Source organism: Yoonia sp., assembly GCF_965660735.1.
Lineage (GTDB): Bacteria > Pseudomonadota > Alphaproteobacteria > Rhodobacterales > Rhodobacteraceae > Yoonia.
This window is the reverse complement of record NZ_CBFIBD010000020.1, coordinates 1-51299: the sequence shown is the minus strand read 5'-3', so window position 1 is coordinate 51299 and position 51299 is coordinate 1. Positions and strand designations below refer to the sequence as shown.

53 protein-coding genes, 1 pseudogene and 1 other annotated feature are annotated in these 51299 nt (G+C 59.4%); of the genes and pseudogenes, 33 read left to right on the top strand and 21 right to left on the bottom strand.

Features of this window, described 5'->3' with window-relative positions; all coding sequences use genetic code 11:
* Positions 1 to 1434: signal recognition particle protein (ffh, locus tag ACTG4B_RS09195; protein ID WP_439155401.1), on the bottom strand; the 1434-nt coding region annotated here is incomplete at its 3' end.
* 304 nt (positions 1435 to 1738) lie between these two features.
* On the opposite strand from ffh, the gene ACTG4B_RS09190 reads away from it, so the two are divergent.
* The gene (locus tag ACTG4B_RS09190; protein WP_439155400.1) at positions 1739 to 2617 is read left to right on the top strand and encodes a LysR family transcriptional regulator; all 879 of its coding nucleotides are present in this window, start codon (positions 1739 to 1741) and stop codon (positions 2615 to 2617) included.
* Positions 2617 to 3492 carry a DMT family transporter gene (locus ACTG4B_RS09185; RefSeq protein ID WP_439155399.1) on the top strand — a complete coding sequence of 292 codons (876 nt, stop codon included), beginning with the start codon at positions 2617 to 2619 and terminating at the stop codon, positions 3490 to 3492. Before ACTG4B_RS09190 ends, ACTG4B_RS09185 begins: the two co-directional genes overlap by 1 nt.
* Here ACTG4B_RS09185 and ACTG4B_RS09180 read toward each other — a convergent pair.
* Positions 3482 to 3820 (bottom strand): ArsR/SmtB family transcription factor, encoded by a 339-nt coding sequence (locus tag ACTG4B_RS09180; RefSeq protein ID WP_439155398.1) that lies wholly within the window; start codon positions 3818 to 3820, stop codon positions 3482 to 3484. The two genes, ACTG4B_RS09185 and ACTG4B_RS09180, sit on opposite strands and share 11 nt — an antisense overlap.
* A gap of 208 nt (positions 3821 to 4028) precedes the next feature.
* Here ACTG4B_RS09180 and ACTG4B_RS09175 point away from each other — a divergent pair, with 208 nt between their 5' ends.
* The 6 genes from ACTG4B_RS09175 to ACTG4B_RS09150 all read left to right on the top strand — a co-directional run bounded on the left by ACTG4B_RS09175 (position 4029) and on the right by ACTG4B_RS09150 (position 7464).
* Positions 4029 to 4370, top strand: a complete 342-nt coding sequence (locus ACTG4B_RS09175) for an AtpZ/AtpI family protein (protein ID WP_439155397.1) — start codon at positions 4029 to 4031, stop codon at positions 4368 to 4370.
* Entirely contained in the window at positions 4339 to 5112 is a 774-nt protein-coding gene (locus tag ACTG4B_RS09170) for a F0F1 ATP synthase subunit A (protein WP_439155396.1), read from the top strand. The genes ACTG4B_RS09175 and ACTG4B_RS09170 overlap by 32 nt, the downstream gene beginning before the upstream one ends.
* Before the next feature lie 60 nt (positions 5113 to 5172).
* On the top strand, positions 5173 to 5397 hold the full coding sequence (locus ACTG4B_RS09165) for a F0F1 ATP synthase subunit C (protein ID WP_089993977.1): 225 nt from the start codon (positions 5173 to 5175) through the stop codon (positions 5395 to 5397).
* Positions 5398 to 5474: 77 nt separating this feature from the next.
* Positions 5475 to 6023 carry a F0F1 ATP synthase subunit B' gene (locus tag ACTG4B_RS09160; protein WP_439155395.1) on the top strand — a complete coding sequence of 183 codons (549 nt, stop codon included), beginning with the start codon at positions 5475 to 5477 and terminating at the stop codon, positions 6021 to 6023.
* A 3-nt stretch (positions 6024 to 6026) separates the two neighbouring features.
* Positions 6027 to 6587 (top strand): F0F1 ATP synthase subunit B, encoded by a 561-nt coding sequence (locus ACTG4B_RS09155; protein WP_439155394.1) that lies wholly within the window; start codon positions 6027 to 6029, stop codon positions 6585 to 6587.
* A 181-nt stretch (positions 6588 to 6768) separates the two neighbouring features.
* Positions 6769 to 7464, top strand: coding sequence for a lysostaphin resistance A-like protein (locus ACTG4B_RS09150; RefSeq protein WP_439155393.1), 696 nt, complete (start codon positions 6769 to 6771; stop codon positions 7462 to 7464).
* A gap of 9 nt (positions 7465 to 7473) precedes the next feature.
* Here the strand turns inward: ACTG4B_RS09150 and ACTG4B_RS09145 are convergent, their stop codons facing one another.
* The 3 genes from ACTG4B_RS09145 to ACTG4B_RS09135 form a co-directional block, all read right to left on the bottom strand.
* On the bottom strand, positions 7474 to 8241 hold the full coding sequence (locus tag ACTG4B_RS09145; protein WP_439155392.1) for an FCD domain-containing protein: 768 nt from the start codon (positions 8239 to 8241) through the stop codon (positions 7474 to 7476).
* Positions 8242 to 8351: 110 nt separating this feature from the next.
* A complete protein-coding gene (locus ACTG4B_RS09140) occupies positions 8352 to 9011 on the bottom strand; it encodes an OmpA family protein (RefSeq protein ID WP_439155391.1) in 660 nt (219 codons plus the stop codon).
* Between the two features lie 115 nt (positions 9012 to 9126).
* A complete protein-coding gene (locus ACTG4B_RS09135) occupies positions 9127 to 9975 on the bottom strand; it encodes a methylated-DNA--[protein]-cysteine S-methyltransferase (RefSeq protein WP_439155390.1) in 849 nt (282 codons plus the stop codon).
* A 94-nt stretch (positions 9976 to 10069) separates the two neighbouring features.
* Here ACTG4B_RS09135 and nth point away from each other — a divergent pair, with 94 nt between their 5' ends.
* Both nth and ACTG4B_RS09125 read left to right on the top strand, forming a co-directional pair.
* Positions 10070 to 10714 carry an endonuclease III gene (gene nth, locus ACTG4B_RS09130; RefSeq protein WP_439155402.1) on the top strand — a complete coding sequence of 215 codons (645 nt, stop codon included), beginning with the start codon at positions 10070 to 10072 and terminating at the stop codon, positions 10712 to 10714.
* The gene (locus tag ACTG4B_RS09125; protein WP_439155389.1) at positions 10711 to 11703 is read left to right on the top strand and encodes an adenosine kinase; all 993 of its coding nucleotides are present in this window, start codon (positions 10711 to 10713) and stop codon (positions 11701 to 11703) included. Before nth ends, ACTG4B_RS09125 begins: the two co-directional genes overlap by 4 nt.
* On the opposite strand, the gene ACTG4B_RS09120 is transcribed toward ACTG4B_RS09125, so the two are convergent.
* Positions 11681 to 12388, bottom strand: a complete 708-nt coding sequence (locus tag ACTG4B_RS09120; RefSeq protein WP_439155388.1) for a hypothetical protein — start codon at positions 12386 to 12388, stop codon at positions 11681 to 11683. The two genes, ACTG4B_RS09125 and ACTG4B_RS09120, sit on opposite strands and share 23 nt — an antisense overlap.
* 315 nt (positions 12389 to 12703) lie before the next feature.
* Positions 12704 to 13522, bottom strand: a complete 819-nt coding sequence (locus ACTG4B_RS09115; protein WP_439155387.1) for a sulfotransferase family protein — start codon at positions 13520 to 13522, stop codon at positions 12704 to 12706.
* A gap of 142 nt (positions 13523 to 13664) precedes the next feature.
* Here ACTG4B_RS09115 and ACTG4B_RS09110 point away from each other — a divergent pair, with 142 nt between their 5' ends.
* The gene (locus ACTG4B_RS09110; RefSeq protein ID WP_439155386.1) at positions 13665 to 15242 is read left to right on the top strand and encodes a DUF5928 domain-containing protein; all 1578 of its coding nucleotides are present in this window, start codon (positions 13665 to 13667) and stop codon (positions 15240 to 15242) included.
* 8 nt (positions 15243 to 15250) lie between these two features.
* Positions 15251 to 15613, top strand: a complete 363-nt coding sequence (locus ACTG4B_RS09105; protein WP_439155385.1) for an HIT domain-containing protein — start codon at positions 15251 to 15253, stop codon at positions 15611 to 15613.
* 58 nt (positions 15614 to 15671) lie between these two features.
* Here the strand turns inward: ACTG4B_RS09105 and ACTG4B_RS09100 are convergent, their stop codons facing one another.
* The gene (locus ACTG4B_RS09100) at positions 15672 to 16601 is read right to left on the bottom strand and encodes an ABC transporter ATP-binding protein (RefSeq protein ID WP_439155384.1); all 930 of its coding nucleotides are present in this window, start codon (positions 16599 to 16601) and stop codon (positions 15672 to 15674) included.
* A gap of 87 nt (positions 16602 to 16688) precedes the next feature.
* On the opposite strand from ACTG4B_RS09100, the gene ACTG4B_RS09095 reads away from it, so the two are divergent.
* Genes ACTG4B_RS09095 through ACTG4B_RS09085 form a run of 3 tightly spaced genes read left to right on the top strand, consistent with a single transcriptional unit; the run spans position 16689 to position 20121 of the window.
* Positions 16689 to 16868, top strand: a complete 180-nt coding sequence (locus ACTG4B_RS09095) for a zinc-finger domain-containing protein (protein WP_439155383.1) — start codon at positions 16689 to 16691, stop codon at positions 16866 to 16868.
* Between the two features lie 59 nt (positions 16869 to 16927).
* Positions 16928 to 19744 carry a DNA polymerase I gene (gene polA / locus ACTG4B_RS09090; RefSeq protein WP_439155382.1) on the top strand — a complete coding sequence of 939 codons (2817 nt, stop codon included), beginning with the start codon at positions 16928 to 16930 and terminating at the stop codon, positions 19742 to 19744.
* Between the two features lie 17 nt (positions 19745 to 19761).
* Positions 19762 to 20121, top strand: coding sequence for a hypothetical protein (locus ACTG4B_RS09085; protein WP_439155381.1), 360 nt, complete (start codon positions 19762 to 19764; stop codon positions 20119 to 20121).
* Between the two features lie 236 nt (positions 20122 to 20357).
* Here the strand turns inward: ACTG4B_RS09085 and ACTG4B_RS09080 are convergent, their stop codons facing one another.
* The 5 genes from ACTG4B_RS09080 to ACTG4B_RS09060 all read right to left on the bottom strand — a co-directional run bounded on the left by ACTG4B_RS09080 (position 20358) and on the right by ACTG4B_RS09060 (position 25735).
* Positions 20358 to 20825, bottom strand: a complete 468-nt coding sequence (locus ACTG4B_RS09080; RefSeq protein WP_439155380.1) for an Hsp20 family protein — start codon at positions 20823 to 20825, stop codon at positions 20358 to 20360.
* A 149-nt stretch (positions 20826 to 20974) separates the two neighbouring features.
* Positions 20975 to 21784: a trypsin-like serine peptidase gene (locus ACTG4B_RS09075; RefSeq protein WP_439155379.1), complete on the bottom strand. Its 810-nt coding sequence runs from the start codon at positions 21782 to 21784 to the stop codon at positions 20975 to 20977.
* A 56-nt stretch (positions 21785 to 21840) separates the two neighbouring features.
* Entirely contained in the window at positions 21841 to 23160 is a 1320-nt protein-coding gene (gene glcF, locus ACTG4B_RS09070) for a glycolate oxidase subunit GlcF (RefSeq protein WP_439155378.1), read from the bottom strand.
* Positions 23160 to 24239 carry a glycolate oxidase subunit GlcE gene (glcE, locus tag ACTG4B_RS09065; protein ID WP_439155377.1) on the bottom strand — a complete coding sequence of 360 codons (1080 nt, stop codon included), beginning with the start codon at positions 24237 to 24239 and terminating at the stop codon, positions 23160 to 23162. The genes glcF and glcE overlap by 1 nt, the downstream gene beginning before the upstream one ends.
* Positions 24240 to 24301: 62 nt before the next feature.
* Positions 24302 to 25735: an FAD-linked oxidase C-terminal domain-containing protein gene (locus tag ACTG4B_RS09060; RefSeq protein ID WP_439155376.1), complete on the bottom strand. Its 1434-nt coding sequence runs from the start codon at positions 25733 to 25735 to the stop codon at positions 24302 to 24304.
* 91 nt (positions 25736 to 25826) lie between these two features.
* Between ACTG4B_RS09060 and ACTG4B_RS09055 the strand changes: the two genes are divergently transcribed.
* The 4 genes from ACTG4B_RS09055 (at position 25827) to ACTG4B_RS09040 (ending at position 27845) form a co-directional block, all read left to right on the top strand.
* Positions 25827 to 26525, top strand: coding sequence for a DUF599 domain-containing protein (locus ACTG4B_RS09055; RefSeq protein ID WP_439155375.1), 699 nt, complete (start codon positions 25827 to 25829; stop codon positions 26523 to 26525).
* On the top strand, positions 26522 to 26860 hold the full coding sequence (locus tag ACTG4B_RS09050; protein WP_439155374.1) for a hypothetical protein: 339 nt from the start codon (positions 26522 to 26524) through the stop codon (positions 26858 to 26860). The genes ACTG4B_RS09055 and ACTG4B_RS09050 overlap by 4 nt, the downstream gene beginning before the upstream one ends.
* A 96-nt stretch (positions 26861 to 26956) precedes the next feature.
* On the top strand, positions 26957 to 27247 hold the full coding sequence (locus ACTG4B_RS09045) for a hypothetical protein (RefSeq protein WP_439155373.1): 291 nt from the start codon (positions 26957 to 26959) through the stop codon (positions 27245 to 27247).
* 85 nt (positions 27248 to 27332) lie between these two features.
* Positions 27333 to 27845, top strand: a complete 513-nt coding sequence (locus ACTG4B_RS09040; RefSeq protein ID WP_439155372.1) for a hypothetical protein — start codon at positions 27333 to 27335, stop codon at positions 27843 to 27845.
* A gap of 12 nt (positions 27846 to 27857) precedes the next feature.
* Here ACTG4B_RS09040 and ACTG4B_RS09035 read toward each other — a convergent pair whose 3' ends face one another.
* The 4 genes from ACTG4B_RS09035 to ACTG4B_RS09020 form a co-directional block, all read right to left on the bottom strand.
* Positions 27858 to 29924 carry a hypothetical protein gene (locus ACTG4B_RS09035; RefSeq protein ID WP_439155371.1) on the bottom strand — a complete coding sequence of 689 codons (2067 nt, stop codon included), beginning with the start codon at positions 29922 to 29924 and terminating at the stop codon, positions 27858 to 27860.
* Between the two features lie 73 nt (positions 29925 to 29997).
* Positions 29998 to 32757 carry a DUF4159 domain-containing protein gene (locus ACTG4B_RS09030; RefSeq protein ID WP_439155370.1) on the bottom strand — a complete coding sequence of 920 codons (2760 nt, stop codon included), beginning with the start codon at positions 32755 to 32757 and terminating at the stop codon, positions 29998 to 30000.
* A 53-nt stretch (positions 32758 to 32810) separates the two neighbouring features.
* On the bottom strand, positions 32811 to 33683 hold the full coding sequence (locus ACTG4B_RS09025) for a DUF58 domain-containing protein (RefSeq protein ID WP_439155369.1): 873 nt from the start codon (positions 33681 to 33683) through the stop codon (positions 32811 to 32813).
* Positions 33680 to 34684 carry an AAA family ATPase gene (locus tag ACTG4B_RS09020; protein WP_439155368.1) on the bottom strand — a complete coding sequence of 335 codons (1005 nt, stop codon included), beginning with the start codon at positions 34682 to 34684 and terminating at the stop codon, positions 33680 to 33682. The genes ACTG4B_RS09025 and ACTG4B_RS09020 overlap by 4 nt, the downstream gene beginning before the upstream one ends.
* 70 nt (positions 34685 to 34754) lie before the next feature.
* On the opposite strand from ACTG4B_RS09020, the gene ACTG4B_RS09015 reads away from it, so the two are divergent.
* From ACTG4B_RS09015 to ACTG4B_RS09005, 3 genes are all read left to right on the top strand, one after another.
* Positions 34755 to 35330 (top strand): DUF1285 domain-containing protein, encoded by a 576-nt coding sequence (locus tag ACTG4B_RS09015; RefSeq protein ID WP_439155367.1) that lies wholly within the window; start codon positions 34755 to 34757, stop codon positions 35328 to 35330.
* 138 nt (positions 35331 to 35468) lie between these two features.
* A complete protein-coding gene (locus ACTG4B_RS09010; protein ID WP_439155366.1) occupies positions 35469 to 35693 on the top strand; it encodes a DUF2798 domain-containing protein in 225 nt (74 codons plus the stop codon).
* 73 nt (positions 35694 to 35766) lie between these two features.
* Positions 35767 to 36777: a serine hydrolase domain-containing protein gene (locus ACTG4B_RS09005; RefSeq protein ID WP_439155365.1), complete on the top strand. Its 1011-nt coding sequence runs from the start codon at positions 35767 to 35769 to the stop codon at positions 36775 to 36777.
* A gap of 62 nt (positions 36778 to 36839) precedes the next feature.
* Here the strand turns inward: ACTG4B_RS09005 and ACTG4B_RS09000 are convergent, their stop codons facing one another.
* Positions 36840 to 37835 carry a zinc ABC transporter substrate-binding protein gene (locus ACTG4B_RS09000; RefSeq protein WP_439155364.1) on the bottom strand — a complete coding sequence of 332 codons (996 nt, stop codon included), beginning with the start codon at positions 37833 to 37835 and terminating at the stop codon, positions 36840 to 36842.
* A 56-nt stretch (positions 37836 to 37891) separates the two neighbouring features.
* Between ACTG4B_RS09000 and ACTG4B_RS08995 the strand changes: the two genes are divergently transcribed.
* The 9 genes from ACTG4B_RS08995 to phoB all read left to right on the top strand — a co-directional run bounded on the left by ACTG4B_RS08995 (position 37892) and on the right by phoB (position 46421).
* The gene (locus ACTG4B_RS08995) at positions 37892 to 38410 is read left to right on the top strand and encodes a transcriptional repressor (protein ID WP_439155363.1); all 519 of its coding nucleotides are present in this window, start codon (positions 37892 to 37894) and stop codon (positions 38408 to 38410) included.
* Positions 38407 to 39171, top strand: coding sequence for a metal ABC transporter ATP-binding protein (locus tag ACTG4B_RS08990; RefSeq protein ID WP_439155362.1), 765 nt, complete (start codon positions 38407 to 38409; stop codon positions 39169 to 39171). Before ACTG4B_RS08995 ends, ACTG4B_RS08990 begins: the two co-directional genes overlap by 4 nt.
* The gene (locus ACTG4B_RS08985; RefSeq protein WP_439155361.1) at positions 39171 to 39965 is read left to right on the top strand and encodes a metal ABC transporter permease; all 795 of its coding nucleotides are present in this window, start codon (positions 39171 to 39173) and stop codon (positions 39963 to 39965) included. Before ACTG4B_RS08990 ends, ACTG4B_RS08985 begins: the two co-directional genes overlap by 1 nt.
* A gap of 255 nt (positions 39966 to 40220) precedes the next feature.
* Positions 40221 to 41261: a substrate-binding domain-containing protein gene (locus tag ACTG4B_RS08980; RefSeq protein ID WP_439155360.1), complete on the top strand. Its 1041-nt coding sequence runs from the start codon at positions 40221 to 40223 to the stop codon at positions 41259 to 41261.
* 83 nt (positions 41262 to 41344) lie between these two features.
* Positions 41345 to 42817: a phosphate ABC transporter permease subunit PstC gene (pstC, locus tag ACTG4B_RS08975; protein ID WP_439155359.1), complete on the top strand. Its 1473-nt coding sequence runs from the start codon at positions 41345 to 41347 to the stop codon at positions 42815 to 42817.
* Positions 42814 to 44142: a phosphate ABC transporter permease PstA gene (gene pstA / locus ACTG4B_RS08970; protein WP_439155358.1), complete on the top strand. Its 1329-nt coding sequence runs from the start codon at positions 42814 to 42816 to the stop codon at positions 44140 to 44142. The genes pstC and pstA overlap by 4 nt, the downstream gene beginning before the upstream one ends.
* 64 nt (positions 44143 to 44206) lie before the next feature.
* Positions 44207 to 45004, top strand: a complete 798-nt coding sequence (gene pstB / locus ACTG4B_RS08965) for a phosphate ABC transporter ATP-binding protein PstB (RefSeq protein ID WP_439155357.1) — start codon at positions 44207 to 44209, stop codon at positions 45002 to 45004.
* A gap of 11 nt (positions 45005 to 45015) precedes the next feature.
* Complete coding sequence (phoU, locus tag ACTG4B_RS08960; protein WP_439155356.1) at positions 45016 to 45732, top strand: phosphate signaling complex protein PhoU; 717 nt, start codon at positions 45016 to 45018, stop codon at positions 45730 to 45732.
* Positions 45732 to 46421, top strand: a complete 690-nt coding sequence (gene phoB, locus ACTG4B_RS08955; RefSeq protein WP_439155355.1) for a phosphate regulon transcriptional regulator PhoB — start codon at positions 45732 to 45734, stop codon at positions 46419 to 46421. The genes phoU and phoB overlap by 1 nt, the downstream gene beginning before the upstream one ends.
* Before the next feature lie 44 nt (positions 46422 to 46465).
* On the opposite strand, the gene ACTG4B_RS08950 is transcribed toward phoB, so the two are convergent.
* Positions 46466 to 47323: a universal stress protein gene (locus ACTG4B_RS08950; RefSeq protein WP_439155354.1), complete on the bottom strand. Its 858-nt coding sequence runs from the start codon at positions 47321 to 47323 to the stop codon at positions 46466 to 46468.
* A 14-nt stretch (positions 47324 to 47337) separates the two neighbouring features.
* Entirely contained in the window at positions 47338 to 48828 is a 1491-nt protein-coding gene (locus tag ACTG4B_RS08945; RefSeq protein WP_439155353.1) for a SulP family inorganic anion transporter, read from the bottom strand.
* Positions 48829 to 48888: 60 nt separating this feature from the next.
* Positions 48889 to 48944 (bottom strand) — a sequence feature (sul1 is cis-regulatory element that is thought to sense ions involved in sulfur or methionine metabolism; They are found in Alphaproteobacteria).
* A gap of 199 nt (positions 48945 to 49143) precedes the next feature.
* Between ACTG4B_RS08945 and ACTG4B_RS08940 the strand changes: the two genes are divergently transcribed.
* Complete coding sequence (locus ACTG4B_RS08940) at positions 49144 to 49449, top strand: SHOCT domain-containing protein (protein WP_439155352.1); 306 nt, start codon at positions 49144 to 49146, stop codon at positions 49447 to 49449.
* Positions 49450 to 49480: 31 nt separating this feature from the next.
* On the opposite strand, the gene ACTG4B_RS08935 is transcribed toward ACTG4B_RS08940, so the two are convergent.
* On the bottom strand, positions 49481 to 50959 hold the full coding sequence (locus ACTG4B_RS08935) for an NAD-dependent succinate-semialdehyde dehydrogenase (protein WP_439155351.1): 1479 nt from the start codon (positions 50957 to 50959) through the stop codon (positions 49481 to 49483).
* Between the two features lie 65 nt (positions 50960 to 51024).
* Between ACTG4B_RS08935 and ACTG4B_RS08930 the strand changes: the two are divergent.
* Positions 51025 to 51299 (top strand): annotated as a pseudogene (locus ACTG4B_RS08930) (alpha/beta hydrolase); the annotation flags it as partial.

Here is a 51299-nt window from a genome sequence, read left to right as displayed (position 1 = left end):
CAGTCCGGGCAGGCCGCCGGGCATCTTGCCCTGCATCGCCTTGGCGGCTTCTTCCATCGCTTTGGGGTCGTTCATGTCGGGCATGCCGCCGCCCTTGCCCAACATGCCTTTCATGGCCTGTTTCAGCATCCCGCCTTTGCCCATCTTTTTCATCATATCGGCCATCTGCCGGTGCTGTTTGACCAGCTTGTTCAGGTCCGACACATCCAGCCCTGCGCCCTTGGCGATCCGCTTTTTGCGCGACGCTGCCAGAAGATCGGGGTTGGCGCGTTCTTTCTTGGTCATGGAGTTGATGAGGGCGATCTGGCGTTTGAGGATGCTGTCATCCACGCCCGCCTTGTCCATCGCACCTTTCATTTTGCCCATGCCGGGCAACATGCCCATCATGCCTTCCATGCCGCCCATCTTTTGCATCTGTTCCAGCTGCATCCTGAGGTCGTTCATGTTGAAGCGGCCCTTCTGGAACCGTTTCATCATGCGTTCGGCCTGTTCGGCCTCGATCGTTTCCTGCGCTTTTTCGACAAGTGCTACGATGTCGCCCATGCCAAGGATGCGGCCCGCGATCCGGTCGGGTTCAAAGGTTTCGATGGCATCCATCTTTTCGCCGACACCGACGAAGCGGATCGGCTTGCCGGTAATGGCCCGCATCGACAGGGCCGCACCGCCGCGCCCGTCGCCGTCCATCCGCGTCAGGACCACGCCGGTGACGCCGATCTTGTCGTCGAATTCCTGTGCGACGTTCACCGCGTCCTGACCTGTCAGGCCATCGACGACCAGCAGAGTTTCGCGGGGATTGGCCACATCGCGCACCTGAGCTGCCTGCGCGATCAGTTCGTGATCGATGTGCAGACGGCCCGCGGTATCCAGCATATAGACGTCATAGCCGCCAAGGCTGGCTTGCGTTTTGGCGCGCCTGGCGATCTGCACCGGCGTTTCGCCGGGCACGATGGGGAGCGTGTCCACACCGATCTGTGCACCGAGAATTGCCAGTTGTTCCATCGCGGCGGGCCGGTTGGTGTCAAGCGATGCCATCAGCACCCGCTTGCCTTCGCGATCCTTCAGCCGTTTGGCCAGTTTCGCGGTCGTCGTCGTCTTACCCGAACCTTGCAGGCCGACCATCAGGATCGGTGCGGGCGGATTGTCGATTTTCAGCGTGCCGGGGTCTTCGTCGCCGGTCAGCACGTGTTTGAGTTCGTCATGGACGATCTTGACGACCTGCTGGCCGGGGGTAATGGATTTCGTGACGGCCTGACCTGTCGCCTTGTCCTGCACCGCCTTGACGAAATCGCGTGCAACCGGGAGCGATACATCAGCCTCAAGCAACGCCACGCGGACCTCGCGCAGGGCTGTTTTCACGTCATCCTCGGTCAGCGCGCCTTGCTTGGTCAGCTTGTCAAAGACGCCTGAAAGGCGTTCGGATAGGTTTTCAAACATAGGCCATGGCCCCTTACGTCATTTTCGATTGCCTGGCGTATATAGGAACGCCATGCATAAAGCAGTAGCGCCCCCGTGGGCGCAACGCGCTGACGGAGGGCGATCCCCTGATTGCCGGGGACCGGAAAGCTGGCGCTATCCGGGTGTTTTGATGTCTCTATGCCTGTCAGACGGCCGAGTCAATAACTGACGGCCTGGCACCTGCTGTGCGAAGATCGCGATCATCAGGCGATTGCGCCCCTTGCGCTGGCGCACAAACAAGGCCATAATTTGACCTAGCGTTTGAATTTGCACAGGTACGACAATGGATAACTGGGATGAAATCCGCACCGCCTATCAGGTCGCGCGCAAGGGCACGGTCAGCGGCGCGGCCGAAGTGCTGGGCGTGCATCATGCCACGGTGATCCGGCATATCGATGCGCTTGAGCACCGGTTGGGGGTCAAGCTGTTTCAGCGCCATGCACGTGGATATACCGCGACAGAGGCCGGGCAGGATCTATTGCAGGTCGCACAGGCCACCGACGATCAGTTCACCCAGCTTGCAGGCAGGATCAAGGGGCAGGGCGAAGGGGTATCGGGCGATCTGGTCATAACGTCGCTGGGGCAGGTATCGCGGTTATTGACGCCAATTCTGGTGGCGTTTCAAGCCGAACATCCTGATCTGCGCATCCGCTACCGCACGGGTGATCGCGTTTTCCGGCTGGAATACGGTGAAGCCCATGTGGCGATCCGTGCAGGTGCGATGCCCGAAGAGCCTGACAATGTGGTCCAGCCTTTCATGCCGCAGGAAATGGCGCTGGTCGCCTCGGATGCATATGTTGCGCGGTATGGTTTGCCGGATGGCGAGGAAGACCTCAGGAACCACCGCTTTGTCACACATGACGACGACAACAATCGCGCACCGTTCACCAAATGGCTGCGTCAGGCGGTGCCTGATTCCTGCCTGACCTATCGGGGGACTGACAGTCGCAACATGATGGATGCAATCCTTGCGGGTGCGGGCATCGGTTTTGTTATCACGCTCGAGCTGCCGCAGCATCCTGAACTGACCGAGGTGTTTCCCCGGCAAGAGGCATGGACAGCCCCTCTTTGGCTGGTCACCCATGTCGACTTGCACAGAACCACCAAAGTTCAGACCTTTTTGCGGTTTCTCAAGGATCGCATCAAGGACATGGACGCCTGATGTCGCCTGCCCGTGCGGGGCATCTGGCGATGCTCTGTTTTTCTGTACTTGTCGCGGGGTCGTTCGCACTGGGCGCATTGTCGGCCAATGCGATTTCGCCTGTTGCGTTGAACGCGGTGCGGTTCTGGATCGCGGTGGCGATTATCGGCGGGGCGGCGTTGGCGACCACCGGGTTGCCACGCAGCGCGGCACGGGCGCCCTGGCGCTATGTTGTGCTTGCGGCATTCTTTGTGACCTATTTCGTGCTGATGTTCGAAGGGCTGAAGACCGCAGCACCGGTCAGTGCCGCCGCAGTATTTACGCTGACGCCGATCATGGCGGCGGGGTTTGGCTGGGTCTTGCTGCGGCAGGTGCTAACTCCACGTATGGCGTTGGCGCTTGCGGTCGGCGGGCTGGGGGCGCTTTGGGTGATTTTCCGCGCTGATGTCACTGCAATGCTGCGGTTTCAGATCGGCAAGGGCGAGGCGATATATTTCTGGGGCTGCATGGCCCATGCCTTCTTTACCCCCTTGGTGCGCAAACTGAACCGTGGTGAACCCGCGATTGTGTTCACCTTCGGAACCCTGCTGGCGGGGGCTGCGATGCTGACACTCTGGGGCTGGGGGGACATCCTGGCGACAGATTGGGCAGCTTTGCCAGCCATCGTCTGGATCACGATCCTTTACACTGCCGTCTTTGCCAGCGCGGCCACATTCACCCTTCTGCAATTTGCGGCGATGCGTCTGCCCGCATCCAAGGTGATGGCCTATACCTATCTGACGCCGTCGTGGGTCATTGTGTGGGATCTGGCGTTGGGCGGCACGGCCCCGCCGGTGATGGTTCTGGCCGGGGTCGGGCTGACCTGTGTGGCCTTGCTGATGCTGCTCAAGGATTAGGGTCGGGGGCATCCAGTTCGCGGCGCAGGAATACCTCGAACATGTCCAGATCAAGCGCTTCCATCTGACCGAATGCCTGCATCCAGACCGAGGCATCGCGCAGCGCGTCGGGTTCCAGTTTGCACCATTTGACGCGCCCGCGTTTTTCCTGGCTGATCAGTCCGGCGGCTGTCAGCACGCCAAGGTGTTTTGAAATCGCGGCCAATGACATTTCGAAAGGCGCAGCCACGTCAGTGACGGCCATGTCGTCTTCCAGCAGCATCGACATGATCGTGCGGCGGGTGGGGTCGGCAAGGGCCGAAAAAATGTGGTCCAGTGTGCGGGTCATGGAGAGGGTTAACGACCTATTGCGAAAAACGTCAACCATTTGGTTGAATGTCATATGGTGGCACAACAACCCGCAAGGGCAGGTGCATCTGTGCAAAGAGTTTGGAAATATAACTATAAAACAGATGCTTACGTTGTGGCGCGCATCGCTTGACTCTGTCCGCGACCGGCCCTAGACGTTTCGCAACATTCGAAGGGGACGAAACCAGATGTCTGACCCGCAAGATGCTGATCGCCTCAAGGCGCTGGAAGCAAAGATTGCGGCGCTCAAGACGCCTGAGAAGGTGAAGGACCATTCGGAAGAACATTATTCTCAGGCGCAGCTTGCCTGGCGAATGGTGATCGAGCTTGTGGCCGGTCTGGCGATCGGTTTTGGCATTGGATACGGTTTGGATACCCTGTTTGGGACCATGCCGATTTTTCTGGTGCTGTTCATATTCTTTGGCCTCGCAGCCGGTGTTCTGACCATGATGCGATCCGCCAAGGAGGTGCAGTTGAAGCAGCAGCGCGCTGCGCAAGATGAGGGTGACAAACGTGGCGACAGAGACTGACGCACATTCCGAAGGTGGTCTGGTTTTCCATCCGCTGGACCAGTTTATCGTCAAGCCGCTGTTCGGCGACGGGCCAGTGCATTGGTATACCCCGACCAACGTGACATTGTGGATGGCCATCGGGCTTTTGGCGATTGTTGGCGTATTTGTTCTGGGCAGCCGCGGTCGCGCTATCGTGCCAAGCCGTTTGCAGTCGATCGGTGAACTGATTTACGGGTTCATCTACAAGATGGTCGAGGACGTAACGGGCAAGGACGGGATCAAATACTTTCCCTACATCATGACGCTGTTCGTTTTCATCCTGTTCGCCAACTATTTGGCCCTGCTGCCAATGTCCTACAGCCCGACGTCGATGATTGCGGTCACCGCTGTTCTGGGTTTCGGGGTGTTTATCGCCGTGACAATTCTTGGCTTCGTCAAGAACGGCGCGTCGTTCCTAAGCCTGTTCTGGATGTCGGATGCGCCACTGGTTCTGCGTCCGATCATCGCCATCATCGAGGTGATTTCATACTTTGTGCGCCCTGTCAGCCACTCTATTCGTCTGGCGGGTAACATCATGGCAGGTCACGCCGTGATCAAGGTGTTCGCCGGCTTTGCCGCGCTGACGCTGGTGTCGCCGATCGCCATTTTGGGCATCACCGCGATTTACGGGCTGGAGGTGCTGGTCGCCGGTATCCAGGCCTATGTCTTTACCATCCTGACGTGTGTCTATCTCAAGGACGCGCTTCACCCGCATCACTAATGTCGGTTGGGTGAAATCACCCATCCCTCGTCTCAACTTCCAATCGTAAGGAGATTTCACATGGAAGGCGAACTCGCACATATCGGCGCTGGTCTGGCTGCAATCGGTTCCGGCGCTGCCGCAATCGGTGTTGGTACTGTTGCTGGCAACTATTTGGCTGGTGCACTGCGCAACCCATCCGCTGCTGCATCGCAGACAGCAACACTGTTCATCGGTCTGGCATTTGCCGAAGCCCTGGGGATCTTTGCGTTCCTCGTGTCGCTTCTGCTGATGTTCGCTGTTTAAGAACACGACCCATATCCTTACGGCTGGCAGGTCATACGTGACCTGCCAGTAAACTTTCAAGGTATTCGGGGGCCAACATGGCAACAGAAACGAACGACGCCGTCGCAGGGACCTGCGTGGATGCAGGGGGTTCTGCCCTTGGTATGCCGCAACTTTGCGCGGATTGGATCCCTAACCAGGTCTTCTGGCTACTGATCACGCTTGCCGCGATCTATTTCGTGATGTCCCGCATCGCGCTGCCCCGCATCGCTGCGGTTCTGGCAGAACGGTCAGGCACGATCACAAATGATCTGGCCGCCGCAGAAGAATTCAAGGCCAAGGCCACCGAGGCCGAAGCAACCTATCAAAAAGCGCTGGTAGATGCCCGCGCCGAGGCGAACAAGATCGTCGCAGAAGCCAAAGCAGCCATTCAAGGTGATCTTGAGGCCGAACTGGCGAAAGCTGACGCCCAGATCGCCGAAAAGACCGCCGAAAGCGAAAAGGCAATCGCCGACATTCGTGCCAGCGCATTGGAAAGTGTGTCGACAGTCGCCAAGGATACGGCCAAGGAACTGGTCGCCGTCCTGGGTGGAAAAGCTGACGCTAAAACGATCACAGCGGCCGTCAACGCACGGATGAAAGGGTAAGACATGAGATTTCTGGTCACACCCCTGTTTCTGGCTTTGACAGCCAGCCCCGCGCTTGCCGCTGGCAAGACGTTTGTTTCGCTGGGCAATACCGACTTTGTCGTTCTTGTCGCCTTTCTGATTTTCGTTGGCATCCTTGTTTACTACAAGGTGCCTGGCCTTGTTGGTGGCATGTTGGATAAACGTGCCGACGGTATCACCGCCGAGTTGGCCGAAGCACGCGCCCTGCGTGACGAGGCGCAAGCGTTGCTGTCGTCGTACGAGCGCAAGCAAAAAGAAGTTCAGGCACAGGCCGATCGCATCGTTGCAACGGCCAAGGACGAAGCAAATCAGGCGGCAGAAGCTGCCAAAGCCGATATTGCCAAATCAATCACACGCCGTCTGGCTGCAGCAGAAGAACAGATCGCCAGCGCCCAGAGCGCCGCAATCAAAGAGGTGCGCGATCAGGCTGTCACCGTTGCTGTTGCCGCTGCAAAGGATGTGATTGCCAAGCAAATGGACGCAAAAGCGGCTGGTGCGCTGATCGACGATTCAATCGCGGCGGTTGGTGAAAAACTGCACTAAGACGCTCGGCATCACGCCCGCTCCTTGTTTACAAAAGCCCGTCGCCCACAAGGTGGCGGGCTTTTGCGTTGACATGCGGGGTTGATATGTTCCTTGCTGGGGCGGGGCATTTTAAAAGGTTCGTCCGATAATACCCAGCTTTTCAAAATCAGGTCTTGGGCGTGCTCTTTGGGCGGTCCTGTTGTATTTTGTCATCCTTGGCACGGGCATGGCCTATCTGCACGCGACATCGGACAACGCGAATGGCAACGCCGGGGTGATCATGAGTCTTGTTTGGGTGCAGGGCGTGCTTTGCGCCTTGTGTATCTATTTCATTGTGACCGGATGCGGTTGGGCCGGTTCCGGTTTCGGACGATTGCGCTGGTCAGCATTGATCTGGCTTTCGCCGGCAATCATCGTGCTGATCACCATGTGGGCAGGCTTGCTGCCCGATCTGCTCTCGCAGCCGCTGTCACCCATTCAATCGCAGACATTGATGTGGCTTGCCCTGACCACAGCAATGATCGGTTTTTCAGAAGAGGCGATGTTTCGCGGCATCCTGTTGCGCGGTGCGATGACAGTCTTGTCGGTGCCCCAGGCAATGATACTGAGCGCCACGGCATTTGCCCTGTTGCATATGGTCAGCGGGCTAGGCGGCGAGCCGTTGCACAACGGGTTGCAGCAACTTGGGTTTGCTTTTCTGGTCGGGCTCGCGCTGGCACCAGTCGCGTTGCGCCTGGGGTCGCTTTGGCCATTGGTCATCTGGCACGGGTTGTGGGATATGGCGGTGTTTGCCAGTGATGCATGGGGTGTCCTGCATCATTTTGCCCTGCCCGGCATGTTCATACAGGTCCTTGTGGGCCTATGGCTGTGGCGCGCGCCTTTTCAGGACCGTTAGAACGGGTGTTCAACGCCCTGCGACATGTTCAAAACGCTTCTGCGCAAAAAACTCGTTCTGGTCTGATTTCTGCTGATCGAACAGCGATGTTTCAACATAGTTCAAATGTGCGGCGATCGCAGCACGGGCCCCCGCCGGGTCGCGCGCCTGAAGCGCCGTATTGATTGCACGATGCTGATCCAGCAAGGTATCGCGGGTTGTGCGCTGCCTGAACATGACCTGCCGATTATAAAAGACACCCTCGCGCAGCAGTTCATACATCGACCGCATCATATGCAGCATGATGATATTATGGCTGGCTTCGATGATGGACAGGTGGAAATCCGCGTCCAACCGCGCCTCTTCTGCCGGATTGCGTTTCTGGTGCGCGGTTTCCATTTTCATGAAAACGGCATCAATCACCTTGAGGTCGGTATCGCTGCCCAGCCGCGCGGCGCGCTCTGCCGCCAAGCCTTCCATGTCGCGGCGAAAGCTGATGTAGTCGAACACAGCTTCGTCATGGCTCGCAAATAGCGTGACCAGCGCGGGTGCAAAGGCCGAGCCCAACACATCGGCCACATAGACACCGGCCCCCGCCTTGGTCATCAAAAGCCCACGATCCTGCAAATCTGCCAGCGCTTCGCGCAGAGAGGGCCGCGACACGCCCATCCGTTCGCTCAATTCCCGTTCAGGGGGTAAACGCTCGCCTGGACGCAGGATGCCCCGCAAGATCAGGCTTTCGATCTGGCGCACGACACCATGCGACAGTTTTTCTTGCTGTATCCTCTCAAACGGCATGTTTCCCCCCACGGCATTGGTAAGAACATATGACCGGTTTGAGCCGTTAACAACAAAAAACAGAGGGGCCGCAATTGTGCGGCCCCTCTGTTCTGGTCCGGGTATCAGGATCAGCTGTTCGGCGTGATGATAATTTCGACCCGCCGGTTGGCCTGACGGCCCTGGGCGTTCAGGTTGCTTGCAATCGGCTGGTCTTCACCGCGTCCGATCGACCGGATCCGCGAAGGCGCGACGCCACTGTTGATCAGGACAGACGATACCGCCTGCGCGCGGCGTTGCGACAGATCAAGGTTATAGGATGCATCCCCCACATTGTCGGTGTGCCCGATGACGTTGACAGTGGTGTTGGGGTATTTGTTCAGCGATTGCGCGACGATGGCAAGCTCGTTGCGGGACACGCCGGACACCGCGGTGCTGTCAGTAGCGAACAGCAGATCCTGTGACAGCACAACAACAAGGTTCCGCCCGTTGTTGGACACGCCCACGTCATTGCGCAGCGCGCGGCGCAGTTCTTCGGCCTGCTTGTCCAGATTGTTGCCAATGGCGGCCCCGGCACCGGCACCCAGTGCTGCACCCAACAGGGCGGACCGGTTCCGGTCGCGGTTGCTGCCGTCATTGTTCGCCAGGGCACCGATCACGGCACCGCCAAGCGCACCGATCGCCGCACCTTGTTGCAGGTTCTGGTTCTGGTTCGGGCCGGTGTCGTCGCAGGCTGCAACGAAAGTCAGCGATGCCGCTGCTAGCACCAGGGGGAATTTCGAAATCATCATTGTCTGTCTTCCATGTTGAAAGGGTGCGCCAAGCGCACCGGTGTATGTCACACTTATGCCGACTTCGCCGATGATATCCAATAACGATGATGCAACCGGCAGTGTTTTGCCGGTCTTACTGCACCTGTTCTGCCGCGTCTGCGCGTGCGCCTTCCCAGGCCAGCATGGCGCGTTTGACAGGCAGCCCCCAATGATACCCCCCCAAAGCACCCGATTTGCGCAGCGCCCGGTGGCAGGGAATCAACCAGCTGACCGGGTTGCGCCCGACGGCCGTGCCGACCGCGCGCACGGCTTTGGGGTTACCGATTGCCTGTGCGATTTCAGAATATGTGGTGACATGACCTGATGGGATTGTCAGCAGCGCCTCCCATACTTTCAACTGGAAAGGCGCCCCGATCATATGCAACTGCGTTTCGCCTGTCATCCCAAGTGCTGCCACTGCCCATTGCCTTAGAAATTCGGGGTCTTCGACGAATTGCGCCTTGGGCCACCGTGATGTCAGGTCTGTCGTTGCGGCCTCTTTGCCCGCCTCGGCGGCAAAGGCCAGGCCGCAAATGCCGCGTGTAGTGCCCATAACCAGCGCTGGCCCGAAAAGGCTGTCGAACCAGCCTTGGTAAATCGTCAGACCGGCCCCACCCCGCGCGTATGCGCCGGGGCTCATCGCCTCCCACCGCACGAATAGGTCATGCAGGCGGCCGCTGCCCGAAAGACCGACCTCGTGGGCGGTGTCCAGCGTGGTAAAGCGGTCGCGCAGCAGCGCCTTGGCGTGGCCCAGCGTCAGGTATTGCTGATAGCGCTTGGGCGACACGCCGACCCAATTGGAAAACAGCCGCTGGAAATGCGCCGGGCTCATGTTGAGCGCGGCAGCCAGATCGGCCAGTGGAAGTGGCTGATCGCCTGCCGCGTCAATCGCATCAATCGCGCGGCGCATGACGTGGTAATGATATGTTTCGGTTTGATCCATGAGCGACAAACTAGGGGCATGATGCGCGCCTGACGACCCGAAAATTGCGCAACCGGCACTTGCCCCTTTTCACCTGCAAGGGCATACCGTTGTGATGGCAAGACAGCTTGATTATCATACCATCCATGCGATCTTTGAACGGTTCCAGCAGGCTGAACCCGAACCAAAGGGCGAGCTGGAACACACCAACGCCTATACGCTGCTGGTGGCTGTGGCGCTGTCGGCGCAAGCCACCGATGTGGGCGTGAACAAGGCGACACGCGCGTTGTTTCAGATCGCCGACGCACCGCAGAAAATGCTCGCACTCGGGCTGGACGGGCTGACCGAGCATATCAAGACAATCGGCCTGTTCCGGCAAAAGGCCAGGAACGTCATCAAGATGAGCCGGATTCTGGTTGATACGTATGACGGTCAGGTGCCCTGTTCACGCGCCGCCCTGCAATCACTGCCCGGTGTGGGGCGCAAAACCGCCAATGTCGTGCTCAACATGTGGTGGCACTACCCCGCGCAGGCGGTGGACACGCATATCTTTCGTTTTGGCAACCGAAGTGGTGTCGCCACCGGCAAGACCGTCGATGCGGTCGAACGCGCAATCGAAGACCACGTTCCGGTGACATTTCAACAGCACGCGCATCACTGGATGATCCTGCATGGCCGCTATACCTGCCTGGCCCGCAAACCCAAATGCGCGGCCTGTATGGTTCGCGACTTGTGTCAATTTGAGGAAAAAACAATATGAAAAAATATCAGGTTGTGGGCATTGGCAATGCAATGGTTGATGTGCTGGCGCGGGCCGAGGATGCCTTTCTGGAACAGGCCGGAATCGGCAAGGGTATCATGCAGCTGATCGACATGGACCGCGCGGTATCGCTGTATGCCTCTGTCGGCCCGGCCAAGGAAATCAGCGGCGGTTCGGCGGCCAACACGATTGCGGGCATCGCGCATCTGGGCGGGCGGACGGCCTATGTCGGCAAGGTCAAGGATGACCAGCTGGGTGCGATCTTTGCCCACGACCTGCGCGCGCAGGGGGCCGATTACAGCACCACCATGGCCCCCAGAACCGAAGTGTCCGAAACCGGACGCTGCATCGTTATTGTCACGCCGGACGGCGAGCGGTCGATGAACACCTATCTGGGCGTGACTGAATTTCTGTCACCTGATGATATCGACATGGCACAGATGGCGCAGGCTGAATGGATCTACCTGGAAGGCTACCGCTTTGACGGTCCGGACAGCCACGCCGCCTTTGCCAAGGCGATCGCAGCCTGCAAAGGGGCAGGCGGGCGCGTATCAATCACCTTGTCCGACCCGTTTTGCATCGATCGGCACCGCGATGCCTTTCGCGACATGATCCGCGAGCATGTCGATCTGCTATTCTGCAATCGTGCCGAAATCCTGTCGATGTATCAGACGGACAGTTTCGACAGCGCACTGGACAGGGCCGCCTCAGAGGTGCCGATCGTCGCCTGCACCGACAGTGAAAATGGCGTGCATATCCGTGCAGAAGGGCGGCGCTGGCATGTGCCAGCGGTGCCGACACAGATCGTGGATGCAACAGGGGCGGGTGATTTGTTCGCGGGGGCTTTTCTGTGGGGGCTGACACAGGGATACGATCTGGAAACCTGCGGCCAAATGGGCAATCTTGCCGCCTCAGAGGTGATCAGCCATATCGGCGCACGGCCAGAGTCCGACCTCAAGGTGCTGTTCAATTCTCGTGGATTGACCTGAGCCACAACGCATCCAGTGCATCAACAGCAACCGCGGCAAAACGCCCCTCTTCCTTCCAGTATTTACCCGACGGAACAAAGTATCCAAGCCGCGCTTCCTCGGCCAAAGCGGCGGTGACATGCGCGGCATTGACTGGCACCGGTTTGGCCGCTTCAACCGTATCTGACGTTGCGCGTGGGAAAATCAGGCGGCTTTGGTCCCGGGATAGGTTCACCATGGCGCAATCTTGCGCTGCCGCAATGGCCATCAGCCGGGCTGATTTCGCCTCAAGCGACCGCAGGCTGATATCGGCACGCAGCGGATCGGCAGTGCCTACGCCGTAAAAATGGGTTTGGCTGGCGGAAGGATACACCATGTCGCACCCAAGTACGGCGATCACCTTGGGCTTTAAGACTGCCAAGGCCCAGTATGACGCCGTAAACGCCATCGTGCCGCCGGCATAGACAAATCCCCCCAGACTATTTTGCACAGGCACATAGTCGGCTGCCGTGATCACTGACTGGTCATGGCCCAGATCAACCGGCTGCCGCGCAGCGGGAAAGTCATCGGGGTGAATCAGATAATCCCAGTCAGGACGGACCGCCCAGGCATTGTTGATGGTCACGATGCGATCAAATGGCGCCCGGGGCCAGTCGCGACAGGTGACCACATTGGGACCGCTGCCCAGAATCAAGACAATCGACACGTAGAGTTCCTTGCTGTTGCTGGCATGCAAGTAACGCACGCAGGGTGCAGGTCGAGCGCACCACACAGTTTTATGCCTCCGGCGGGGATATTTTTTCTCCGAAGAAGCCATGACATGTTGAAGGGCTGCCAAGCCGTTAGTCGCCAGGCGCAGGGGCAAGGCAGCCGCTTCTTCGTCGGCGGTCATCGGCATCCCTGCCTGTACCGCTTGGTCAGAATCGCACAAAGCCACTAATTTTAAGTAAATATTGGTTTCTTCCGAGTGAAAATATCCTCGGGGGTGAGGCGCAACGCGCCGAGGGGGCAGACAGCCCCCTTATTGTCCCAGTTTCGCATGCACTTCATCCAGATCAATCTCACCCATGGGCATCTTGTTGGACGGGTTGGCGAAATCGTATTTGAACAGGTTGAAATCCTTCTTATAGATTTCATACACAAGATGCATCGACAGATCGTCAAAGTAATCGGCGACCGGATGCAACCGCTTGGGCCCATGTCCTTCGCTTTCGTTAAAGCGTGGAATCGTGGCCAGTTCCACGGTATGAGGCGTTTCAATCGCATTCAGTACATCTTGCATGCCATCGTTGAACGCTTCGGTCCAAAAAATCTTGTCATATCGCCCGCCATTCATGATGTAGGTCGAGATATGGCCGGCCATGGCGGACCAGTGGATGTCGGGCTCCATCGGTCGGCGCCAGCGGATCGTATCACGCGCAAACAGCAAGAACCGGCGAAATGATTTAATCTGATCGAATTCGAAACCGGTCTCCGGATCACCGACTTCGATGCCGTATTTCTGGATCAGCAGCGGCACCAGATTGCCGCGATAGCGTTTACCATTACGCTGAATGCCGCAGATCTTGTCAAAGAACGACGACAGAATGCGCGTGTATGGGTTGCGCACACAGGTAAATGCATAGCTGTGATGGGAAATGACGTTTTGCGCGATCAGCGGTTGGCTTTCAGGCATGGCCCATTTGTGGATGCCGGATTTGGCATCGTGAATATCCCCGTCAAAAAACACGCCATGGTCTGAGAAATACATGATCTGCCCGATGGTCGAGCAGGCGCATTTTGGCACCACGCGATAGACGAGGCTTTGGCTTGTCGTCATCCACGTCCCGGGAAAACTCATGGCTCTTGTCTCCACTGTCAAAATTCAGTCATGGTATTATCTGATATCGCGCCCAAAAAGCAAAGAAACCCTGTTTATTCAATGGCTTTTCACGTTATGACAGCGAAATCGATACGACAGACGCGGGACCTTGGCACCTAACATGGCCAGAATTGCCTTTATTCTGCTTTGCCACAAGAACCCTGATGCCATCGTGCAACAGGCCGAACAACTGACGGCGGCAGGCGATTATATTGCGATACATTTCGATGCATCTGCAACCACAGCTGATTTTCATCGGATCAAGGCTGCGTTGGCAGACAACCCCAATGTAGTTTTTGCCAAGCGCCGGATCAAATGCGGCTGGGGCGAATGGAGCCTTGTACAGGCGACGCTGTATGCGATCGAGGCCGCCGTCGAGACCTTTCCGCGGGCCAGCCATTTTTACATGGTGTCGGGGGATTGCATGGCGATCAAATCGGCGGCCTTTGCGCATCAGTTTCTGGACGGCACCGATTGTGACTACATCGAATCCCACGACTATTTTCAAAGCAACTGGATCAAGACGGGATTTCGCGAAGAGCGCCTGATCTACCGACACTTTTTCAACGAACGCACCCAGAAGCGGCTATTCTACAAAAGCCTTGCGGTGCAGCAAAGACTGGGTTTGACCCGTGGGATTCCTGCTGACCTGCAAATCATGATCGGAAGTCAGTGGTGGTGCCTGCGCCGTGCCACGATCGAAGCGATCCTCGTGTTTCTGGCCGGGCGGCGGGATGTGGTGCGGTTTTTCAAGACAACCTGGATCCCCGATGAAACATTCTTTCAAACGCTGGTCCGCCATCTTGTGCCCGGTCAGGATATCCGGAACCGCACGCTGACTTTTCTGATGTTCACCGATTACGGGATGCCGGTGACATTCTATAATGATCATTATGACCTACTGGTCTGCCAGGACGGGCTGTTTGCGCGCAAGATCAGCGTTGACGCGCACGCCTTGCGTGACCGTCTGGGCAGCCTTTACGCCAGTGACCGGACGGATTTTACCAGATCGGACGCAGGACGGAACCTGTTTGGCTTTCTGACGGGAAAAGGCCGCGAGGGGCGTCGGTTTGCGCCCCGGCTATGGGAAAGTAAGGCGACCCTTGGGCGGGACCGTGAATTGCTGATTGTGGTCTGCAAGAAATGGCATGTGGCCAAGCGCCTTGTGCGGGCCATTCGTGAAAATACCGATGTTCCCGCCGTCGGCTATCTGTTCAACGAGGTTGCGACAGGGCTTCCTGATCTGGGTGGGATTGAAAAGACGGTTGAAAAGAGATCACGCCATCGGCGGGCCGTGTTGCGGATGATATTTGATGCCTTCGGGCGAGATCGCCTGGTGATCTGTCTGGACCCGGCCAGTCTTGATCTGATGCGTGATTTCTTTGCCGATCGGTCCATAACCCGCCTGCTCGAGATCGACTGCACGTTTGATAATGATTATCTTGTCGGCCACGCGCGCCGTCTTGGTCTTGTCGGACAAGATACCTCGGCCGAGACCATCGCAAAGTTGTTGCCGACGATCCGTGACGATATTATCCACGACCGTGACCGCCTGCGTGACGCAGGGTTCACCAACGTGTCTTTAATGCGCCAGAGTGCGGGACTTGATGAAAATGCTGCCGCCCTTGTCCATTTCCTTGGGGTCGGGGATGATGTGGCGCGGACACTGGCACAGACCCCCCATCTTTTTGTTGACTGAGGTGCATCATGCAATTCGACTATGACGACCAGAATATCTTTGCCAGGATCCTGCGCGGCGAAATTCCCAACAAAACAGTATACGAGAATGACCATGCGCTGGCATTTCACGATATTGAGCCACAGGCACCCGTGCATGTGCTGGTGATTCCAAAGGGGGCTTATGTGAGCCTTGATCATTTTGCGCGCGATGCGACGCCTGACGAACAAGCGGGGTTCATGCAGGCCGTGGCCGAAGTGTGCCGCCTGACGGATGTCGATCAAGGGTTTCGTGCGATCGCGAACACCCGTGCCCATGGCGTGCAGGATGTGCCGCATTTCCACATGCATATCATTGGTGGCAGGCAATTGGGCCGCATGTTGCAGGGGTGATCAAATTTCGCGAAATTTGATTGCCTCCGGCGGGGATATTTTCACTCTGAAGAAGCGATCAGCGGCTTGAGGTGAGCGACAGGAATACGTCTTCGAGGTCGCTTTGCCTTGTTGTGACATCCTTGATTGTGATCCCTGCATCGCGCACGATCGACAGGATCGCATCTGCGGGAGTGCTGCCGCTTTGGTAGGTGAACGCCAGCGTGCCGTCATCGCGTTTTTGACCGGTAATGTTTTCGGGCAGATCGGGTAAGGCCGCCGGCTTTTCGGGGGTGATCACCAAGGTCTTGCTGTCCAGCCGTCCCAGCAGATTGGCGGTGCTGTCACGGATGACGACCTCGCCGTGATTGATAATGGCGATATCGTCGCACATCTGTTCGGCCTCTTCGAGGTAATGCGTTGTCAGGATGATCGTCATGCCATCGTCATTGAGCTTGCGGACGTTCTGCCACAGCATATTGCGCAATTCGATATCGACGCCTGCGGTAGGTTCGTCCAGCACCAGAATTTGCGGCGAATGCACCAGTGCCTTGCCCAGCAAGAGCCTGCGGCGCATGCCCCCAGACAGCGACCGGGAATAGGCGTCGGCCTTATCGGTCAACCCGATCATCTCGAGGATTTCCGCGGTCTTGCGTTGCGCCTTGGGCACGCCGTATAGCCCGGCCTGCACATCAAGCGAGCCTTCGGGTGTGAAAAACGGGTCAAGATGCGGTTCCTGTGGCATGATCCCGATGGCCGCGCGCGATTGGCGCGGGTTCACATCCTGATCGAATCCCCAGATTTTCACCGTGCCGGCGGATTTGACGACCAAACCGGCCAGAATGTTGATCAGTGTGGATTTTCCGGCACCATTGGGGCCCAGCAGCCCAAAGATTGACCCGCGTGGAATGTTCAGGTCAATGCCTTTCAACGCCTCTTTGGCGGGGCTGCGCCCGGTGGCGGCATAAGTCTTTTTCAGCCCTGAAATTTCTATCGCGTTGTCGGTCATGCCGGTCTTTCCCCTTGCCCGCGCCTGCGGTATGTTTCCCCTCATCTAAGGCGGGCTGTGCCCCGCGACAACCAGACAGGACATTTCATGACCACACCCGCCCCCGAGACCCGCATTGTGAATGAATGGCGCGTGGCCTGTGATGGCGGCGAAGGTGCGCTGGGCCATCCGCGTGTCTGGCTGCAAATCCCGCGCGAAAAGGGCTGGGTCGAATGCCCCTATTGCGACGCCAAACTGATCCACAAGGATTTTGAAGGCAAAGTCTGATCTGGCAGAACCTGGCTGATGGTGGCAAACCTGACGCGAACCGCGCGAGAGGAACGACCATGACGACCAAATTCGGCAAGGGCTGTCACCTGCATCTGATCGACGGATCGGCGTTTATATTTCGCGCCTATCATGCGCTGCCGCCGCTGACCCGCAAATCTGACGGGTTGCCCATCGGGGCCGTCAGCGGTTTTGTGAACATGCTGCAACGCTATATCGACGGAAATAACGGGGACGACGCCGCGACCCATGTGGCCGTGATTTTTGATAAGGGCAGCCATACGTTTCGCAACGACATGTATGATCAATACAAGGCCAACCGCGAGGCGATGCCCGAGGATCTGCGCCCGCAGATACCCCTGACCCGCGATGCCACCCGCGCATTCAACATTGCCTGTGAAGAAATCGAAGGGTTCGAGGCGGACGATATCATCGCGACGCTTGCCCATCATGCGCGGGATGCGGGGGGGCGCGTGACCATCGTGTCATCGGACAAGGATCTGATGCAGCTTGTCGGTGACGGGGTCGAAATGCTGGACCCGATGAAGAACAAACGCATCGACCGCGACGGTGTGATGGAGAAATTCGGCGTGCCGCCCGACCGTGTTGTCGATGTACAGGCACTGGCGGGGGATTCGGTTGACAACGTGCCGGGCGCGCCTGGGATCGGGATCAAGACCGCGGCCCTGCTGATCAATGAATACGGTGATCTGGAAACGTTGCTGGACCGCGCGGAAGAGATCAAGCAGCCCAAGCGCCGCGAAACGCTGATTGGTCACCGCGATCAGATCGAACTGTCGAAAAAACTGGTGCAACTGGATTGTGATATGGCGCTGCCCTTTGGTCTGGATGATCTGGAGGTCAGGGAACCCGATATCGACAAACTGATGGCATTCCTGACCGAAATGGAATTCCGCACGGCGAGCAAGCGCATTGCAGACAAGCTGGGCGTGGACGCCCCGGTGATCGAGGTCGCCAGCCCCCCTGCGCAAGACGTTGCAGCGCCAGAGGCCGTGGGGTTCGACGCGGATGCCTATGAATGTGTGTCGGACGCGGCCGCCTTGCAGGTCTGGATCGACCGGATACATGAACGCGGCTATGTCGCCGTGGACACCGAAACCACCGGGCTGAATGAAATGATCGCCGATCTGGTCGGGATTTCGCTGTCAGTCGAACCGGGTCAGGCGTGCTACATTCCACTGACGCACAAGGCGGCATCGTCGGATGATCTGTTCGGGTCCGATGATGTGGCTGCGGGGCAGATGGATTTTGATCTTTGCCTGAAAATGCTCAAACCCGTGCTGGAAGACGCCAGTGTTCTGAAAATCGGTCAGAACATGAAATATGACGCCAAGATTTTTGCGCGCGTGGGTATCAACATTGCGCCGATCGACGACACGATGCTGTTGTCCTATGCGATGCATGCGGGGCTGCATGGGCATGGAATGGACACGCTGTCGGAACGCTATCTGGGCCACACACCGATCCCGATCAAGCCACTGCTGGGGTCGGGGAAATCGGCGATTACGTTTGATCGGGTGCCGATTGCGGATGCGGTGAAATACGCCGCCGAAGATGCCGATATCACGCTGCGCCTGTGGCAGATGCTGAAACCGCAATTGCATGTGAACCGGGTCACGACCGTCTATGAAACGCTGGAACGCCCGCTGGTGCCGGTGCTGGCGCAGATGGAAATGGCGGGCATCAAGGTGGATCGCGATACGCTAAGCCGGATGTCGAATGCCTTTGCCCAGAAAATGGCCGGGCTTGAGAACGAGATCTACGAACTTGCGGGCCGGAAGTTCAACGTCGGGTCGCCCAAACAATTGGGCGAGATCCTGTTCGACGAATTGAGCCTTGCAATGCCTGATGGCAAGAAACCGTCGACCGGCAAGACGGGGGCCTATTCCACCGGCGCTGACGTGCTGGAAGATCTGGCGACCATCCACGACCTGCCACGCCGGATTCTGGACTGGCGGCAACTGTCCAAGCTGAAATCGACCTATACTGATGCCCTGCAGGACCACATCAACCCTGACACGGGGCGGGTGCATACATCCTATTCCATCGCCGGGGCAAACACAGGGCGGCTGGCGTCGACCGATCCGAACTTGCAGAATATTCCCGTGCGGTCAGAGGAAGGCCGCCGCATCCGCGAGGCGTTTGTGGCAGAGGATGGCAAGGTGATTGTCAGCCTTGATTATTCCCAGATCGAACTGCGCATTCTGGCGCATATTGCTGATATCGACGCCCTGAAACAGGCCTTTCTGGATGGCATCGACATTCACGCGATGACCGCATCAGAGATGTTCGATGTGCCGCTTGAAGATATGACCCCGGAAATTCGCCGGCAGGCCAAGGCGATCAACTTTGGTGTGATTTACGGGATCTCGGGCTTTGGCCTTGCGCGTAATCTGCGCATTCCACGCTCGGACGCGCAGGGGTTCATCGACCGCTATTTCGAACGGTTCCCCGGCATCCGCAAATACATGGATGACACTGTCGCATTCGCCAAGGAACACGGCTATGTCCAGACGCTGTTCGGACGCAAAATCAACACGCCCGAGATCACTGCCAAAGGCCCGCATGCCGGCTTTGCCAAGCGTGCTGCGATCAATGCACCCATTCAGGGCACGGCGGCTGACGTCATCCGCCGCGCGATGATCCGGATGCCAGACGCAATTAGTGGCTTGCCGGCCAAAATGCTGCTACAAGTGCATGACGAACTAATATTCGAGGTTGACGCAGGCGCGGCGGAAAATTTGATTGTTGTCGCGCGTGACGTGATGGAGCAGGCCAGCGATCCGGCGGTCAAATTGGATGTAAAACTGGCCGTGGATGCAGGAAGGGGCGCCAACTGGGCCGAGGCGCATTAATTGGTAAAGGATAGTTTATGTTACGTATGTCAGTGCTTCTGTGGTGTTTGTTGGCGGGAAGCAGCTTTGCGCAAGCTCCAAAATTTCTATCTTCCGACGGGACATTGTTCGAATTTGCGCAGAATAAACACGGTGTCGTGTTGACCGCTGTCGAACAAGGCCAGGAATTACTGGTTGATCCGGTCTTATCGGCCCCGATCAAGAAATCCGGCGATGCTATCTATCTTGGGCGGGGGTGCGATGCGTATAGCCCAAAACTGGGCGATGGGCGCTGGCTGGCAACAGATGGTGGTTTCCTGGTTCGGTTTGGCGCGGCGACACTCGCGTTTCCGGGTCAGCAGATTGATGTTGGAACCGGTGACCGCTGCCGCCGCTAAGGCGTTGACTCGCGACATCTCGGTCAACTGGTGAACCTCGTCTGCTGTTCGCGCGAGGGATTGAAAGCCACTGCAAGACGACCTGATCACGTTCTTGCCAAGAAACACCCCGCGTCACCTATCAGGGGGACGCGGGGTTACTTTTCTCTGAATTCGGTGCAGATACCGTGTTTCGCGTGCGCGCGCCGCGCACGCGAAACCCAAACCGTTTCACCCAGAGAATGTCGCGAAGCGACCTAGTTCACAGACTTTGCCTCGACAAGGTTCGCGTCCTTGCGTTTGGCCGATGTGATCGCGATGCGGCGGGGCTTCAGCGCTTCGGGGACTTCGCGGACAAGGTCGATGTGCAACATCCCGTTTTCATGGCTGGCCTCCGTCACGCGCACATGATCGGCCAGATGGAACCGGCGCTCAAAGGCGCGGGTCGCTATACCGCGATGCAGATAGGTGTGGTCGCTGTCGTCTTCGGCCTTGCGGGCAGTGACATGCAGGGACCGGTCCTTGACCTCGATCGCAAGGTCGTCATCGGAAAATCCGGCCACGGCAATGGAAATACGCCACGCATCGTCAGCAGTTTTTTCGATGTTGTAGGGAGGGTAAGTGTTCTGGCCAACGTCGCTGGCAAGTGCGCGATCCATCAGATCGGCGATCTGGTCAAAACCAACGGTGGCACGATAAAGCGGTGTAAGGTCGAAATTTCGCATGTCTGGTCATCCTTCATCAAGCGATAACAGTTCTCTGGCCTTCCCGTCCGGGACAGGCCCCTATGCGCGGGACCCATATCAGGCATCCCGCAAACATTAAGTAAGCAGGGGTTACATGGGTTTCAAGAACTGCAAGATGACGGCGCCTGCTAGTCTGCGCTGATAAATTTCGCGCCTGTGTCATTGCGTTGACCGATGCTGATCATCCGCTGCGATCCACCGGGGCGCGCCGGCCCCATGCTGGCAAAATGCGCCAAAAGCGCCGTGAGCGGCTGCTCTAATGAGGTGCCGAGCGCCACTTTTTGCCCGTCCACCTGCGCCATCGCCGACACGACAGAGGCGATGCGCGTTTGCCCGTCACGTTCCATAAAGACAGGCGCGCCGCTGGATCCGTATTCCACATCGCATGTCATCACGATCACGCCGGTCCGGCGCCCCAACACGCTGCAAACCTCTTGCAGGCTCGGTGCGGATTCGCGCCCCCTACCATAGGACACGACACCAACCTTGTCGCCTGTCAAAGGTCGCTGAGCAATCAGATAGGGTTGTATGCGTGTGGTTCTGATCGGGCGGTCAAGTTCCAGCACGGCGATATCCATCGCCACTGATGCCGGATCTGTGGCGTCACCGTTATGTCTGTAATCCGGGTGGCCAACTGTGCGCGAAATGCCGCGCGTGGCCTCGGCCCGCCCGTCGCGCAGCCCGGCCCGGAACGTGAAACGATCAGGCGCAATCAGGCTGCCGTCGGTGTCGTAAAGACAATGCGCCGCCGTCAGGATCAGCCGGTCGCGGATCAGGGCTGCGGTGCAGAACCCCTTGTTTGCGATATCAAGCCTTCCCACGGCCTCCCAACCGGTGCTCTCTTGTCGGGTCTGCAATGTGACAAGCCCGGTTTCCTGTGCCGTGCTGCCAAGGGTGCTTGCCACAAGAAACACCGCAGAAATCAAAAACTGTCGCATGATCAGGTACCGTCCTTGCCATCAGCATGCGCGACAGTTGAGGCAGGATTATGACCTTATCGCAGGATTGGCACCTGTGGTGCGCGCTTGCCGGGCGCGGTCAGGGCAGGGGGTTGCGGCCCGCCCGTGGCCCAGTCCAGCAATTCGACCGTATGCACGATGGGCACATCCGTGCCGCCGCCGATCTGCATCATGCAACCGATGTTGCCTGCAGCGATGATATCGGGTGTCAGCGCCTCCAGCGTCGCGACCTTGCGGGTCTTGAGCTGTTTTGAAATCTCGGGCTGCATCAGGTTATAGGTGCCCGCCGATCCGCAGCACAGGTGGCTGTCGGCCGGTTCCAGCACGGTAAATCCTGCACGTTTCAGCAAATCCTTGGGAAAGGTCTTGATCTTTTGGCCATGTTGCAGCGAACAGGCGGCGTGATAGGCCACTTTGGTGCCCTTGTCGGCCCCTTCGGGCAGGTCCAGCTTCATCAGCACCTCGGACACGTCCATCGCGATGGCCGACACCCGTGCGGCATCCGCCGCCAGCGGATCATTGCGGAACATATGCCCGTAATCCTTGACCGTGGTGCCGCAGCCGGATGTGTTGATCACAATCGCATCCAACCCGCCCTTGTCGATCTCGCGCACCCAGGCGCGGATGTTCCTGGCGGCGGTTGCATGGCTTTCGGTTTCCTTGCCCATATGATGGGTCAGCGCACCACAGCATCCGGCCCCTTCGGCCACGACAACCTCTGCCCCCAGACGGGTCAGCAGGCGGATCGTGGCGTCGTTGATATCGGTGTTCAGCGCGCGCTGTGCGCAACCGGTCATCAGTGCGACGCGCATCTTTTTTTCAGTCGCAGCAAAGGTCTGCGGATCGTCATTGCGGCTGACCGGCGGGATCGTCCGGGGTGCCATTTCCAGCATCGCACGCAGCCGGGCATCCGGCATCAGCCGGGCAAAAGGCCGCCCGATCTTGGCCCCCAGCAACGCCAGCCGGAACCGCGTCGGATAAGGAAGGATGCGCGCCAGCACCCAGCGCAGGGCACGGTCGGACCACGGGCGATCATAGTTCTTTTCGATATAGGCGCGCGCATGATCGACCAGATGCATGTAATGCACACCCGACGGGCAGGTCGTCATGCAGGCCAGACAAGACAGGCAGCGGTCGATATGCTTGACCGTCTTTTCATCCGGTATGCGTTCATTTTCCAGCATGTCCTTGATCAGGTATATCCGGCCACGTGGGCTGTCCAATTCGTCGCCCAGCACCTGATAGGTGGGGCAGGTTGCGGTGCAGAACCCGCAATGCACACAAGCGCGCAGGATTTCATTGGCGCGGGCGGTGCCCGGATCGGTCAACTGTTCAGGTGTAAATGTTGTCTGCATCAGGCCATGATCCCCGGGTTAAGAATACTGCGCGGGTCAAACTTGTGCCGAAGCCCCGCCGAAATTGCCGCCAGTGGTGCCGGCTCGGGCTGAAATGTCGGCGCATCGGCAGCGCCACGAACCAACGTGGCATGGCCGCTGAAATCACCCATCCGAGCACGCAAGTCGCCACCATCGGTCAGGGCCCATATCAGCCCGCCGCCCCAGTCGTATTGCACGGCCTTCGCGCCCATCCGCCCTGCAAGTCCAGCAGCATCGGATGGCTTCACCGAAATCCGCCAGACGTCTCCGGGCTGGTCGGCAAAGGCCGTCACATCGCGGATCGCAGCCCAATCGGTCTCGCCCTGCTCTGCGCGGCCAAACGGGGCCAGCACGGCCTCAAGCGCCTCGGCGCGGTAGGCCACGGAACTGTCAAAGCCTTCCAGGCGGAACCGGGTCTTGCCCGCTGCCGGATCATGGGCAACGCCCGTCACCTCGAAAGGCGAGCCTAGCGCCGCCGACATTGCGGCAATTGCCGCCACATCGTCCAAACCGTCCAGTGTCAGGGTGGTTTGCGCCGCGACATCGGGCAGGACCTTCATTGACACCTCGGTCAGCACGCCCAGTGTGCCGTAGGCACCGGTCATCAGCCGCACAAGATCATAGCCGGTGACATTCTTCATCACGCGACCACCGTTCTTGATGATATTGCCCGCCCCGTCAACGAACCGCACACCCAGCATGAAGTCGCGGCACGCACCCACGGCAATGCGGCGCGGGCCGGATACATTGGCCGCCACAACGCCCCCAATCGTTGGCGTGCCTGTCGTGCCCAGCAGCGCACGATGATCCATCGGCTCGAACGCCAGCCGCTGGTTTTCGGCGGCAAGGGCGGTTTCGATCTCGGCCAGGGGTGTGCCCGCCCGCGCCACGATGGTCAGCGCACCGGGTTCATATAGCGTGATCCCCGCCATCCCCGCAGTGCTCAACACCTGCCCGGTGCTGCGCCCGACGGGCCGCGTGCCTCCCCCGACAATCCGCAACGGATCGTCTGTCTCCCTGATCATCTGCGCAAGCGTATCTTCTGTATCTGGCGTCATCATCGCTTCTTCCGAGTCTAAATATCCTGGGGGGAGGGCGCAGCCCGGGGGGCAAAGCCCCCTTAAGCGGCACGTCGCGTTTGAGAGGACGCCAGCGGGAACACCTTGGCGGGGTTCAGCAGCCACTTGGGATCAAAAACATCCTTCACGGCCATCTGCGCCTCAAGATCGGCAGAGGCGAACTGCACGTTCATCAGGTCGCGCTTTTCGATGCCAACGCCATGTTCGCCGGTCAGGCATCCGCCCACCTCGACACATAGCTTCAGGATTTCAGCGCCAAATTCTTCACACAGCTCCAGATCGCCCGGCTTGTTGGCGTCGAACAGGATCAACGGGTGCATGTTGCCGTCGCCCGCGTGGAAAACATTGCCGACGTTCAGCCCGAATTCCTGCGACATCTCGCCGATGCGCTTCAGCACAAATGGAAGGGATGACACCGGGATCGTGCCGTCAAGGCACATGTAGTCATTGATCTGGCCCATCGCGCCAAAGGCCGATTTGCGGCCCAGCCAGATGCGGCCTGCCTCATCGGCATCCTTGGCCTCGCGCAACTCAACAGGGTTATGCTGGCGCGCGATATCCATGATCAACGAAAGCTGGTGGTCAATCTCTGCGTCTGATCCTTCGACCTCGACGATCAGCAGCGCCTCGCACATAGGATAGCCCGCGTGCGCGAAATTTTCCGTCGCTTCGATACAGGGGCGGTCCATGAATTCGATAGCGACGGGCAGAACACCGGCCTTGATGATGTCGGTCACAACCTGACCGGCCACTTCGGAACTGTCGTATCCCATCAGCACGGGCCGCGCGCCTTCGGGCTTTGGCAGGATGCGCAGGGTCGCTTCGGTCACGACGCCAAGTTGACCTTCGGATCCGCAGATCACCCCCAGCAGGTCCAGCCCGCCGGCATCCATGTGCGCGCCGCCGATTTCGACCACCGTGCCATCCATCAGGACCATCGTGACCCCCAGCAGGTTATTTGTCGTCACCCCATATTTCAGACAATGTGCCCCGCCCGAATTCATCGCGATATTGCCCGCGATGGCGCAGGCCAACTGGCTGGAGGGATCAGGGGCATAGAAAAATCCGTCCTGTTCCACCGCGCCGGTCACCGACAGATTCGTGCGTCCGGTCTGCACGCGAATATACCGATCATCGTAATGCGTTTCGATCACCCCGTTCATCCGCGCAACGCCAAGAATCACGCAATCCGCCGTGGGCAGCGCCCCGCCGGCAAGCGAGGTGCCCGATCCGCGCGGCACGACCGGCACGTCCATTTCATGGCAAATGCGCAAAACAGCGGCAACTTCATCGGTGTCAGAGGGTAGAACCGCGCACATGGGCGGGCAGCGATAGGCGGTCAGCCCGTCACATTCATAGGCTTTCGTTTCGGCAACATCTGAAATCACGGCCTCCTGTGGCAAGACCTGCAATAGCCGGGCGACAACCTGGTCCTTGCGTGACAGCACAGCGGTGCTTGGGGCCGGCATTTCCATCTGATGTCTCCCTGAAAGCTGTTATTGGTAAAAATATATGACCAATTTTGTGATATGGCAAGTCTGTTGAACACCGCGTAAATAGCAGGGCATGACATTGATGGAATACACGACACTGTTTGGTCTGCTTGATTGGGTCGCCTTGGCGCTGATGCTGGTGGCCTGGTTCGGAATCGGCTGGTGGATCGAGCACCCCGCCGCGCGCTGGCCATCCGTCACCATGCTGATCGCAGAACGCCGACGCGAATGGATGCGTGTCTTTGTCACCCGCGACCCACGTATATTCGACAGCCAGATCCTGGCCAGCCTGCGGCAGGGCACGTCTTTTTTCGCCTCGACCTGTCTGTTGGCGATCGGTGGTGTATTGGCGCTGGTGGGCAATACCGACCCGCTGCGCGGTGTTGCAGCAGAAGTCAGCAGCACACAGGTGCCGGTTCTGGTCTGGCAGATCAAGCTGGGCCTTGTGGCGTTGTTTCTGACAAATGCCTTTCTGAAATTTGTCTGGGCCAATCGGGTCTTTGGATATTGCGCGGTGCTGATGGCGTCTGTCCCGAATGATCCGACCGATCCGGCGGCGTATCCGCGTGCAGCACAGGCGGGTGAATTGAACGTGCGGGCCGCGATGAATTTCAACCGCGGGCTACGGGCGATTTATTTTGCACTGGGCGCACTGGCGTGGCTGTTGGGGGCGGTGGCACTGATCGTGGCGACCCTGATCGTCATCTGGACAGTCTGGTCACGCGAATTTGCATCCGCACCGCGGACAATTCTGTTACAAGACGAGCGATGAAACATGCATTGGCCTTTTTCCTGCTGGCATCCCCGGTCCTGGCCGACCCTGCGCAGGTTCTGTCCGTCGTTGTCTCTGGCGACCGCTTTGATGTGACGCTTCTGCATCCTGACAGCGGCTGGGATCATTATACAGACGGATGGGAGGTGCTGGATACTGACGGCAATCGTCTGGGGTTCCGCGAACTGTTTCATCCGCACGTCAACGAACAACCGTTCACCCGGTCGCAATCCGGCATCACGGTGCCAGCGGGTGCGACCGTGGTTCATGTGCGCGCGCGGTGCAATATCGATGGCTGGTCCGACACTGTGTTCGAGGTCCGTCTGCCGCAATGATGTGACCTGCCGGGTGGTTGATCAGGATCAATCAGACATGCCTGTCAGGTGGCACCCTTTCCTTGTTGATTCCGCGCAAGGCAAAGGAGAACCGACATGAAGCTGATACCGGTCATGATGGTAGGTGCTGCCATTACGGCCGTGGCAGGCAGTCTTGCCGCGCAGGACAATGACCGGGACAGATCGCGCGGCCAGTTGCAGAAGTGCGGTAACCTGAGCGTATCAGACTGTGCAGAGCTTTTCTGGGTCCGCGAGCGACTACGCGATTGCACCGCGATCGCACCTGAAGACTGTGCCGTGCTGATGCGGGCGCGGGATACACTCGAGGCCTGTGCGGATGACCGGACTCATGACCGAAGCCGCGATTGCAATCCCCTCACGAACTGAAAGACCACAACAAAGGTCGCCGGTGGCTGCCACGCGATGTTCGCAAGGCCGTTGGCCACGTCCGTTTTCAAATTGGAGTTACGATATGTTTACACAATATGGAATACGCCGATTCATGCTGGCTGCGTTGCTTGTCACGGCGGCCGCCGGCGGTGCTGCCGTTCATGCGCAAGAGGCATCGGATGACGATGATGACATGATGCCGGTGACCCCCTTTGGTTTTGGGCCCGGTATCGGGGGAATGGCATTGATGTCCTACCCTGTTGACGTTGATGGTGACGGACTTGTCACCGCGGCAGAGGCATCCCGGCACGCGGCAATCTCCTTTGCGCTGTTCGACGTCGACGGCGATGACGCCCTGACCGAGGATGAGTTTATCGACAGCGCCTTTGTCGCAATGCCCATGGGGCGGCGTGGCACCGAACGGCTGTTCGTCAATCGGCGGGCGCGATTTGCCGCATTGGACGCGAATGGTGATGGCACCGTGACCCGCGCCGAGTTCATCAACCAGGCGCGCACGGCCTATGATGCGGCGGATGCCGATGGCGACGCTGCCGTGACCGTGTGGGAATTTCGGGCACAGCGAAACCCGTTCTGAAGCAGCAGCGGGCTAGCGCCGCCCCTCGCGTAGCCAGGCCCCGATGATCAGCAGTGACGCGAGCAGCAGGAATGCCCAGGCTGGCAGGACGGGCATGATGCTGATTTCGGCCGTGCGGTAAGCCTCGCGCGGGGTGATCCCGATCCAGCCGCGCCCGGCGGCCGGGCGTCCCGCCCGAACGCTGCGGATGGAAATGTCACCGTCCGATATGGCCATGACCCCGCCACCTGTGCTGTCAATCAGCGGGCCAAGCGTTTCGCCGGTCGCGATGGTCTGTTCAAATTCGCGCGGGGCCGAGGGGCCAAGCGCGATCACGGCGGTCTCCTCGCCGTCATCCAGACGGTATAGCCCGATTTCGGGGGCCTCCCACAGGGTTTCGAACCGTCCGGGGGACACCTCCTGCAATGTCAGCACGCTTTCCGACCCGTCGGGGTGGGTCACTGTCACATCGCCGGTTTCCAGATCCAGCGTGCGCCGGATGATCCGCATGGACTGGCCCGTGGGTTCCGCCCAAAGCGTTTCTTCCTCAAGCTCGGGCTCTTTCATCATCCAATGGGCCAGCCTGCGCAGCAGTTCAAGCTGCGGTCCGCCACCTTCAAAACCGCGATCCCAAAGCCAGCTTTGATCCGATGCCATCAGGGAAACGCGCCCCTCTCCGATCCGGTTCAGGATCAAGAGCGGGCGATCATCCAGCCCCGCCATCACTGTCTGCGCCTGTTCGGGCACCAGCACGTCGATCAGGCGAAACCAGCGACCCCAACCCGGGCCGTCGCCGTCGGGATTTGGCGCATAGTTTTCCAGCCCTTCTGTCACCGGGTGGCGTTGGCCCAGATCGGTGATCTGCGGTGTGAATCCTTCTTCGAAGACGCGTGCAGTGGGCGCACCGGGCAGGATATCGCCCAGGGGCGACCGGTAGATGCTTTCAGCGCCCCCGTATTCCGGCCCGGACGAGATCAGAACCGCGCCGCCCTGTTCCACATAGTTGCGGATATTGTCCAGATAGGCACTGGGCAAGATGCCGCGCCTGCGATAGCGGTCAAAAATGATCAGATCAAAATCGTTGATCTTTTCCAGAAACAATTCGCGCGTGGGAAAGGCGATCAACGATAATTCGTTGACGGGCACGCCGTCCTGTTTTTCGGGCGGGCGCAGAATGGTGAAATGCACCAGATCGACGGATGCATCCGATTTCAGCAGGTTCCGCCATGTCCGTTCGCCCGGATGCGGCTCACCCGAAACAAGCAGCACGCGCAAGCGATCGCGCACGCCGTTAATCTGGACAACCGCACTGTTGTTGCGATTGGTCAACTCGCCCTCGGCGTCGGGAACTGTAAACTGCAACACGTTCATTCCGCCATGGGGCAGGGTCAGCGGCAGGCTGATGTCCTGACCGACGGGAACAGGCAGGGTCAGCGGGGCATCACCGTCAATGGACACCGACAACGGCACTGTCTGTGTCTCCGGCGCGGCCCCCTGATCGTCGATCCGCAAGGTCAGGGTAACTTCCTCTCCCAAGATCGCAAACGCGGGGGCGTTTGACACGACCAGGCGGCGGTCCCAGTCGTCGGGCTGGCCGGTCAGCAGGGTATGCAGGGGGGCAGGCAGTCGCGGCGCACGGTTCAGATCGTGCAGGCGTCCGTCCGTGGCCAGAATGATGCCTGCGATGCGACCCTGCGGCTCTTCGGCCAGCGCCTCGGACAGGGCGGTCATCAGGGCGGTGCCGGTGTCGCCTGTCCCATCGCCAAGGGTGACGATGCGCAGTTCGGTGCCTGGCTGTCGGGCAAGTTCGTCCTGGACATTGGCAATGGCGGCGGCATTTTGCGCCGGTCTGTCACCGATGCGCTGGCTTGCGCTTTCATCGACCACCAGTACGACAATATCCGATAGCGGTTCACGGTCTTCGCGCTGGATCGCTGGGTTGGCCAATGCCGCCAGCAACGCCAGCCCAGCCAGCCCGCGCAGCCACCAGCCGGGCAGCCGCCGCCAGATGGCAAGCGCCAGCCCCAGCGCGGCAATGCCGGTGACAGCATAAAGCGCCCAAAGCGGTATCAGCGGATCAAGGATCAGGGTTCCGGTCACTGTGGCACCTTTTCGCTTCTTCCGAGCATAAATATCCCCGCCGGAGGCATCAAATTTCTGGAAATTTGATCCATCATTGCCCCAACCTGTCCAGCAGATCCGGCACATGCACCTGATCGGATTTATAATTGCCGGTCAGCACATGCATGATCACGTTGACCCCGAACCGCAGCGCAATCTCGCGCTGGCGTTCACCGGCGGTGCCACGTCCCACCGGGAACATCCGGTTGCCGTTGCGGTCCACGGCCCATGCCCGCGCCCAGTCGTTGCCGCCGATAATAACCGGTGTGACCCCGTCATTCAGGTCGCGAAATGGCATGCCTTCCACCTGTGCGGCGTCGGGTGGCGATGCTTCGACCCAGACATCACGGCTGGCATAGCGGCCGGGGAAATCCTGCAACAGGTAAAAGGTGCGCGTCAGCACGTGATCTGACGGGATTGGTTCCAGCGCGGGAATATCCAGCGATCGCGCGATGACCTGCAACTGACGCCCCTCGGGCGAGCTGGACCCGAACCGCGCGGTGTCGGCGTCGCGGGTGTCGAACAGGATCATGCCGCCGCTGCGCAGATAACGGTTCAGTTTGGCATAGGCATCGCGGCTGGGCAGGGGCTGATCGGCGGTGACAGGCCAGTAAAGAAAAGGAAAAAACGCCAGCTCATCCGTTTCCAGGTTCACGCCAAGCGGTTCCGCCGGTTCGATGGATGTGCGCCGGAACAGCGTTTGCGACAATCCGCGCAACCCGGCGGCAGTGATGTCGTCTGTTTCGGGGTCCCCTGTCAGCACATGCCCCAGCACAACCTCTGATGTGGCGCGTATCGCGAAATCGTCGCCTTGCAGGTCTTGGGCTTGGGCATCAGGTGCGGCCAGCAACGCCAATACAAAAACCGCCGCCACATCCGCGCGCGGACCGCGCAACCGTCCGCCAAGCGCAAGCGAGGCGATCACATCGGCCAGCAACAGGCCGATCGCCCCGGCCAGAAGCCACCCCTTGAGCGCCGTTTCGCGTGAAATTGCCAAGCCCTCGACGGGAATGCGGGCGGGCCATTGGGCGACGTTCAACATCGTATCCGGCGTTATCACGTTGACGGCCAGTTGCCGTTCGGAACCGGTGTACAGACCGGGCACCAGATCCGGACCGGCCTTCGCATCGGCAAGCAATTCACCTGCCACGCCGGGCAGCGTGCTGGCATCGTCAAGCCGCCCATAGGCATCAAGCACCTTATTGGGACGCCATGTCGTGCCTGCCAGTTCGGCCGCATCCGGTGTGTCAGGCCGGGTCGACACCGCAAGCCGTTCCAGCATCTGCACGAACAACCCCGACAGCGGCAGGTTGGACCATTCGGCATTGGCCGTCACATGGACCAGCACGACCTGCCCTTCGCCCGTGATCTTGCGCGTCACCAGCGGGGTGCCGTCGGCAAGCTGTGCGATCACCCGTTCCGCCAGCGTCGGGTCTGGCTGCGCCATGACCTGGCTGGTGACGGTGACATCTTCGGGAATAGGCAGGCCAAAAAACGGGCTGTTCGTGTCAAAGGTGGCAAGGGTCTTGGGTTCGCCCCAGCTCATCGCGCCGCCCACGCTGCGCCCGCCCGCCCGCAGACGCACAGGCAACAGCGGGTCTTCGCTGCTGCGGCCCATGTCGGATGCTGCCAGCCTCGGCCCGGCGAACCGCAACAACAGACCGCCGTTTTCGACCCATTCCAGCACAGCATCGGCTTCACTGCCCGCCAATGTCGCGACATCTGCCAGCACGATGACATCGGGATTGGCCAGCAGGATGTCCTCCAGCGTGCCGTCGATCAGGTCCGCGGTCGGCTCCAGCGCCTCGCGCAGGTAATAAAGTGGCGACAGCAGCTCTAGCCCTTCGCGGTTGTCATCGCCCGCGATCAAGGCAACCTCGCGCCGTTTCAGGGCGTCGTCGGTCAGGCTGACAGCCCCTGCGGACCGCGCGCCGGTTACCTCAAAGCGGGTAATCCGGTTGCGCAGCTCTGGCGGCAGAACCATTGCTGTTTCTCCGACGGCCTCGCCTGCGGGAATGGTCATGGGGACGGTGGCCAGTTGCCGTTCCACACCGGCCGGGTCCAGCCCGATGGCGGCGATTGTCGTTTCGATCGTATTACCAAGGGGCGCGCGCACCGCTGAGACGCGCACCTGGCCATCTTCGAAACGGGCAGGCCGCAGTCCGATGGTTTGGCGCGGGGTCTGAAACGCCGTCACGCCACCGGCTTGTTCCAATGTGGCCAAAAGGTTTTCACGTGCGCGATAATCCAGCCCGTCAGAAATCCAATAGGTTTCAAACCCGCCCTGCTGATTTGCAAAATAGTTTGCCGGATCAATGGGCTGCCACGGCCTTGGCTGTAAATTCGGCAGGCGGTTGCGCCAGTCTCCGGGGGCGGCAAAGGGCAGATCGCCGGCTGGCAGGTCGGTCAGGCTGACCACGGCCACACGCCTGTCGGCTAACGCAGCCTCGGACAGCAGGGTGTCCACCCGGTCCAGCTTGGCCTGCCATGTGGCGGCACCGGCCCATGACCCATCCAGCAGGATCACCAGATCGCCGCGTCCTTCGCGAACGTCCTGCGGGTTCAGGACGGGACCGGCAAAACCGACGATGACCGCCGCCACCGCCAGCGTGCGCAACACCAGCAGCCACCATGGCGTGCGGTCGGTCTGGTTTTCGTCGTCGGCCAGACCCAAGAGAAGGGCCACACCGGGAAACCGCCGCCGGATCGGGGCAGGCGGCACGGCCCGCAACAAGATCCACAGGATCGGCAGGACAATCAGGCCGAGCAACAGCCACGGCGCCGCGAAACCTATGGGGCCAACGGACCACATTCAGCGATTTCCCTTTCCAGCATTCGGAACAGGGCGGGGATGCGAGGTGTTGGTCATGCGTGCCGCTCCAACGCGCCGTAAAGCCAGAGCAGGGCTTTGGTGGCGCTTTCGCCGGTGTGATGGGTCTGGAACTGCCATCCGGTCGTGCGCGCCAGATGGGCGAGCCGGTCCTTGCGTTCGGCCAGCCGGTCAAGATACCGCTGTTTCAGATCGCCTGCCTTGCGCGTTTCATGTTGCAGGCTGCCTGACATGCTTTGGAAGATGGTGCGCCCGTCAAAGGGAAATGCTTCCTCTTGCGGATCGAGCACCTGCAAAAGCGCACCCCGCACACCCCTGTCGGCGGCGCGCAGCAGCGCGTCTTCGACCGGTTGCAGATCGCCAAGGAAATCGGAAATGAACAGCGCGCGGGAATGCGGAAGCATGCCTTGCGCCTGGGGTGCACCGTAATCGCTGTCGTCGTCCTGCGACAAAAGCTGCGCCATCTGCATCACTTGCGCTTCACCCCGGCGCGGGGGCAGACGCAGGCCGGTCAGCCCCACCCGTTCGCCGCCCCGGATCAACAGGATAGCGCAGGCCAGTCCCAACGTGCGGGCACGCCCGCCCTTGCTGGGCAAATTCGCATCCGAGGTGAATGACATTGACGCGGCCTGATCGACCCAAAGGATGATCGACTGGGCGATCTGCCATTCCTTGTCCTGCACGAAACTCGTGTCAGACCGGGCCGACCGCCGCCAGTCGATGCTGCGCGCCTCGTCATGGGGTTGGGCCGGGCGGTATTGCCAGAATGTGTCGCCCGTACCCGCGCGCCTGCGCCCGTGTTCGCCCAGCAGCACGGTCGTCGCCAGATGCTCTGCCTCGGCCAGAAGGGCGGGCAGGGGGGCGGCAAGCGTTTCGGCTTGTGAACGAAGGGCAAGCGGTTGCGTCACGCGGCGGCCTCGACCTGGGTGATCTGTGCGGCCACGGTGTTGATGATGTGATGGATGCTTTCGCCGCGCGCGCGGGCGGCAAATGACAGTGCCATGCGATGTTCCAGCACCGGAACGGCCATCGCGCGCACGTCCTCGGCCGAGGGCGCGAGCCGTCCTTCCAGCAGGGCCTGCGCGCGCACGGTCAGCATCAGCGCCTGTGCGGCGCGGGGTCCGGGCCCCCAGCTGACATTCTGACGGATGATATCGGAGGCGTGTTCGTCGGGGCGGCAGGCGCGCACCAGATCAAGGATCATGTCAACGATAGCGTCGCCCACCGGCATCCGCCGCAGCAGGGTCTGGGCATCCAGCAACTCTTGCGCGGTAAACACGGGCTTTGAAACCGCGTCTTCCACGCCGGTGGTGGCGATCAGGATGTCCTTTTCGGTGTCGCGGTCGGGGTAGGGCACGTCGATCTGCACCAGAAAACGGTCCAGTTGCGCTTCGGGCAAGGGGTAGGTGCCTTCCTGTTCGATGGGGTTTTGCGTGGCCAGCACATGAAACGGCACACCAAGGGCCCGGTGCTGGCCTGCGATGGTGACCTCTTTTTCCTGCATCGCCTGCAACAGGGCCGATTGCGTCCGTGGCGACGCGCGGTTGATTTCGTCGGCCATCAGAAGCTGGCAAAAAATCGGGCCTTCGATAAAGCGGAAATTACGCTGTCCGTCTGCTGAGGTTTCCAACACTTCGGACCCCAGAATGTCCGCCGGCATCAGGTCCGGCGTGAACTGGATGCGGTTACCATCAAGACCCATAACAGTCGAAAGCGTATCGACCAGCCGGGTCTTGCCCAGTCCGGGCAGGCCGATCAGCACCGCATGACCACCGCAGATCAGCGCCGTCAGCGTCAGGTCCACGACCCGCGGTTGCCCGATGAAACGGGCGGCAATACTGCTGCGTGCCTCTTGCAGCTTTGCGCCCAAAATTTCAATCTGGGCGACAAGATCGGCATCGCTGGACATGGCATTCCTCCGGGTGAACTCTATCTATGTTATACCAACAGATATATCGATAGACCCCAATGGCAAAAACATGACGACACAAAAGATTGTGACCCCTTCAGCAGAAAGCCTCGCTCAAAGCGCCCGTGCGGCCCAAAAAGGCGGTTTGCCGCCGGTGCATCTGTGGAATCCGCCGTTCTGCGGTGATCTGGATATGCGCATTGCGCGGGATGGGACATGGTTCTACCTGGGGACGCCGATTGGCAGGCCAGCATTGGTAAAGCTGTTTTCGACGATTCTGCGCAAGGACGGGGATAATTATTTTCTGGTAACACCTGTCGAAAAGGTCGGCATCACCGTGGATGATGCGCCTTTCGTCGCGGTGGATTTCAACCGTCAGGGTGACGGCTTGGAATTTCAGACGAATGTGGGCGACCGCTTTGTCGCGGGGCCGGATAACCCGATCCGCGTTGTGCGCGATCCCGACACGGGCGAACCTTCCCCTTATATATTGGTGCGCGCCAACCTTGAGGCGCTGATCGACCGAAAATCGTTTTACCGGTTGGTGGACCTTGGGGCGCATGCCGACCACGCCGGCAAAAGCTGGTTTGGTGTCTGGTCGCAGGGTGTGTTTTTCCCGATCATCCCATCAGCAGAGCTTGAATAGACCCAATTGCCGACGACAGGTGCCAGCGGTGACTGCGGCGCGTCCCCGGACTGACAGCACCAAGGGCATGCGTATTGAGGCTTGAAAATTGGCGCGAAGCCGCGCAAAACCGCGCCATCCGTCAAGAAAGGTGTTCCGATGATCCCTGCCCGTTTCGCGCCTGTTCTGTTTGGCTTTCTTTTGTCCGGCATGATGTCTTTCATCGTCTCGGGTATTGCGACTGTTCGTGCGGCCGGGCTGCACGAGGAGTTTTTCGGTCTTTGGATGTCGTCATGGCCCCCAAGCTGGCTGGTCGCCTTTCCGACCGTGTTGCTGGTCGCCCCTTTTACGCGCCGGTTGGTGGCGCGCCTGACCCGCATTTGACGGTCACGCAATCCTGAGTGGCCTTGACGCACCTCAGCCCTAGTATCGCTGTATCGCGATGATAGGAGATCTGATGCACCGCCTGACCCGTCGATCCTTTCTGGCAGCCGCCGCCACGCTGAGCGCGACGCCGGTTCTGCCGCAATCCGACCCGTGGCAACCCGTTGCAAACCGTGCGCGGGCGCTTGACCAGTGTCATGCGCTGATGGTGCATCAGGGCGGTCGGCAGGTGCTGGCCGAGATATTTCGCGGCCCCGGACTGACCCGTGCGGTCCCTGTCAAATCCGTGTCCAAGACCATCGTGGCCGCGCTGACCGGGGCGGCGCTGGATCGTGGCGAATTGCCATCGCTTGACGCATCGTTGGGGCAGGTCGCGCCGGGTCTGATCCCGTCGGGCGCCGATCCGCGTGTGGCGGATATCACCGTTGAACATCTGGTCACGATGCAGGCCGGGCTAGAGAGGACGTCAGGGGCGAATTATGGCGGCTGGGTCAGCAGCGGCAATTGGGTCGCCGATGCCCTGTCCCGCCCCTTTGTCGCCACTCCGGGCAGCAGGATGCTCTATTCGACGGGGTCATTTCACATTCTGGGTGCCGTTCTGGCAGAGGTATCGGGCCAAAGTCTGTTGACGCTGGCGCGCCGCAGGCTGGGTCAGCCGCTGGGCATCGACATTCCGGCATGGACGCGGGATCCGCAGGGGCGGTATTTGGGCGGCAATGAAATGGCGCTGACACTGGACGGCATGGTGCGCTTTGGCGAAATGTATCGGCAAGGCGGTGCATTTGACGGGGCGCAGGTGTTGAGCGCGGATTGGGTCAGCCGGTCATTGCAGATGCGCACCCGGTCGCCCTATTCGGGGCTGCGATATGGGTATGGCTGGTTTCTGGGGCGTGCGGGTGGCCATGATTATGCGCTTGCGCGCGGATATGGCGGGCAGGTGATCTGCATCGCACCGACGCTTGATCTGACATTGGCGCTGACTTCTGATCCCACCCGACCGGCGCGAAGCGGTGGATATTTCGGCGACATCATGCAGTTGATCGAAGGGGCGATCATCCCCGTCGCGCAGGCCCAGATGGGATAGCCGGCGCATGATCGGATGGCGGCCCCATGCTGGTGCGCAAAGCAGGGGGCCGCTGCATCGCTTTACAGACAGTCGGCCAGCGTTGTGGCAAGATTTCGGATCAACTGCGGATAAAGCTGTGGGCCCGGTGCAAGATCTGACCCGAGCGGATCCAGCACCGCCGTCCGTGCCGCCGATCCATCCATCACGGTCGTGACCAGTTTAGCATTGAATTGCGGCTCTGACAAAACACAGGTGACATTCTGTTCGGCCACACGTCCCTGAATCTCGGCGATCCGTGCCGGGCTGGGGTCTGCGGCATCCGAAATCGAGATGGCGCCCGACGAAGGAAAATCGAAGGCGCCTTCGAAATACTGATAGGCATCGTGGAATACGATGAAATTCCTGTCGCGCACCGGGTCGAGAATTTGTGCAATTTCCTTTGACAGGGCCGCAAGTTCCGCGCGGCCCGCTGCGGCATTGGCAAAATAGGCCCCTGCATTGTCCGGGTCTGCCGCCGAAAGTGATGCCGCGATGGCGTTCAGCCAAGTGGCCGCGTTGTCGGGGGAAAGCCAGGCATGGGGGTCCGTGGCGCCATGATCATGACCTTCGTCCGCATGGCCTTCGTCCATATGATCCTCCTCGGCATGATCTGCGTGGTCGTCGTGTTCGCCATGGTCATCATGCTCTTCGGCGGTCTCTTCATGTGCGTGCGCGTCGAATAACGCACCTTCGCGGAAAGGCAGTTCAATGGTCCCTTGTACCCCGAGCAGTTCGGTGACCGAGGCGTCAGCGGCAAGCGTTTCCAGCGCACCGTCAAGCCAAGGCGTCAGGTTTGCGCTGGTCCAAAAAACAATATCTGCGTCCTGCAACGCGGCAGCTTGTGACGGGCGCAGCACATATTCATGCGGTGATGCACCCGCCGACACGATCAGGTCGGGCGTGCCTACACCCTCCATCACGCGGGCGACCAGCGAATGCACTGGCGCGATGTCCGCAGCCACACGAGGCACTTCGGCCATGGCGGTGCCAGCCAGCAAGGATGCTGTCAGTGAAAGCGAAAGGAGTTTTCTGGACATTGCTGTCTCCATGTGATTTTATAACATTCACTATCCGATACACAAAATGATATAACATGACAAGTCAAACCTCCCGACCTTCTGCTGGCGCGCCCGAAACATTGGGATTTGCAGAGCACGACCATCGTCACTGCGTGCAGTCGGCCATACTGGCGGCCGAAACATCCTGCGCTGATGCCGGGCTGCGGTTCACGCCTGTCCGCCGCAAGGTGCTGGAAATCCTGCTGCAAGAGCATCGTGCGCTGGGCGCCTATGATATCCTTGATCGCCTGCGCGAGGCCGGGTTCGGCGCACAGCCGCCCGTCGCCTATCGTGCGCTGGATTTTCTGGTGACCCACGGGTTTGCCCACAAGATCGAAAGGTTGAATGCCTTCATCGCCTGCGCACACCCCGGTGCCACACATTCACCGGCCTTCATGATTTGCCGGATATGCGATTCAGTCGCCGAAGCGCAGGCCACCCTGACCAACGGCGCATTGGGTGCTGCGGCGCGCAACGCCGGCTTCGTGATCGAAAGGACCGTCGTCGAGGCCGAGGGTGTCTGCCCCACCTGCGCAGAACGGTCCGACACATGAGCCTTGTAACCCTGAAAAACCTGAGCGTTCGCTATGGTGCGCGAACGGTGCTGCAAGACGTGAACCTTGCGATCGAGCCGGGTGAGATTGTCACCGTGGTTGGTCCCAACGGGTCGGGCAAGACCAGCCTTTTGCGGGCCATTATCGGCGCGACCCGCCCCGCCAGCGGGCATGTGACGCAACAAGAGGGGCTGCGGGTCGGCTATGTTCCGCAAAAGCTGCATATCGACCCCACCCTGCCAATCACTGTCGAACGGTTCTTGCGCCTGCCCGGTCCGGTGCCGCGCGCGGCCTGTGCGGTCGCACTGGAACAGGCCGGTGTGCCTGATCTGTCCAAACGGCAGATGTCGCAGCTGTCCGGTGGACAGTTTCAACGCGTTCTGCTGGCACGCGCATTGATCAATCGGCCCGATATCCTGCTTCTGGACGAGGCGACGCAAGGCCTTGATCAACCCGGATCGGCAGCTTTCTATCGCCGCATCGCCGACGTGCGCGCCGAAACCGGATGTGCCGTTTTGATGATCAGCCACGAACTGCACGTCGTCATGAGCGCATCCGACCGCGTGATATGTCTCAATGGCCATATATGTTGCGAAGGCACGCCCGAAATCGTCTCTTCTGCACCGGAATACCGGGCGCTGTTCGGAACCGGCACAGGTGGGGCGCTGGCGCTTTACCGGCATGAACACGACCATGACCATGACCATGCACACGACGAAACCTGTGGCCATGACCACAACCATACAAAGGCCGCCGAATAATGTTGGACGATTTCATGGTTCGCGCCACGCTGGCGGGTATCGGCGTGGCCTGTGCCGCGGCGCCATTGGGCAGTTTCGTGGTGTGGCGGCGCATGGCCTATTTCGGAGATGCGACCGCCCATGCAGCCATTCTGGGGGTTGCGCTGTCGCTTGCGTTTCAGGTGTCGATCTTTGCGGGCACGATGGCGGTATCGCTGGCCATGGCACTTACTGTGACCCTGCTGACCGGGCGGGGGTATGCGATGGACACGCTGTTGGGCGTGCTGGCCCATTCCGCGCTGGCCTTTGGGTTGGTGGCGGTGTCCTTCCTGTCGGGCATACGCATAGATCTGATGGCTTATCTTTTTGGTGATATCCTGTCGGTGTCGCGGGGTGATCTTGCGATCATATGGTCCGGAGCGGGGATTGTAGTGGCGTTGATCGGCCTGCGCTGGTCGTCACTGCTGACAGCGACCCTCAGCGACGATCTGGCCTATGCCAGCGGGATCAACCCCAAGCGCGAACAAATGATCCTGACGCTGTCGCTGGCCATTACCGTGGCCGTGGCGATCAAGGTCGTGGGTGTGCTGCTGATCGCGGCGATGCTGATCATTCCGGCGGCTGCGGCCCGCCCCCTGTCACGCACGCCCGAGGCGATGGCCGTCATCGCCGCCGTCATCGGTGGGGTTTCCGCGGTGGCCGGGCTGCGCGCGGCCTATATGTTCGATACGCCGGCAGGCCCGTCCATCGTCTGTGTGGCAGCCGTTGTTTTTCTGTTCTCCAGCCTTCTGGGCGGCCGGCAAACAGCAACCTGAACCAACATGCGACATGCAGCAACCCCGCATCATCGCGCGGGTGCGCGGGTGGCGGCGCATTTTGGAAAACAGGATTTCAATTGCATCTGCGTTGCCCGGCAGGGACATCAGCAGCTTTTGCCTGGTTGCCAAAATCCAGCATCGCGCGCTGTTACAAAATTGTCATATATTTGTTGCATAAGGCTTACAGAATCTCACTAGCCACCCCGATGAGGCCGGATGTTACGGCCCATAACGACAAAATCAGGAGTGATCATGTCTTTCACAAAGCTTTCCACATCGGCATTGGCGATCCTTGCCGTGTCAGCCACCGCAGCCGCTGCGCGTGACAACGTGCAGGTTGCAGGTTCTTCGACCGTTCTGCCCTATGCCTCGATCGTGGCTGAACTGTTCGGCGACAACACCGATTTCCCGACACCCGTGATCGAATCCGGCGGCTCTTCTTCGGGTCTGAAGCGTTTCTGCGAAGGTGTTGGCGAAAACACGATCGACATCGCGAACGCATCGCGCGCCATCCGTGAATCGGAAATCAAGGCCTGTGCCGACAACGGTGTGACCGACATCATGGAAGTCCGCATCGGCTATGACGGCATCGTGTTCGCCAGCCAGCAAAGCGGCCCGGCCTTCACCGGATTCCAGCCTGCCGACATCTACAACGCCATCGGTGCCCAAGTCATGAAAGACGGCGCGCTGGTCGATAACAGCTTTCAGAACTGGGCCGAATTCAACGCTGATCTGCCCGACGTTGAAATCGCCATGTTCATCCCCGGCACCAAGCACGGCACACGTGAAGTCTTCGAAGAAAAAGTGTTGCTGGACGGCTGCGAAGTCACCGGCGCAATGGAAGCCATGATGGCTGCCGGCATGTCCGAAGATGACGCCGAAGATGCCTGCCTCGACGTGCGCCAGGATGGCAAGTCGGTCGACATTGACGGCGATTACACCGAAACACTGGCCCGTATCGACGCCAACACGAACGGTATCGGCGTGTTTGGTCTGTCGTTCTACGAGAACAACCAGGACAAGCTGAAAGTGGCAACGATGGGCGGCATCGCGCCATCCACCGAAACCGTTGCATCCGGTGAATATCCTGTGTCGCGTCCGCTGTTCTTCTACATCAAGAAGGCACATATCGGCGTGATCCCCGGTCTGAAAGAATACGCTCAATTCTTCATGGCTGACGAAATCGCTGGTGCGAACGGCCCCCTGGCAAACTACGGCCTGGTGTCCGATCCAGAGCTGGCCGAAACCCAAAAGCTGATCGCTGACGAAGTGACCATGGGGTCGAACTCTTAATCTGGCCACTGGCCATATTATCGGGGGCGGCATGATTTGCCGTCCCCATCCTGACAGAACTCTTTAATTTTACAGGGGGCGTGATGCCACTTATCTGGCTCTTCCTGATCGTTCTGGCGATCGCGGCAGCGGGCTATATGCTGGGACGGTCACGCGCGCTTGCCAGTGCTGGCGGCGACAGCCGTGAACTTCACTCCTTGCCCTCTTACTACGGGTCTAATGTCGCAATCAAAGCGGTTCTTCCTGCGTTTGCGGTCATGTTGGTCTGGCTTGTCGTGCAACCGTTTATCATCGGGTCGAGCATTTCCGAGATGATCCCCGACAGTTCCATCCGCGAAGGCGCATCGCGTGGCCTGTTGATGGCAGAGGTCCGCCGCACCGCCACGGGCCTGGACAATGCGGTCGCGACAGGTGTGATGACCGAGGGTTTCGCCCGCGACGTACGTGCGGATGTCACCGACATTACCCAACGATTGCGCGATGCCAACCAGATCGTCACCAACGAGGTGACACAACCGATCCTGCGCGCGGCCCAACGGTTTCGCGTGCTGAACGCCAATGGCAACCTTGCCATGGTTCTGACTGTGATTGCCGTGGCGCTTGCCAGCGCATTCTACGGCTATCGCGAATCACATGCTGACTTTCGCGCACGGAACGTGGTCGAGGCCACGGTAAAGGCGTTGCTGATCGCGGCAGCTTCGGTCGCTGTTTTGACCACCGTGGGTATCGTCCTTTCGCTGGCATTCAACACGATCGAGTTTTTCAAGTTGTATCCGGCAACCGATTTCTTTTTCGGCACCAACTGGGCACCTAGTTTCACAGGGCGCGGCGGGTCATCGGACCTTGGTATTCTGGCATTGCTCTGGGGCACCTTTTACATCTCTTTGGTCGCACTGCTGGTGGCTGTGCCCATCGGACTGTTCGCCGCCATCTACCTGAGCGAATATGCGTCAAAGCGTATCCGGTCGGTCGCCAAACCCATGCTAGAGGTTCTGGCCGGTATTCCGACCATCGTCTACGGTCTGTTTGCGCTGCTGACCGTCGGTCCATTGCTGCTGAGCGTGTTCGGTCGGGACGGGCTGAACTGGATGCAATCGGGTACGGCGGTGATGACTGCCGGTCTGGTGATGGGTGTCATGCTGATCCCCTTCGTATCGTCGCTAAGCGATGACATCATCAACGCGGTGCCACAGGCCCTGCGCGACGGGTCGTACGGACTGGGTGCGACAAAATCCGAAACCATCAAGCAGGTCGTGCTGCCCGCCGCCCTTCCCGGGATCGTCGGGGCCATTCTGCTGGCTGCGTCACGTGCGATTGGCGAAACCATGATCGTCGTTCTGGGGGCGGGGGCCGCCGCCCGGCTGAGTATGAACCCCTTTGATGCGATGACGACCGTGACCGCCAAGATCGTCAGCCAGTTGACCGGCGACGCGGACTTTTCCTCGCCCGAGGCACTGGTGGCCTTTGCGTTGGGCATGACACTTTTCATTATCACGCTGGGGCTGAATATCTTTGCCCTCTATATCGTGCGCAAATACCGGGAGCAGTACGAATGACCGACGCGAGCATGAATAAACCCGTGCGCAAGGGCAAATCGTCGTTGATCGAGGCCGATGCGCAGACCGCCCGCCGGAATGCATCGGAAAAGCGGTTTCGCGCCTATGGCCTGACCGCGATCTTGATCGGTGTTTTCTTTCTGGTGGTGCTGTTTACCTCGATCCTGCGGTCGGGCCTGCCAGCGTTTACCAACACCGTGGTCGAAATCGACTTTACCCTGTCTCAGGAAGAATTCGATGCGTCAGAAGCGACGCTGTTCAAGACCAAGGCTTATACCGACCTCTATATTACAGACCTGAAAAACCAGGTCGAGCAGGCCGGTCTGGATGTCACATTTGACGAGGCATCGGTCGAGCGGGTTTTGGGTAAGGTCGGCAGCACGCTGCGCGAACACTATGCCGCCAATCCCGGTGACATTGGTGAGCCGGTGAGTTTTTCACTGTCCACGTCCAGCCGGATCGACGGATATTTCAACGGACGGGTGACCCGCGAAGGGCTAGAAGATACGCGGTTTCTTCAGATGTCCGATCTTGATCTGGTCGATGCGCTGGAACAGGCAGGGATCATCCGGCAGGCGTTCAACTGGAACTTTATCACAGGGTCGGATTCAGGCGTGGACAACCCCGGTGGTGCCGGGATCGGTGTTGCGGTCGTGGGGTCATTCTTCATGATGCTGGTCGTGCTGGTGCTGTCGCTGCCGATTGGCGTGGCCGCCTCGATCTATCTTGAGGAATTCGCCCCCAAGAACCGCTGGACCGACCTGATCGAGGTCAACATCTCGAACCTGGCGGCTGTGCCGTCGATCGTGTTCGGTATTCTGGGCCTGGCCGTGTTCATCCAGTTCATGCACCTGCCGCAATCCGCACCGTTGGTCGGTGGTCTGGTGCTGACGCTGATGACCCTGCCCACGATCATTATTGCGACCCGCGCATCGCTGCAATCAGTCCCGCCCAGCATCCGCGATGCGGCACTGGGGGTGGGCGCGTCCAAGATGCAGGCGGTGTTCCATCACGTGTTGCCGCTGGCCATGCCCGGCATCCTGACCGGCACGATCATCGGACTGGCACAGGCGTTGGGGGAAACAGCGCCGCTGTTGTTGATCGGGATGGTCGGCTTTATCGCGCGTGCATACCCCGAAGGCGTCGTCGAAGGCTTTACCGCTGCCAATTCGGCCATGCCCGCACAGATTTACACATGGGCCGCTCGGGCCGACCCCGGCTTTTACGAAAAGGCCTGGGGCGGTATCATTATCCTTTTGGCGTTCCTGTTGACGATGAACATCATCGCGATCATCCTGCGCCGTCGGTTCGAACGCCGTTGGTAACCCCCGAACGCCCTCTGCGCTGCGCCGGACGGCGCGGCGTGCGGGCCGCACAAGGACGAACAGAATGTACGATATGCCCAGGAAAGACACGATTGTGGATCAGCAAGACATCAAGATAACTGCCAAAGGTGTTCAGGTTTATTATGGCGACACCCATGCCATCAAAGATGTGAATGTGGATATCGACGACAAGACCGTGACCGCCCTGATCGGGCCGTCGGGTTGTGGCAAATCCACTTTTCTGCGCTGTCTGAACCGCATGAACGACACGATCGATATCTGCCGGGTCGTGGGTGATATCGCGATTGACGGTCAGGACATTTACGATCCGCGCGTCGATCCGGTTCAGTTGCGTGCCAAGGTCGGCATGGTGTTCCAGAAACCCAACCCGTTCCCCAAATCGATTTATGACAACGTCGCATATGGCCCGCGCATCCACGGGCTGGCCAAGAACAAGGCCGATCTGGACGATATCGTCGAAAACGCCTTGCGGCGCGGCGCGATCTGGGAAGAGGTCAAGGACCGCCTGGATGCATCGGGCACCGGTCTTTCGGGGGGTCAGCAGCAGCGTCTGTGCATTGCACGCGCCATCGCCACACAGCCCGAGGTTCTTTTGATGGATGAACCTTGCTCTGCGCTTGATCCGATTGCGACGGCGCAGGTCGAGGAACTGATCGACGAATTGCGTCGGGATTATTCGGTCGTGATCGTGACCCATTCGATGCAGCAAGCGGCGCGTGTCAGCCAAAAAACCGCGTTTTTTCACCTTGGAAATCTGGTCGAATACAACGCCACCGGGGAAATTTTCACAAATCCACAGGATAGCCGCACCGAAAGCTATATCACTGGCCGGATCGGATAGGGAACTAGGCCATGAATGAAAGACATATCGTTACCTCGTTCGACCGTGACCTTGAAGGTATTCAGGCCACCGTCATCAAGATGGGTGGCCTGGTCGAGGTCGCACTTTCCGATGCCGCGAAAGCCCTGAAAGCACATGATGTCGAACTGGCTGAAAAAGTCAGAAAAGGGGACCGCCAGGTCGATGCATTTGACCAGAGCATCAAGACAGATTCAGCTAGGTTGCTGGCGCTGCGATCCCCGACTGCCGGCGACCTGCGCACAGTGCTGACCGTGATGGAAATCAGTTCGCATTTGGAACGGTGTGGTGACTACGCCAAGAATATCGCCAAGCGCACGATCGCCATGGCCGGAAGCGGTGACATTGACGATTCACTTTCCGCGTTGGGCCGCATGGCGCGGTTTGTCGAGGCAATGATCAAGGATTCACTTGATGCCTACATCCAGCGCGATGCGGAAAAAGCAGCTGAAATCATTGAACGGGATCTAGAGGCCGACCAGATCTACAACACCCTGTTCCGGTCCCTGCTGACCCACATGATGGAGGACCATCGCAATATCACGGTGGGGATGCACCTGCATTTTATCGCAAAGAACATCGAACGCGTCGGTGATCACGCAACAGGCATCGCAGAGCAGACCATCTATCTTGTGACGGGTGAATTGCCCGAAGACGACCGCCCCAAGCAAGACAAGACGTCGCTCGCATTTCAGGAAAGTGATGAATAATGGCCGAGATGCAGCCATCCGTCCTCGTCGTCGAGGACGAGCCGGCACAAAGGGAAGTTCTGGCGTATAATCTGGAAAGCGAAGGTTTTCGTGTGATCAAGGCCGCCGACGGAAACGAGGCGTTGCTGCTGATCGAAGAAGAAAACCCCGATCTGATCCTGTTGGACTGGATGCTGCCCGGCACGTCGGGCATCGAAATCTGCCGCCAGATCAAGGTAAAGCCTGCGTTCAGGATGACGCCGGTGATCATGCTTTCCGCCCGGTCAGAAGAGGTTGATAAGGTGCGCGGCCTGGAAATCGGTGCCGATGACTATATCGTCAAACCCTATTCGGTCGTCGAACTGCTGGCGCGGGTCAAGGCGCAGTTGCGGCGCACACGGCCGGCCAGTGTCGGCGAACGCCTGACCTATGCCGACATCTTGCTTGATGCCGAAAGCCACAAGGTTTTTCGCGGTCAACACGAGCTGAAGTTGGGGCCGACCGAATTTCGTCTACTGACAACGTTCATGGAAAAACCTGGCCGGGTCTGGGGGCGCGAACAATTGCTGGACCGTGTCTGGGGGCGCGACATTTACGTCGATACCAGAACCGTCGATGTTCACATTGGCCGCCTGCGCAAGGCACTGAGCAGCCAGGGTGGTGACGATCCGATCAGAACCGTGCGCGGGGCTGGCTACGCCTTGGGGTGAGCCGACCACCAACCGCCGCATCAGGTGGTCAATGCAGCCCCCACTTAGCGCATGATCAAAACAGGGACGCGGCAGGACCGGATCATCTCGGTCGTGGTTGACCCGATAATCAGCGCACGCACACGGCTGTGGCCGTAGGCCCCCATGACCAATAGTTCGTGTGCGTCCTGCACCGTGATCTGCGCCAGCACCTTTTCCGGCTCGCCGCTGCGAATGATGGTATCTGCCTCGAAACCGCCCGCCCGCAGTGTGGCCGCCGCTGTGTCGAGCGATTTGCGGATCTCGGGCGTGTCCTTGCCTGCGAAAACGAGCGAAACGACCAGCCCTGCAAACAGCGGGCTGCGCGAAATGTAATCAACCGCCTTTAGGGATGATGGCCCGCCGTCAAAGGCCACCAACACCTTTTGCACGGGTTTGAAAGCGCGGTTGGCGATAAAGACAGGTTTGTGGCTGGCACGCACGACCCGTTCCAGGTTCGACCCCAGATGGTCCATCGCCATGCCTGCGGCCTCGCCCCGTTTACCGATGACGATCATGTCGCCCTGATCTTCCTTGGCGGTGACGGTTTCGATCAGGTCGCCCTGACGCAGGCGCGTTTCGACATCGGTCACGCCATCAGCGGTGATGATCGACTTGGCGTCCTCCAGTATCGCGCGCCCATGTTCATGGGTCAGCTTGGCGCGTTCTGCATCCAGATCGGACAGTTGTCTGAGCAAGGCTGTGCGCGCACCCAGCCGAATGGCCCCTGACAGATCCTGTTTATCAACGGCATCACGGCGACCCATCACGTGATAAATCTTGACCTTCCAGTCATTCTTGCCTGCGATCCAGGCTGCGTGGTGGCAAACGCTCTCCGAATATGCAGAGCCATCCACCAAGGCGATCAGTGTATTCTTTGTCATGTTCGGTCCCTCCCTCAGTGGCCCATCAACTGATCCATCGCGCCCGGCTTGTCATGTATGGCAAGCTTGTCAACGATGGTTTCCGATGCTTCGTTCAGGCCGATGATTTCGACTTCGGCACCTTCACGCCGGAATTTCAGCACGGCCATGTCCAGCGCGGCAACCGACGAAATATCCCAGATATGTGCGCGGCTGACGTCGATCGTGACCTTTTCCGGCGCTTCCTTGAAATCAAACGCTTTCATGAAATCCTCGGACGAAGCAAAGAAAAGTTGACCTTCGACAGTGTAGGTGCGGTGGTTGCCGTCGGGCGTAATGTCCGTGCGCACGCGGAACAGTTGTGCGATTTTCCAGGCAAAGAAGATGCCCGACAACAAAACACCCACCAGCACGCCTATGGCAAGGTTGTGCGTGTAGACCACGAAAAACACCGTCGCCAGCATCACGATTGACGATGACCGCGGGTGTTCGCGCAGGTTCGCAATGGACGACCACGAAAAGGTGCCTACCGACACCATGATCATGATTGCGACCAGTGCCGCCATGGGAATGATCGCAACGATATCGCCCAGTCCCACGACCATGATCAACAGGAACCCGCCCGCTGCAAAGCTGGACAACCGTCCGCGCCCACCGGATTTCACGTTGATGATCGACTGGCCGATCATCGCACAACCCGCCATGCCACCGATGAACCCGGTTGCGGTGTTGGCGATGCCCTGTCCGATGCATTCCTGATTGCGGTCGGATGCCGTGTCGGTCAAGTCATCGACGATCTGCTGTGTCATCAGGCTTTCCAAAAGGCCAACCACGGCGACAGCCACCGAATAGGGAAAGATAATCGACAAGGTATCAAGGTTCAGCGGGATGTCGGGGATCAGGAAGATTGGCAGAGTATCCGGCAATTCGCCCATGTCACCCACCGTCCGCACATCCCACCCCATTGCGATCGTCAGGATCGTCAGCACGATGATTGTCACCAGAGGCGACGGGATCGCCTTGGTCAGCAGCGGGAACAGATAGATGATCGCCAGGCCACCCGCGACAAGGAAATAGGTCAGCACCGGCACCCTCGACGGGTCAAGTTCGGGCAGCTGCGCCATGAAAATCAGGATCGCCAGCGCGTTCACAAAGCCGGTCATCACCGATTTCGACACGAACCGCATCACATAGCCAAGTTTCAGGAGGCCCGCGCCAATCTGCAAAAGTCCCGCCAGCACTGTCGCGGCCAGCAGATATTCAAGCCCGTGCTCCCGCACCAGCGTGACCATCAGCACGGCTGTCGCCGCTGTCGCCGCCGAGATCATACCGGGCCGCCCGCCCGTGATCGCCGTAATGACCGCGATCGAGAAAGAGGCATAAAGCCCCACCTTGGGATCAACGCCCGCGATGATGGAAAATGCGATCGCCTCGGGGATCAGGGCAAGCGCCACCACAAGCCCCGACAGCAGATCGCCGCGAATATTCTGCGTCCACTGACGCTGGTATTGAGCAAGAGATATCATGAACAGTTCTTATCCATCGGCCGCACGCCATTGCCTGCGGTCTTTTGAGGTCGGTATCGGGTTAGTCCGGCGGATAGGCGGCCGGAAGAGCCAGCCGGGGATGCCCCGACTCCGGATGGGATTGCAGGGGTCATACCCATAGACGCCGCAAAAGCCAAGACACCGAACGCATGCTGTTACCGTGGCACCGTCCCGGCGGGGTGATTGCGCGAAATCCGCCCGAAATCCGGGCACCGTTGACGTGCATCAAGGCGAAATCGTCAATCTGCGTGCAGGTTGCTTGCGCGTTGACCGGAATGGACAAGGAAACGGATCATGGAAAAAATTGCCGCAACTGCCGCGCTATTGGTGCCGCTTGGGCAGGTCGCATCGGCTGACACGATGGGGTCGGGCTATGGTAACCATATGTATGGTGACGGATATGGGTTTATCGGCCTTGGAATGATGCTTTTATTTTGGGGGCTTGTCGTGCTGTTGGCGGTGCTGGCCTACAAATACGCCGTGCAGGGCGCACCCGGTGCCAAGCGGACCGACGCGCTGGAAATTCTGCGTCAAAGGCTTGCCAAAGGCGAGATCGATCCCGAAGAATTCGAGGCCCGCCGCAAGGCATTGGGCGAGTAGGGCGGGGCAGAACCCCACCCTACATATCAGTTCAGACTGACGTGCAGATGTATTTCATCTCCATGTAGTCGTCGATCCCGTGGCTTGAACCTTCGCGGCCCAGACCCGATTGTTTGACGCCGCCGAACGGGGCCACTTCGGTCGAGATGATGCCGGTGTTCACGCCGACGATGCCATATTCCAGCGCCTCGGCGACCTTGGTCACGCGGCTCAGGTCTTTGGCATAGAAATAGGAGGCGAGGCCGAAAATCGTGTCGTTGGCCTGAAAGATCACGTCGTCTTCGTCTTCAAACATGAAAAGCGGTGCGAAGGGCCCAAAGGTTTCATCGGTGCTGACCATCATCTCTTTCGTGGCGTTTGCCACGATGGTGGGTTCAAAGAATTGCCCGCCCAGATCATGCGGCTTGCCCCCTGTCAGGACCGTGCCGCCCTTCGACAGCGCATCGTCCAGGTGTTCCTGCACTTTCTTTACAGCCGCCGGTTCAATCAGCGGCCCAAGCGCGACACCATCGGCCAGTCCGTCGCCCACGCGCAGGTTTTCCACCGCTACCTTCAGCTTGGCGGCGAATTCATCGTAGACGCCCTTCTGCACGTAAATCCGGTTGGCGCAGACACAGGTCTGGCCATTGTTGCGGAATTTGCACGCAATGGCCCCGATAACGGCTTCGTCCAGATCGGCGTCGTCGAACACGATGAAAGGTGCATTGCCGCCCAGTTCCATGCTGCATTTCATGACCTGATCGGCGGCCTGTTTCAGCAGGATGCGCCCCACTTCGGTAGAACCGGTAAAGGTCAGCTTGCGCACGATGGGGTTTTCACAGAATTCCTTGCCGATATCCGACGAAGAGGTCGATGTCACGACCGAGAACAAACCTTTGGGCACGCCGGCCTCTTCGGCCAGTTTCGCCATGGCGAGTGCGGAAAGCGGTGTCAGAGACGCGGGCCGGATCACAAAGGCACAGCCGGCGGCAAGGGCGGGCGCCACCTTGCGGGCGATCATCGCGTTGGGAAAGTTCCATGGCGTGATACCTGCAGCCACGCCGATGGGCTGGCGGATCACGGTGATCCGCTTGTCGGCCATGTGCCCGGGAATGGTTTCGCCGTAGATGCGCTTGGCTTCTTCGCCGAACCATTCGATGAAACCCGCGCCATAGGCAACCTCGCCACGGGCTTCGGCCAGCGGTTTGCCTTGTTCGGCAGTCATGATGATGGCCAGGTCTTCCTGGTGTTCCATCATCAGGTCATACCATTTGCGCAGCACCTTTGCGCGGTCCTTGGCGGCCAGCGCGGCCCATGGTTTTTGTGCTTTTTGCGCGGCGTCGATGGCGCCTGCCACTTCTGCGCGGGACAGATCGGGTATGCGCGCAATCACGTCGCCACGGGCGGGGTTTGTGACGTCGAATGTCTTGCCGCTGGCGGCTTGCACCCAGTTCCCGGAAACAAAGGCTGCCTCGCAGACCAGATCGGGGCGGGACAGCAGCGATTTGAGGTTGGTGGATTCGTCAAGCATGGTAGCCTCCGTTTTGATTGGGTGCTTTGTGGACCCTTTGTGGTGGCCGCGTAAAGGGGAAGACGATGGATTTGGATGATGCCTATGCCAATGCGGCCCATATTCCGGGGGGCGATGCCTATCCGGAAAAATGGGCGGGGCTGGCGGCGGCATTTCGCGCGCAAGCCGTGCGCGAACTGGATTTGCCATATGGGGAAACACCCCGGCAGCGGTTTGACCTGTTCCACCCGCCACGGCTGGCCAAAGGGGTCGTGATATTTGTGCATGGCGGGTATTGGTTGCGGTTCGACAAATCGTTCTGGTCGCATCTGGCGGCGGGGCCGCTGGCGCATGGCTGGGC

Excerpts from the sequence above, each read along its gene's own strand:
- ACTG4B_RS09015 (WP_439155367.1), top strand. The coding sequence starts at position 34,755 with ATGACGACACAAAAGATTGTGACCCCTTCAGCAGAAAGCCTCGCTCAA.
- phoU (WP_439155356.1), top strand. The coding sequence starts at position 45,016 with ATGAATGAAAGACATATCGTTACCTCGTTCGACCGTGACCTTGAAGGT.
- ACTG4B_RS09125 (WP_439155389.1), top strand. The coding sequence starts at position 10,711 with ATGAAAAAATATCAGGTTGTGGGCATTGGCAATGCAATGGTTGATGTG.
- polA (WP_439155382.1), top strand. The coding sequence starts at position 16,928 with ATGACGACCAAATTCGGCAAGGGCTGTCACCTGCATCTGATCGACGGA.
- pstA (WP_439155358.1), top strand. The coding sequence starts at position 42,814 with ATGACCGACGCGAGCATGAATAAACCCGTGCGCAAGGGCAAATCGTCG.
- ACTG4B_RS09175 (WP_439155397.1), top strand. The coding sequence starts at position 4,029 with ATGTCTGACCCGCAAGATGCTGATCGCCTCAAGGCGCTGGAAGCAAAG.
- ACTG4B_RS09075 (WP_439155379.1), bottom strand. The coding sequence starts at position 21,784 with ATGCGACAGTTTTTGATTTCTGCGGTGTTTCTTGTGGCAAGCACCCTT.
- ACTG4B_RS08950 (WP_439155354.1), bottom strand. The coding sequence starts at position 47,323 with ATGACAAAGAATACACTGATCGCCTTGGTGGATGGCTCTGCATATTCG.
- ACTG4B_RS09185 (WP_439155399.1), top strand. The coding sequence starts at position 2,617 with ATGTCGCCTGCCCGTGCGGGGCATCTGGCGATGCTCTGTTTTTCTGTA.
- nth (WP_439155402.1), top strand. The coding sequence starts at position 10,070 with ATGGCAAGACAGCTTGATTATCATACCATCCATGCGATCTTTGAACGG.
- ACTG4B_RS09060 (WP_439155376.1), bottom strand. The coding sequence starts at position 25,735 with ATGGAAATGCCGGCCCCAAGCACCGCTGTGCTGTCACGCAAGGACCAG.
- glcE (WP_439155377.1), bottom strand. The coding sequence starts at position 24,239 with ATGACGCCAGATACAGAAGATACGCTTGCGCAGATGATCAGGGAGACA.
- ACTG4B_RS08935 (WP_439155351.1), bottom strand. The coding sequence starts at position 50,959 with ATGCTTGACGAATCCACCAACCTCAAATCGCTGCTGTCCCGCCCCGAT.
- pstB (WP_439155357.1), top strand. The coding sequence starts at position 44,207 with ATGTACGATATGCCCAGGAAAGACACGATTGTGGATCAGCAAGACATC.
- ACTG4B_RS09095 (WP_439155383.1), top strand. The coding sequence starts at position 16,689 with ATGACCACACCCGCCCCCGAGACCCGCATTGTGAATGAATGGCGCGTG.
- ACTG4B_RS09085 (WP_439155381.1), top strand. The coding sequence starts at position 19,762 with ATGTTACGTATGTCAGTGCTTCTGTGGTGTTTGTTGGCGGGAAGCAGC.
- ACTG4B_RS09005 (WP_439155365.1), top strand. The coding sequence starts at position 35,767 with ATGCACCGCCTGACCCGTCGATCCTTTCTGGCAGCCGCCGCCACGCTG.
- ACTG4B_RS09010 (WP_439155366.1), top strand. The coding sequence starts at position 35,469 with ATGATCCCTGCCCGTTTCGCGCCTGTTCTGTTTGGCTTTCTTTTGTCC.
- ACTG4B_RS09155 (WP_439155394.1), top strand. The coding sequence starts at position 6,027 with ATGAGATTTCTGGTCACACCCCTGTTTCTGGCTTTGACAGCCAGCCCC.
- ACTG4B_RS08990 (WP_439155362.1), top strand. The coding sequence starts at position 38,407 with ATGAGCCTTGTAACCCTGAAAAACCTGAGCGTTCGCTATGGTGCGCGA.
- ACTG4B_RS09145 (WP_439155392.1), bottom strand. The coding sequence starts at position 8,241 with ATGCCGTTTGAGAGGATACAGCAAGAAAAACTGTCGCATGGTGTCGTG.
- glcF (WP_439155378.1), bottom strand. The coding sequence starts at position 23,160 with ATGCAGACAACATTTACACCTGAACAGTTGACCGATCCGGGCACCGCC.
- ACTG4B_RS09110 (WP_439155386.1), top strand. The coding sequence starts at position 13,665 with ATGGCCAGAATTGCCTTTATTCTGCTTTGCCACAAGAACCCTGATGCC.
- ACTG4B_RS09160 (WP_439155395.1), top strand. The coding sequence starts at position 5,475 with ATGGCAACAGAAACGAACGACGCCGTCGCAGGGACCTGCGTGGATGCA.
- ACTG4B_RS08980 (WP_439155360.1), top strand. The coding sequence starts at position 40,221 with ATGTCTTTCACAAAGCTTTCCACATCGGCATTGGCGATCCTTGCCGTG.
- ACTG4B_RS09000 (WP_439155364.1), bottom strand. The coding sequence starts at position 37,835 with ATGTCCAGAAAACTCCTTTCGCTTTCACTGACAGCATCCTTGCTGGCT.
- ACTG4B_RS08945 (WP_439155353.1), bottom strand. The coding sequence starts at position 48,828 with ATGATATCTCTTGCTCAATACCAGCGTCAGTGGACGCAGAATATTCGC.
- ACTG4B_RS09105 (WP_439155385.1), top strand. The coding sequence starts at position 15,251 with ATGCAATTCGACTATGACGACCAGAATATCTTTGCCAGGATCCTGCGC.
- pstC (WP_439155359.1), top strand. The coding sequence starts at position 41,345 with ATGCCACTTATCTGGCTCTTCCTGATCGTTCTGGCGATCGCGGCAGCG.
- ACTG4B_RS08940 (WP_439155352.1), top strand. The coding sequence starts at position 49,144 with ATGGAAAAAATTGCCGCAACTGCCGCGCTATTGGTGCCGCTTGGGCAG.
- ACTG4B_RS09190 (WP_439155400.1), top strand. The coding sequence starts at position 1,739 with ATGGATAACTGGGATGAAATCCGCACCGCCTATCAGGTCGCGCGCAAG.
- ACTG4B_RS09165 (WP_089993977.1), top strand. The coding sequence starts at position 5,173 with ATGGAAGGCGAACTCGCACATATCGGCGCTGGTCTGGCTGCAATCGGT.
- ACTG4B_RS09140 (WP_439155391.1), bottom strand. The coding sequence starts at position 9,011 with ATGATGATTTCGAAATTCCCCCTGGTGCTAGCAGCGGCATCGCTGACT.
- ACTG4B_RS09030 (WP_439155370.1), bottom strand. The coding sequence starts at position 32,757 with ATGTGGTCCGTTGGCCCCATAGGTTTCGCGGCGCCGTGGCTGTTGCTC.
- ACTG4B_RS09135 (WP_439155390.1), bottom strand. The coding sequence starts at position 9,975 with ATGGATCAAACCGAAACATATCATTACCACGTCATGCGCCGCGCGATT.
- ACTG4B_RS09045 (WP_439155373.1), top strand. The coding sequence starts at position 26,957 with ATGAAGCTGATACCGGTCATGATGGTAGGTGCTGCCATTACGGCCGTG.
- ACTG4B_RS09020 (WP_439155368.1), bottom strand. The coding sequence starts at position 34,684 with ATGTCCAGCGATGCCGATCTTGTCGCCCAGATTGAAATTTTGGGCGCA.
- phoB (WP_439155355.1), top strand. The coding sequence starts at position 45,732 with ATGGCCGAGATGCAGCCATCCGTCCTCGTCGTCGAGGACGAGCCGGCA.
- ACTG4B_RS09050 (WP_439155374.1), top strand. The coding sequence starts at position 26,522 with ATGAAACATGCATTGGCCTTTTTCCTGCTGGCATCCCCGGTCCTGGCC.
- ACTG4B_RS08985 (WP_439155361.1), top strand. The coding sequence starts at position 39,171 with ATGTTGGACGATTTCATGGTTCGCGCCACGCTGGCGGGTATCGGCGTG.
- ACTG4B_RS09055 (WP_439155375.1), top strand. The coding sequence starts at position 25,827 with ATGACATTGATGGAATACACGACACTGTTTGGTCTGCTTGATTGGGTC.
- ACTG4B_RS08995 (WP_439155363.1), top strand. The coding sequence starts at position 37,892 with ATGACAAGTCAAACCTCCCGACCTTCTGCTGGCGCGCCCGAAACATTG.
- ACTG4B_RS09180 (WP_439155398.1), bottom strand. The coding sequence starts at position 3,820 with ATGACCCGCACACTGGACCACATTTTTTCGGCCCTTGCCGACCCCACC.
- ACTG4B_RS09100 (WP_439155384.1), bottom strand. The coding sequence starts at position 16,601 with ATGACCGACAACGCGATAGAAATTTCAGGGCTGAAAAAGACTTATGCC.
- ACTG4B_RS09115 (WP_439155387.1), bottom strand. The coding sequence starts at position 13,522 with ATGAGTTTTCCCGGGACGTGGATGACGACAAGCCAAAGCCTCGTCTAT.
- ACTG4B_RS09040 (WP_439155372.1), top strand. The coding sequence starts at position 27,333 with ATGTTTACACAATATGGAATACGCCGATTCATGCTGGCTGCGTTGCTT.
- ACTG4B_RS09080 (WP_439155380.1), bottom strand. The coding sequence starts at position 20,825 with ATGCGAAATTTCGACCTTACACCGCTTTATCGTGCCACCGTTGGTTTT.
- ACTG4B_RS09170 (WP_439155396.1), top strand. The coding sequence starts at position 4,339 with ATGAGGGTGACAAACGTGGCGACAGAGACTGACGCACATTCCGAAGGT.